The following is a 55,363-nucleotide window of genomic DNA, read 5'->3' as shown; positions in this document are numbered from 1 at the left end:
GCGGTCACCATGATGCCGAGCGGAATCCCGACCACCACCGCGCAACTGACTCCCATCGCACAGATCGCGATGGCCCGGCCACGAAACGCCGGTTCGGCCAACTGTGCCGCCAACGCGAAGGCGATCGCCGACATCAGCCCGCCGCTGGCCGCCTGCACTCCTCGCGCCACCATGCTCGACAGGTAGTCCGGCGCCAGCGCCGACCAGAGACAGGACAGGGAAAAGATCGCCAGTGCGCTCAGGAACACCTTCTTGCGCTCGAAGCGCGCGGTGACCGCCTGCAACACCGGCGCCGAGACGGCGAACACCAGGGAAAAGATGCCGAGCATCTGCCCGGCGGCGCTGATCGAGACATTCAGGTCGCGGGAAATCGGCTCGAGGATGCCGGCCGGGACGACCTCGACACACCCCATCACGAAGTTGACGAACGCCAACAGGTAGATCCGTTTGTCCATTGCTCCAGTTTGTCCGGCTGACTGCACTTGTCACGCCACCATGGCATCTCCCAAGCGGGCCCGCGCTCCGACCTTTTTACCGGATTGCATGCGGCTTGGCGATACTAAGAACAAAAGCATAATTAAGAACCAAAACCAACCCCGTTCAAATGCGCCCATGAAAAACGGCGCCAGGCTAGCCGATCGGGCTGCGTGGCGCCGTGCAGAGCGAGTTCGGCCAACCTTTGCGGTGGCCGGCCTGCGGGCTCAGTGCTTCTTGTGCTTCTTGGTGTGCTTCACCGGCTTGCCGTGGTGGGCTTTGCTGGCCGGCTTCTTGGTCTTGGCCTGGTGCTTGGCCTTTTTTGCGACCGGCTTGGCCGCCTTGGCGTGCTTGGCCGGCCGGGTCGTCGCCTTGGTACCGGCTTTGCCGTGCACCTTCTTCGCTGTCGATTTCTTGGCGAGGTGTTTCGGCACACTCACCTTGGCGGCATGGCGGCTGGCCTTGGCCGGATGACGGGTCTTGGCAGCCGACTTGCCGTGGCGTGTAGCGGCCTTGGCGTGCTTCGCCGGCCGGGTCGACGATTTCGCCGCCGCATGGCGGCTGCGGCTCGGGGTGCTGGTCTGGCTCGGCGCCTGGCTTAGCGTGTAACTCTGGACGGCGGGAGCCAGGGCAGCGGGTCGCTGCTTGACCGGACGGCTCGGCTGGAAATCGCCCGGCAGCGGGGCATCTTCCGGGTCGGCGTGCGCTGGCAGCACCAGTGCGAAGCCGAGCGTCAGCGCCGTTAATAGTTTGAAATACATAAGCAAAAAACCGGCTCGAAATATGTCAAAAAAATAATGGATATCCTATCCATTTGTTAAGTCGCGAATGCGCTGGATATATTACCTTCAGGGTCCACGCTGTCGATAGAAAAACAAGCAACCAACAGAATGTTAAGGAGAAACCGGCCATGATGACGCCATCCAGACGTACCCTGCTTGTCGGGCTGCTGCTGACTGCCGTGGCATTGGCCGGTTGCGGCAAGAAGCATGAAGCACCGGCGCCGGCCGGTGGCGGTGCTCCGGCCGGCGCCGGTGGCGTGAAGGAATATGTGGTCGGCACCGACGCCGCCTACGCACCGTTCGAACTCCAGAACGACAAGAGCGAGGTGATCGGTTTCACCGTCGACATCCTCAACGCGGTAGCGGACAAGGGCGGCTTCAAGGTCAAGTTCGTCAACACCCCGTGGGAGGGCATTTTTGCCACCCTGCAGCAAGGTGACCGGGACATCGTCGCCTCGTCGGTCACCATCACCGACGAACGCAAGCAGAGCATGGACTTCTTCGAGCCGTACTTCAAAGCACGCCAGCTGATCGCCGTCGGCAAGAGCAACACCGGCATCAAGACCTTCCAGGACCTGTAAGGACAAGAAAGTGGCGGTACAGATCGGCACGACCGGTGACGAGGTGGTACAGAAACTGCTCGGCAAGACCAACCCGAACATCAAGCGCTTCGAGAGCATGCCACTGGCACTCAAGGAACTCGAAAACGGCGTTGTCGACGCCACGGTCGGCGACAACGGTGTGGTGCAGAACTACGTGAAGAACAACACCACCTCGCTCGCCACCGCGAAAGACCAGAAGAGCTTCAACCCCGAGTTCTACGGCTTTGCCGTAAAGAAGGGCAACCATGAGGTGCTCGACAAGATCAACAAGGGCATCAAGGCAATCAAGTCTGGCGGTACCTACGACACAATCTACAAGAAACACTTCGGCAGCAAGTAAGCGTGACCGGCCCGGTTCCCGAACCGGGCCGTTTGCTTTGGGGTTAAGGCCATGGATTTCCGTTTCGGCATGATCATCGAGTATCTTCCGCTGTCCGTCTCCGGGCTGAAGATGACTCTGCTGATTACCGTGATCGCCGTGGTGCTTGGCACGCTGATCGGTCTCTTTGATGGGCATGGCGCGACTGGCGCAGGCCAAGCACGGCTGGAGCAAGCACCTGCTCAAGCTCCTGGTGCGTTGGCCGTCGACCGCTTACGTCACCTTTTTCCGCGGCCCCCTCTTTCGTTCAAATCCTGCTGGTGCACTTCGCACTGATGCCGACATTGATCCATTCGAATGACGGCCTGTTGATCAGCGATCCACTGGCGATCGAGCTGCGCCAGGACTACGGCGCCTTCCTGTCCGGCCTGGCCGAGATGACGTTTGCCGCGCGCACCGTGGCCGGCGTGTATTCGCGCTACTGGGAGCCGTACCTGACGATTTCCTTCCTGTACCTGGCGATGACGCTGCTGATGGCCTAGGGTATCGGTCATCTGGAAAAACGTTACCAAGTGGCGTCGCGCTGACCGGCGCAACGTCATGCTGCTGCACGGGGTCGGCCAACGCCGACCCCGTTTCTTTTATGCGAACGACAAGCGCCGAATGGCCCGTGCACACCACACTCATCGCCCTGCGCTCGGGGTGGCTGTCGTGGTAGAATCCACGGTATTTGCCATTGAAAGCAGCCAAGACAACTCATGACAGATCAGTTTTTCGCCAAAGAAACGATTCCGATTAGTCTGGAAGAGGAAATGCGCCGCTCCTACCTCGATTACGCAATGAGCGTGATCGTCGGACGGGCACTTCCGGATGTGCGCGATGGCCTCAAACCGGTCCACCGTCGGGTACTGTTCGCGATGCACGAACTGTCCAACGACTGGAACCGCGCCTACAAGAAATCGGCCCGTATCGTTGGCGACGTGATCGGTAAGTACCACCCGCACGGCGACACCGCGGTATACGACACCATCGTGCGCCTGGCTCAGGACTTTTCGCTGCGCTACCCGCTGGTCGACGGCCAGGGCAACTTCGGTTCGATCGACGGCGACAACGCCGCCGCGATGCGATACACCGAAATCCGCATGGCGCGTATCGCACACGAACTGCTCGCCGACATCGACAAGGAAACCGTCGACTTCGGCCCGAACTACGACGGCTCGGAGCACGAACCGCTGATCATGCCGGCCAAGATCCCGAACCTGCTGATCAACGGCAGCTCCGGCATCGCCGTCGGCATGGCGACCAATATCCCGCCGCACAACCTCAACGAAGTCATCGACGGCTGTCTGGCGCTGCTCGCCAACAGCGAAATGACCATCGACGAGCTGATCGACATCATCCCGGCGCCGGACTTCCCTACCGCCGGCATCATCTACGGCACCGCCGGGGTGAAAGAGGGCTACCGCACCGGCCGCGGCCGCGTGATTATGCGCGCCCGCACCCACACCGAGCCGATCGGCAAGGGCGACCGCGAAGCGATCATCGTCGACGAGATCCCGTATCAGGTGAACAAGTCGCGCCTCTTGGAACGCATCGGCGAGCTGGTGCGCGACAAGCAGATCGAGGGCATTTCCGACCTGCGCGACGAGTCGGACAAGTCCGGCATGCGCGTGGTAATCGAGCTCAAGCGCGGCGAGATGCCGGAAATTGTGCTCAACCACCTGTACAAGCTGACCCAGCTGCAGGACAGTTTCGGCATCAATATGGTGGCATTGGTCGACGGCCAGCCGCGCCTGTTGAACATCAAGCAGATCCTGCAGGAATTCCTGCGCCACCGCCGCGAAGTGGTGACGCGCCGCACGCTGTTCGAACTGAAGAAGGCGCGCGAACGCGGCCATGTGCTCGAAGGCCTGGCGGTGGCGCTGTCGAACGTCGACGAGATCATCGCGCTGATCAAGGCGTCGGCCAACCCGGCCGAGGCGAAGGTCGGCCTGATGGATCGCGAATGGCGTTCGGCGCTGGTTGAAGAGATGCTGTCGCGCGTCGACCCGAGCAAGGCCCGCCCGGACGGCCTGGCCGAAGCGTTCGGCCTGAAGGCCAACGGCTATCGGCTGTCCGAGACGCAGGCCCAGGCGATCCTCGACCTGCGTCTGCAACGCCTGACCGGCCTCGAGCAGGACAAGATCGTCGGCGAATACCGCGAGATCATGGACGTGATCCTCGACCTGATCGACATTCTCGACCGGCCGGAGCGCGTCAACCAGATCATTTCCGACGAACTGAACGCGATCAAGAACCAGTTCGGCGACGCCCGTCGTTCGGAGATCGAGCCGTTCGGCGGCGACATCAATATCGAAGACCTGATTACCCCGCAGGACATGGTCGTGACCATGTCGCACAGCGGTTACATCAAGGCGCAGCCGGTCGGCGACTACCAGTCGCAGCGCCGCGGCGGGCGCGGCAAGCTCGCCGCCGCCACCAAGGACGACGACTTCGTCGAGACGCTGTTCGTCGCCAACACGCACAACTATCTGCTGTGCTTCTCGTCGCGCGGCCGCTGTTACTGGATCAAGGTCTACGACCTGCCGCAGGGTGGCCGTACCAGCCGCGGCAAGCCGATCGTCAACGTGCTGCCGCTGCAGGACGGCGAGAAGATCAACGCGGTGCTGCCGGTGAAGGAATTCCGTGAAGACCAGTACATCTTCATGTGCACCGGCAACGGCACGGTGAAGAAGACCCCGCTGACCGACTTCTCGCGGCCGCGCACCGCCGGCATCATCGCGATCAACCTCGATGAGGACGACAAGCTGATCGGCGTGGCGCTGACCGAAGGCGCCGACCAGGTGATGCTGTTCTCCGACGCCGGCAAGTCGGTGCGTTTCGTCGAAACCGCCGTGCGCCCGATGGGCCGTACCGCCGCCGGCGTGCGCGGCATGATGTTGGCCGAAGGCCAGCAGGTGATCTCGCTGCTCGTCACCAACGACGAGGCGCAGCAGGTACTGACCGCCACCGAAAACGGCTACGGCAAGCGCACCCCGGCCGGCGACTATCGCCTGACCAGCCGTGGCACCCAGGGCGTGATCGCGATCGATACCGGCGAGCGTAACGGCTGCCTGGTGGCGGCGACGCTGGTCGAGGAAACCGACGACGTGATGCTGATCACCACCGGCGGCGTACTGATCCGCACCAAGGTCGCCGAAGTGCGCGAAACCGGCCGGGCCGCGCAGGGCGTGCGCCTGATCAACCTCGACGAGGGCGAAAAGCTGATCGGCCTCGAGAAGGTCGCCGAAGCCGAGAGCGACGACGAGGTCGAACTGACCGAGGGCGGCGAAGCGGAAGGCGAGGGCGGTGACGCCGTCGCGGGCGACGAAGCATGAGCCTGAGCCTGGCGCCGGCCAACCCGGCGGTGTTCGAGGCGCTACGCGAGGTGTTCGTCGGCCTGCCGCATTGCGTGACACTTGGCTTCGAGTACGTCGGCAGCGAAGGGCGCCTGCCGACGCTAAAGGTCGAATGGCGCGACGATCTGGTCGGCAACCCGAGCACCGGGGTGATCCACGGCGGGGTGATCACCTCGCTGGTGGACACCACCAGCGCTATCTCGGTGACCGCCTGCCTGCCAGAATTCGAGACGATCGCCACGCTCGACCTGCGCATCGACTACCTGAAGGCCGCCACGCCGGGCCGTGCGATCTTCTGCCGAGCCGAATGCTACCGGCTGGCGAGCCAGGTCGCGTTCACCCGCGCGGTGTGCTTCCACGACCACCCGGACGATCCGATCGCGCATGGCGTCGCCACGTTCATGCGCGAATCGAGCCCCTTGCCGATGATTCCGCAGGAGGGGCAGCCATGAGCGAATTCATGGAACGTTTTGCCAGAATCCGTGACGAAAAAAGGTACGGGGAGCTAATCGCCACGATCCCATACGCACGGCTGATGGGGGTGGAATTCGGCGAAGACGAGCAGGGTGACCTGGTGTTCTGGCTGCCGTTCTTTGAACGCAACGTCGGCAACACCGTGCTGCCGGCACTGCACGGCGGCCTGATCGGCGGCTTCCTGGAAAACGCCGCGCTGATCCACCTGATGTGGAACCGCGAGTCGCAGGAGGCGCCGAAGATCGTCGACTTCTCGCTAGACTACCTGCGCTCGGGCAAGGCGAAGACGCTGTTCGCCCGATGCGAGATCACCAAGCAGGGCAAGCGCGTCGCGCACGTACTGATTGAAGCCTGGCAGGAAGACCGCGCCAAACCGGTGGCGGTGGCGCGCGCCCACTTCCTGCTGAGCGGCCCGGCGGCCTGAGCCGCCAACAGGGTGCCAGTGCCTCGAAGAGCACCGCGCCCGACAAGGATTCTGCAAGAATCTAAAAGAGACAGAGGGATGGTCATGGCCAAGGTTTACAACTTTTCCGCAGGTCCCGCCGTATTGCCGCACGCCGTCTTGGCCGAAGCCCAGAGCGAACTGCTCGACTGGCACGGCTCCGGCATGTGCGTGATGGAGATGAGCCATCGCGGCAAGGAATTCATGCAAATCGTGCACGAAGCCGAGCAGGATCTGCGCACGCTGCTGCATATTCCGAACAACTACAAGGTGCTGTTCCTGCAGGGCGGCGCCAGCCTGCAGTTTGCAATGTTGCCGCTCAACCTGCTGGGCGACAAGAAGAGCATCGACATCGTCGACACCGGCCACTGGTCGAAGCTGGCGATCAAGGAAGCGCGCCGCTACAGCAAGGTGAACGTCGTCGCCAGCAGCGAAGACCGCCAGTACGCCTACATACCGGCCGAAGACAGCTGGCAGCGCGACCCGGACGCCGCCTACCTGCACTACACCTCGAACGAGACCATCGGCGGCCTGCAGTTCCCGTTCATCCCTGACAGCCTGCCCGGCGTGCCGCTGGTCTGTGACATGTCGAGCGACTTCCTGTCGCGCGAGATCGACGTGTCCCAGTTCGGCCTGATCTACGCCGGCGCGCAGAAGAACATCGGCCCGGCCGGGCTGACCGTGGTGATCGTGCGCGAAGACCTGCTCGGCCATGTCCAGCCGGACACGCCGACCATGCTCAACTACCAGGTGCACGCCGACGCCGACTCGATGTACAACACCCCGGGGACCTATCCGATCTATATCGCCGGCCTGGTGTTCAAGTGGCTGAGGGAGCAGGGTGGCGTCAACGCGATGGCGTCGCGCAACGAAGAGAAGGCCGGCCTGCTCTACCACGCCATCGACTCGAGCAACGGCTTCTACTCCTGCCCAGTCGACCCGGCGTTCCGCTCGAAGATGAACGTGGTGTTCCGACTGAAGGACGAGGCGCTCGACGAGACCTTCCTGTCCGAGGCGAAGAAGAACGGCCTGGTGCAGCTGAAAGGCCATCGCGCACTCGGCGGCATGCGTGCGTCGATCTACAACGCGATGCCGATCGAGGGCGTGAAGGCACTCGTGCACTTCATGCAGGAATTCGCCCGCCAGCACAGCTGAGAGGCAGCCGGTTTGACCGGACGCCGCCGTTCTCGCCCCGTGCTGTGTCACGGGGCGTTTTGCTTAGCACCATGGAGATGCCCGAATGCTGAACCCGGAACTGCTGCTACAACTCGATGCCCTGTGGGAAGAGGGCGAACGCCACGACGCCACTACCCGAGAACGTCGCGAACGCCGGCTCAACATCACCCCGGACACCGGCCGCTTCCTCTACCAGTTGGCGCGCACCCGCGGCGCCCAGAGCATCGTCGAGATCGGCACCTCGAATGGTTTTTCTACCCTGTGGCTGGCGCTGGCCGCCTGCACCAACCAGGGCCGGGTGCAGTCGCTCGACATCCTGGCCGAGAAGCAGCGGCAGGCGGCGGCCAACCTGGCGCGCTTCGGCCTGGCCGGCGAGGTCGAGCTGATCTGCCGCGACGCCTTGCCCTGGCTGACCGAAGCGCCGCTCTACGGTGCCGACCTGGTTTTCCTCGACGCCGAACGTACCCTTTACCCCACCTACTGGCCCCATCTGCAGCGTATTCTCGCGCCCGGCGCACTGCTGGTGATGGACAATGCCCTGTCGCACCCGGACGAGTGCCGGCCTTTCGTTGCCGAGGTGCTTGCGACGCCGGGCTATCTCGCCGAAACTTATGCGATCGGAAAAGGCCAGCTCGTGATCTTGAAAGACTGCTAACGTGTCAGAACAACTGCTCAAACAACACCGCGACGCGATCGACCACATCGACGCGACCATCCTCAAATTGCTCAACGAACGCGCCGAGCACGCCCGCCAGATCGGCGAGATCAAGGGCAGCGGCGTCGTCTACCGCCCGGAGCGCGAAGCGCAGGTACTCGCCCGCATCAAGTCGCTCAACCCGGGGCCGCTCGCCGGCGAATCGGTGGCTCGACTGTTCCGCGAGATCATGTCCGAGTGCCTGGCGCTGGAAAAGCCGCTGTCGATCGCCTACCTCGGGCCGGAAGGCACCTTCAGCCAGCTCGCGGCGACCAAGCACTTCGGTCACGCCGCGCACGGCGTCGCCTGCTCGTCGATCGACGAGGCGTTCCGGCTGGTCGAATCGCGCGCGCTCGATTACGTGGTCGCGCCGGTGGAGAACTCCACCGAGGGCGCGGTCGGCCGCACCCTCGACCTGATGATCGCCAGCCCCTTGAAGGTCTGCGGCGAGGTGGTGCTACGCATCCATCACCACCTGTTGCGCTCGGTCGCCAGCACCGACGGCATCCGCCGCGTCTACTCGCACGCGCAGTCGCTGTCGCAGTGCCACGAGTGGCTGAACAAGAACCTGCCGGCCGACGTCGAACGGATTTCGGTCGCCAGCAACGCTGAGGCGGCGCGTCTGGCCAGCCTAGACCCGGCGGCCGCGGCGATCGCCGGCCAGTCGGCGGCCGAGCGTTTCGGCCTAACCAAGTTGGCCGAAAACATCGAGGACGAGCCGAATAACACCACCCGTTTCCTGGTGCTCGGCCATCAGGACGTCACCCCGAGCGGCAACGACAAGACCTCGATCGTGGTCTCGGCGCCGAACCGCCCGGGCGCAGTGCATTCGCTGCTGGCGCCACTGGCCGACAACGGCGTGTCGATGACCAAGTTCGAATCGCGCCCGTCGCGCGTCGGCTTGGGCGACTACGTGTTCTTCATCGACATGGAGGGGCATCGCACCGACGCGAACATCGCGGCGGCGCTGCAGGGGCTGGCCGACAAGACTGCCTACCTGAAGATTCTCGGCTCCTACCCGGTAGCCGTGCTGTAACAGCCGTCACAACAGGCCCTTGGCGTTGTGCAGCCCCGGTCGGTGGCTGCGCGCCTAGCCAAGCCCGTTTCTCTGCTTTTGTGATCGGCTCAACAAGTTTGGAAAGAACAAGCAATGCGTGAACTGAAATCGGTCTGTGTGTTTTGCGGCTCCAACTACGGCGCGAGCGCCGAGTTCGAAGCCGGCGCACGGGCGTTCGGCCGACTGCTGGCCGAAACCGGTCGTATCCTGGTGTACGGCGGCGGCAAGGTCGGCCTGATGGGTGCGGTGGCCGACGCGACGCTGGAAGCCGGCGGCCGCGTCATCGGCGTGATCCCGACCTTCCTAAAGGACAAGGAGTTGGCGCACCCGGGGCTGACCGAGCTGGTGGTGGTCGGCAGCATGCACGAGCGCAAGGCCAAGATGGAGCGGTTGTCCGACGCGTTCGCCTGCCTGCCGGGCGGCCTCGGCACCTACGAGGAAATGTTCGAGGTGCTGTCGTGGGCTCAACTGGGCATGCATGAAAAGCCGGTCGGCGTGCTCAATACCGCCGGCTTCTACCAGCCGCTGTTGACGATGCTCGACAGTACCGCGGCGGCCGGCTTCATGCACGAGAAGAACTGCTCGCTGCTGGTGGCCGGCGACGACGCCGCCACGCTGCTGTCCGCACTGGAAGACTATCGCCCGATCCATGCCAGCAAGTGGCTGGAACGTTCCGACACCTGAGCCGACACGTTCGCAAAGCCACCGGCAGCCCAAGACCCGGCATAGACCGGGTCGCCGCGCCAACCGAGAAATAGAGGAAACCATGCCCCTGAGCCGCATCGCCCCCGACTACATCCGCGCCATCGCCCCGTACATCCCGGGCAAGCCGGTCGCCGAACTGGCCCGTGAATTCGGCCTCGCCGAAGAGAGCATCGTCAAGCTCGCCTCCAACGAGAACCCGCTCGGCCTGCCGCCGAAGGCACGCGCTGCGCTGGAAGCCGCGGTCGACGAGCTGGCCCGCTACCCGGACGGCAACGCGTTTGACCTCAAATCGGCGATCAGCGCCAAATTCGGCGTCGCGCAGAACCAACTGGTGCTCGGCAACGGCTCGAATGACGTCCTGGAACTGGCCGCTCACACCTTCCTCTCGCCGGGCACCAGCGCGGTGTTCTCGCAGTACGCCTTCGCCGTCTATCCGCTGGCGGTACAGGCGATCGGCGCCGAGCCGATCGAAGTGAAGGCACGCGACTATGGCCACGATCTCGACGCGATGCTGGCGGCGATCCGACCGGACACCCGCATCGTGTTCATCGCCAACCCGAACAACCCGACCGGCACCCTGATCAAGCCGGGCGCCTTGCTCGAGTTCCTCGAGGCGGTGCCGGAAAACGTGCTGGTGGTGCTCGACGAGGCGTATACCGAGTTCCTGCCGCGCGAGCTGGCGTCGGACAGCCTGGGCTGGCTGGCGCGCTTCCCGAACCTGCTGGTCTCGCGCACCTTCTCGAAGGCCTACGGCCTGGCAGGCTTGCGCGTCGGTTTCGCCGCGGTACACCCGAACGTGGCCGAGCTGATGAACCGCGTGCGCCAACCGTTCAACGTCAACAGCCTGGCGCAGGCGGCAGCGGTGGGCGCACTGGCCGATGACGACTTCCTCACCGAATCGGTCCGGGTCAACAGCGCAGGCATGAAGCAGATCACCGACGCGCTGGAACGCCTCGGCCTGCCGTACATCCCGTCCTACGGCAATTTTGTTACCTTCCACGTCGGCGACGCCAAGGCTCTGAACCTACACTTCCTGAAGAACGGCGTGATCGTGCGCCCGCTGGCCAGCTATAACATGCCCAACAGCCTGCGCGTCAGCATCGGTCTGCCGGAAGAGAACGCTCGCTTCATCGAAGTGCTGGAAGCGGCACTCGGCTAAGCTGTCAGTCCGCCGAATCGTTTCGGCCAAATCGGCCAGCTGCCGCCTCGCGCAGCCGGCTGTTGTCGATTTTGGCGCATGCCGTCAGCCCGCTTTCACCGAGCCGGCTGACGACACGCTCTAACAGCAGGAAGCGCAGCATGATTATTGTGATGGCACGCGGCGCCCGCGATGCCGACATCGCCGCCGTGGTCGAAAAGATCCGCACGGCTGGCCTCGCCGAACACGTCTCGCGCGGCACCGAACGCACCATCATCGGCGCGGTCGGCGACGAGCGGGTGCTGACCGCCGACATGTTCGAACTGATGCCCGGTGTGGAGCGGGCGATGCGCGTGGTGCAGGAATACCGCATCGTGTCGCGCGAGGCGCACCCGGACAATACCGTGGTGACGGTGCGCGGCGTGCCGATCGGCGGGCCCGCGATCCAGGTGATCGCCGGGCCGTGCTCAGTGGAAACGCCGGAGCAGATGGCAGCCAGCGCCCGCGCGGTGCGCGCCGCCGGCTGCCGGCTGATGCGCGGTGGCGCATTCAAGCCACGCAGCAGCCCATACAGCTTCCAGGGCCTCGGCGTCGAGGGGCTAGACTACCTGCAGCAGGCATCGCGCGCCGAGGGACTGCCGATCGTCACCGAGCTGATGGACGTGCGCCTCTTGGACACCTTCCTCGAGTACGACGTCGACGTGATCCAGATCGGCACCCGCAATATGCAGAATTTCGACCTCTTGAAAGAAGTCGGCCGGGTCAACAAGCCGGTGATCCTGAAGCGCGGCCTGTCGGCGACGGTGAACGAGTGGCTGATGGCCGCCGAGTACATCGCCGCCGGGGGCAACCACAACATCATCTTCTGCGAGCGCGGCGTGCGCGGTTTCGAGACCGCCTACCGCAATATGCTCGATGTGACCGCGATCCCTGTGTTGAAGCGCGAGACGCACCTGCCGGTGATCGTCGACCCGAGCCACGCCGGTGGCAAGGCCTGGCTGGTGCCGGCGCTGGCCAAGGCGGCGATCGCCGCCGGTGCCGACGGCCTGTTGGTGGAAATGCACCCGAATCCCGGCGAAGCCTGGTGCGACGCCGACCAGGCGCTGAACCCTGACGAGCTCGCCACGCTGATGCGCGAGCTCGCCCCGCTGGCCGAGGCAGTCGGCCGCACTCTGTAAGACAACGAGAAAAGGAGAGACGACATGAGCGTATCCGTGGTTGAGCTGACACTGACCCAGCAGGACAATTACCGCATCCGTCTCGACTTCGGCGACGAGGTGCCGGCGCTGATCGGCGACGAGCCCCCGCCGCTGGGCCAGAGCGCCGGGCCGGCACCGCAGCAGCTGCTACTGGCGGCGGTCGCCAACTGTCTGGCCGACAGCCTCCATTTCGCCCTCGGCAAGTACCATCAGAACGCCGCGCCGCTACGCGGCGAAGCCCACGCAATCCTCGGCCGCAACGAGCATGGTCGACTGCGGGTGCAGGCGATCGAGGCCACGCTGCGGCTCGGCCAACCGGCCGACAGCATCGAGCACCTCGACCGCATCCTCGACACCTTCGAGGACTTCTGCACCGTGTCGCAAAGCGTCGGCCGCGGCATCCCGACGACCGTCCGGGTGCTCGATACCAATGGCGCCGTCCTGAAGTAAGGGCACCGCTGCCGGAAAAAGAAAAGCCAGCATCAGCTGGCTTTTCTTGTAACCGGATTCGAACCCGTTTGGTAAACCTTGCCTACAGATAATCGAGCAGCATCGGCACCAGCCAGTCGCCGCTGATCACCACCACCACCGGCGCCAGCAACGCGCCGCTGCCTAACCAGCGCCAGCTGAAGCTCGCCGAGGCTTGCGGCCGCAGCCGGTACGCGAAGCAACGGTAGGAGAGATAACTCATCCCGCACAGCAGCGGCGGCAAGGTGCTGTAGGCGAGCAGGGTGCGCCAGGAAAACAGCCAGGCGAGCGCCACCAGCCCGAATTGCAGGGTCAGCTGAGCGAGGAAATACGCCGACAACAACGGTGGCGCCTCCGGGAAGCTGATGCCACGCCGGCTGAGCCGGCCGTAGCACAGCAGCCAGAGCAGCGCGGCGGCGGCCATCATCGCGTAGGGGTAGAGGAACGGCAACCAGATCGGCGTCAGCGGCAGATTGGGCAGCAGCAGCTTGACCGGGATGGCGATCAGCCAGTAGCTGGCAGCAAGACCGGCGACGGCGACACCGCTGCCGCTCGCCAGCACGCGCCACAGGCCATGTAGCAGGAACAGGGCAACAACCAATAACAGGATCACGGTGGCGATCGGCATGTCAGCCCGCCGCGCGGCAGCGCAGCAGGGCAGCGGTGATGAGTTCGCCCATCTCTGCAAGGTAGCGGGTCTTACGGTCGGCACTGAAGCGGCCCGGATCGTCGCTGGCCAACAGCAAGAGGCCCAGCGTGTCACCGTGATCCCGGCGCAGCGGCACCTGGGCGAACGATTGCAGCGTGGGCTGTGCCGGCAGCCAGCTCATCAACTCGTCGTTGATGTAATGGCCGCAGAACGGACCCGGCAGGCGATCGGCCGCACGGCGCAGCTCGGCCGAGACCGGTGCCGCGGCACCGTCCTCGCCCCACCAGCGCAGCGCGACGCGCTCCAGGCCGAACAATTCGTCAAACAGTGCCGGCAGACGCCCGAGCAAGGCGTCGAAGTCGCACGCCTCGACCAGTACCAACGCCAGCTGGTGCTGGCGTTGCTGGATCAGGTCGTTGTCTTCAGCACGGCCCAGCAGGGTGTGCAGATTCCGTTCGAGCTGCCGGTAACGATCCTTGCACTCGATCAGCTGCCGTTCGGCCAAGGAGATCACCCGGTCGTGCGCCGGGCTCAGACCGAACTGCCGCGCGTGCCGGTCGAGAAACTCCGGGTTGTCCGAAAGAAAGTCGAGAATGTCCTCTGCCTGCATCGCCTCACCCTTGTCGAGCAATTCACTCACACGTCGATCTCGCCGGTAAACACGGTAACCGCCGGCCCGGTCATCAGCACCGGTTCGCCTTCGCCGGCCCACTCGATGAATAGGTCGCCGCCGAGCGCATGCACGGTGACCGCGCCGTCGAGCAGGCCGCGGCGGATGCCCGCCACCACCGCAGCACAAGCACCGGTGCCGCAGGCCAGCGTTTCGCCGGCACCCCGTTCGTACACCCGCAGGCGGATCTCGTCGCGCGCGACGATCTGCATGAAGCCGGCGTTGACCCGCTCGGGAAAGCGCGGGTGCGATTCGATCGCCGCGCCGACTTCCTCGACCGGCGCGGTGTCGACGTTGTCGACCAACTGCACCGCGTGCGGGTTGCCCATCGATACCACGCTGATCTCGACGTTGCGGCCGGCGGCCTCCAACGGATAGCTGATGGCTTCCCTATCGGCCACGAACGGAATCTGCGCAGGGGCGAAGCGCGGCACGCCCATGTCGACGGTGACGGTACCCGACTTGTCGAGTTTGGGGATGATCACGCCCTTGGCGGTCTCGACACGGATCGACTGCTTATTGGTCAGCCGCTGCTCGGTGACGAAACGCACGAAACAGCGCGCGCCGTTGCCGCACTGTTCGACCTCGCCGCCGTCGTTGTTGAAGATGCGGTAACGGAAATCGTTTTCGGGCTGCTCCGGCGCGCTAACCAGCAGCAGCTGGTCGAAGCCGATGCCGAAGCGCCGGTCGCCCAAAGCCTTGATCTGCTTGGGCGTCAGCTCGATCGACTGGCGCACGCCGTCGACCACGACGAAGTCGTTGCCGAGGCCGTGCATTTTGCTGAACTTGAGTTTCATGGAAATGTCTGCCGGGGTTGGCCGAAAAATGCCCCATCATAGCGCAAATGCGGGCCCTGACAACGGCGATGCCGGTCGCATTGACACCTTACTGACCAGTAAGTAGAGTGGACTGGATGAACGATATGCACGCCGCGCGGCAGGACACGCGCAAGAAAATCCTCGACCTCGCCGAGGCCCTGTGGCTGGGCCGCGGCTTCAACAGTTTCAGCTACCAGCACATCAGCAGCGAGCTAGGCGTGAAAAACGCCGCGATCCACTACCACTACCCGCGCAAGACCGACCTGGGCGTGGCGCTGATCGAGCGCTACCGGCGCCGCTTCGCGCGCTTTGCCGAGGCGCAGGCCGGTCTCGATCCGCGCGAGCAACTGGAACAGTATTTCGGCCTGACCGACGCCTATCACGACCAGGACCGGCAGATCTGCCCGAGCGGTGTGCTGTCGAGCGAATACCCGACGCTGCCCGAGGAGATGCAGGACGCGGCGCGCGCCTTCGTCGCCGAGATGCGCGCTTGGGCCGTGACGATCGTGCGCGACGGTCGCGACCGCGGCGTGATGCAGTACCCCGGCTCGCCCGAGGCGATGGGCGAGCTGGTTTTTGCCGCGCTGCAGGGCGCCCTGCAGCTGGCCCGGCTCGACACGGCCGCGCTGACGACGATCAAGCAGCAGGTGCGCTGCCTGCTCGGTTATGCCGACGCCGACCCACACCACGAGGAAGACCATGACAACACAAAAAAACCGCATGAGCCGCATCGCCGACAAGGCGAATAACCTGCCGGAGGGGCTGCGCAGCTTCGTTCTATCCAAGATGTTCGGCCGCATCGTGCCGTTCCTGTCCACCGCCGGGGTGCGCTTCGAGAACGTCGCTCCGGAACGGCTGGTGGTGTCGATCCGCAATCAGCGCAAGGTGCAGAACCACATCAAGGGCCTGCACGCCGCGGCGATGGCGCTGTTGGCCGAAACCGCCACCGGCTTCGTGGTCGGCCTGAATGTGCCGGATGACAAGCTGATGCTGCTCAAGTCGATGAGGGTCGACTACCTGAAGCGCGCGCAGGGCAATATGCGCGCGGTCGCCACGCTGACGCCGGAGCAGATCGCGGCGTTCCACCAGCAGGACAAGGGCGACGTGACCGTGGCCGTCAACGTCTCCGACGACAGCGGCCAGGAGCCGATCCGCTGCGAGATGGTCTGGGCCTGGATTCCGAAGAAGCGCCAATAAACGCCACCGACAAAACCCACCCGACGTTGTTGCACTGCCTTGCCGTACTCTTTGTACTGTAGCTTCGCAGAAACTTCGTTTTCTGCGGCAGTACGCCTAGTCGGGATCGCTACGCTGGGTTTTAGCTTCGCAGAAACTCGGCATTGCCTCGTTTTGTCAGCGGCGTCGCCTGTCTACAAGGGGAGAAACGATGGAATTCACCGCACTGATCCTGAACGTCACCACCGGAGTCGCCGAGGTCACCCTGAACCGCCCGGGTAAGGCCAACGCGCTCGACGCGGCGCTATGGGATGAGCTGAAGAGCGCGCTCAACTGGTGCGACCGCAGCGCCGAGGTGCGCGTCGTGGTGCTATCCGGTGCCGGCAAGCATTTCTGCTCCGGCATCGACATTTCACTGCTGGCCGGGCTGGAAGGGCAGCTCGACAAACACTGCGAGGCGCGCAAGCGCGAGCGGCTGCGCGAACAGATCCTGGAGCTGCAATCCACCGTCAACAGCCTGGAGCACTGCCGCAAGCCGGTGATCGCCGCGATTCACGGCGCCTGTGTCGGCGGCGGGCTCGACGTCGCGCTGGCGGCCGACTTCCGCTACGCCAGCCATGACGCGCTGTTCAGCGTGCGCGAGGTGGCGATGGGCATGGTCGCCGACGTTGGCTCGCTGCAGCGGCTGCCGAGCGTGGTCGGGCAGGGCGTCGCGCGCGAGCTGGCCTACACCGCCCGCGACGTCGCGGCCGACGAGGCGCTGCGGGTGGGTCTGGTCAACCGGGTGTTCGACGACATCGACGCCTGCCGTGAAGCGGCGCTCGCCACCGCCCGGCAGATCGCCGCGCAGTCGCCGCTGGCGGTGCGTGGCAGCAAGCAGATCCTCAATTACAGCCGCGACCACAACGTGCCGGACAGCCTCGATTACGTGGCCACTTGGAACGCGGCGATGCTGCTGTCCGAGGACATCCAGGAGGCGATCGGCGCGCAGGTAATGGGCCGACCGGCGACCTTCCGCGACTGAAGAGAAGGACTGATTCTCGGCTTCATAGTACTGACACGGAGGTGGACTACACTGATCAGGCGTAATCCTATTTCCTCTCTTTCGCTGCCCCGCCCCGTGCGGGGCTCTCTTTTTGGGCGTCCGATAAAGGCAGTTGATGGCCCGACCGGAGCGTTCTCCAGCCGCGTCGTTTCAGCCTAGCCGTCAATTCGGCCATATTGCTGTGCCGCCGCTCGCCACGGCACGGCTTCTGCATCAGGGACAGACGGGCAGCATGCTGGCGTCGTGAGCGTGCCGATGGTATGGTCGGTGTCGACAATCTCCAGCCAGGCCGGGCGGCCCCAACCCTGCCGGCCCTTCATCCTTCCTGATCTGTTTTGTAATGCGCCTACTCAAAGACCTGTCCGCCTCGGCGATCATCGCCGGCTTCGTTACCGTGCTGGTCGGTTTCACCAGTTCCGCCGTCATCGTATTTCAAGCCGCCGGCGCCGTCGGCGCCACCCCGGCGCAGGTGGCGTCGTGGATGTGGGCACTGGGCTTAGGGATGGGCTTGACCTGTATCGGCCTGTCACTGCGCTACCGGATACCAGTGGTGACCGCCTGGTCAACACCGGGTGCGGCGATGCTGATCACCAGCGCCGCCGGCGTGCCGATGGCCGAGGCGATCGGCGCCTTCCTGGTGTCGGCACTGCTGATCACGCTGGCCGGCTTCACCGGCTGGTTCGAGCGCGCGATCAAGCGCATCCCGGTGTCGCTGGCGTCGGGGATGCTGGCCGGCGTGCTGCTGCACTTCGGCCTGAACGTGTTCGTGGCGATGCAGACGCAGCTCGCACTGGTGCTGGCGATGTTCCTCACCTATCTGGTGGCACGCCGCCTGTCGCCGCGCTATGCGATTGTCGCCGCGCTGTTGGCCGGCTGCGTGATCGCACTGGCGAAGGGCCAGCTGCACTTGGGCGGGCTGCGCCTCGAGTTGGCCGAACCGGTGTTCACCCTACCGGTGTTTTCGATGAGCGCGCTGATCGGCGTCGCGTTGCCGCTGTTTATCGTGACAATGGCGTCGCAAAACGTGCCGGGCGTGGCGGTGATCCGCGCTTCGGGCTACCACGCGCCGATTTCGCCGGTGATCGGCTGGACCGGCGTCACCACCTTGCTGCTGGCACCGTTCGGCGCCTATGCGCTCAATCTGGCGGCGATTACTGCAGCAATCTGCATGGGACGAGAGGCACACGAAGATGCCGATCGTCGCTACGTGGCCGCCATCGCCGCCGGAGTGTTCTATCTCTTGATAGGTCTGTTCGGCGCAACGGTGAGCGCACTGTTCGCGGCGTTCCCGAAGGAACTGATCCTGGCGATCGCTGGTCTCGCCCTATTAGGGACGGTCGGCAACGGCCTTGCCACCGCACTACGAGACGATCAGGAGCGCGAACCGGCGCTGATCACCTTTCTCGTCACCGCGTCGGGGACGAGCCTGTTCGGCGTCGGATCGGCGTTCTGGGGACTGGTCGCCGGCGTGCTGGCGCTCTTGCTACTGCAACTGAAACAACGGCCGGCGCACTGAGCGCCGCGGGCAGACTGGCGAGGTAGACGCCCCGCCGAATGCATGGATAATGGCCGCTGCCGCACCGGCTTTACAGGGGGTACACCGTGAACGCTGCGAAGAAAATCCGTAAGTTCATTCAGGAGGGCGACTGCCCCGATCAGGTTCAGGTGCTGAAAGACCTGGCCGCCGCGCTCGAGCTGAGCCGTCCGTTCGATCTCTCCACCTTGTACGACATCGACCAGCGCTACTTCGACGTTGCCATCGATCTGCTGCAGGACTGGCGCCTCGACCATCACATCGCCTCGCGCAGCAAGCTCCTGGAGCAACTGCTCGTTGAGATCGCGCCGGATGTTCAGGTGGATGTGCCGGCCGACGCACTGAAAGAGCCGGGCAGCGAAGCCCAGTCCTGACAGCGCCGTTCGGCCAACGTTGAGGGGTTAGCGACTCTTGCGCACCGTCGCCCTGCGATGCTGACGCGGCTTGGCCTTGCGGTGCTTTGCCGGCGGCGCTGCCCTCACCGGCACTGGGGCGGCAGCGCTCTCGGTGACCAGATTGCCGGTGACCAGATTAGAAGCTCCGTTCACCCGGCTACCCTGAGTCGCGGGGTAAAGCGTCGCGGCACCCGCCGGCAGCGCAAAGACGATGCCTAACGCGGCCAGCGACAGAAAAATTGCTGATTTCATTGCAGATTCCACACTGTTTTCATAAAAACCGCCAGTCGCTACATTCCATTGGCGAAACTGGCGGACGATACTGGCCGCGCAGCGGCAAGCTGTGATCTACTCCAGCCTCGCTTTGATGAAGCGGCGGATCGACGTTGACCGCCGCACGATACACAAGAGAGGTCTGTTTCACCATGAAAACCCGCATCCTGATTCCCGCCACCCTGTTACTCGCCTTGAGCGGCGCCGTTCACGCCGGCGGCGCGACGATCATCGGCGGCGCCCTCGGCGGCGCGGGCGGCGCCGCGATCGGCGAGTCGGTCGGCGGACGCAACGGTGCGATCATCGGCGGTGCACTCGGCGGCGGTGCCGGCGCCGCGATTGGCCACGACTACGGCCGACAGGACGAACGTCGTGACGAACCGAGGCATCACAGACACAGGCACCATCACCACTATTACGACTGATCCCGACCGTCGTGATCGGTGAGCGTTAGCGCGGCGAGGCTTCGGCCCAACCACAGCTCACCACAAAGGCCCGCCTGATGGCGGGCCTTTGCATTGGCAGGCGGAAGTCGCTCAATAGCGATGCGGCGGATATGGCCGATGGTGCGGGTGCCGGTAGTAATGGTGCGGCGGACGATGGTGGGGCCGGTAATGCGACGGACGGTGCGCCGGTCGATGGTGCCAGTGCTTCGGCGGCGGCTTGTGGTAGTGGTGATGGTGTGGCGGCGGGACATACTTCGGCGGGGCGGCATTGGCGGCGCCCGCAAACAGGGCACCACGGTGAGGGTCAACGCGATCAGGAGCTTCTTCATTGTCTCTCGCTCTTTGTTGTGAGATCGGATGAGCGAAGTCTAAACGCGGGCAAGCTTTACAGGTGTTAGGAAGCGTTAAGAAATGTAAGCGCTACTAACTAAAGCCCAGCGAAGCGATCCTGCTCGCCGCGCTGCCGCAGCCAGTACAGGGCGAGTACGGCAGGGCAACGCAACACCGCCGGGAGGGGTTTGTTAACGGCGCTTCTACAGTGGGGATATCAACCCGGCGGGCTGGTCGCCGACAGCAGCGCGGCGAGGCCGAACAGCAGCACGAACGCCGCCGCCTCGGAGTAGAGCAGGGCGCGAAAGCGCGAACGAGCCCCTGCGTCACCCGCCAGCAGCCGCGGCAGCACCCACAGCCGGTTGACGGCACCCAGCGTCAGCGCCACGACCACCAGCGCCGTCTTGGCGATCAGCAACTGGCCGTACGGCTCGCCCCACGGCGCCTGCGCGCCGTGCAGCATCCGCCAGGCGTTCAGCACGCCGCTGGCCAGCACCAGCACCATCGCCCAAGCCGCCACGTCGGACAACTGGTGCGCTTCGGCGTGGCTAAACGCCTCACTGTCGCGGCGGTGCTGCAGCAGGAAGGCGAACACGCTACCGGCCCAGGCACCGGTGGCAAGCAGGTGGCCGGTGTGCACCAGCGCCGCGACGCTGACGAAGCCGGCATCGGCGACGTGGCCGGTGGCAGCGTGGCTGTAGATGAAGGCCAGCAACGCCAGCGGCGACAGCCGCCGCGCCACGCCGAGCCCCGACCCAGCTAGCAGCGTCATCGCCAGCCAGCCGGCGGCGCCGATGCTCCACATCAGGCCGAAGTGGGTCTGGCCGACCACCAAGCCGACCGCCGGCAAGGCGTCCACCAACGATTGACCACTCATCGCCGCCACTCGGCCGAACAGGTAGGCCAGGTAGTCAGTCCCGAGCAGCACTAGCCAGGGCCACCGCCGCGGCTCGGCCGCGCCGTCAGCGTGAGGCCTCAGCAGCGTGAAGCCGATCAGCAACGCCACTAGCAGATCGAGCAGCCAGGTGCTGCCGGCCGTCACCGCCAGCGTCAGCCCTTCCAATTACTTGACCGTGAAACGGTAGTGGCCACTGGTGCGGTGGCCGTCTTCGGCCACGGCGACCCACTCGACCCGGTACTGCCCGGCAGCCAGCGCCAGCAGCGCCAGTGCCATCACCTTGTGGTTGGCGCTATCCACCGCCGACTTGCCGGCGACCAGCTTCCCCTTGGCGTCGTAGAGCTTGATCGAGCTGAGCGCCGGCTCCAGTCCTTCGCTGAAGCCGATGCGGATTTCCTTCGGCGCGGCGACGCTGACGTCGGACTGCGGGCTGAGCTACTTCGGGTGGGCGTGGGCGAGGGCCAACGGGGCGGCGCTGGCCAGCAGCAGCGCGCTACTCAGGATCAGTTTGCGGAAGGGCTTCATCGCGAGGTCTCCAGTTAACAGGAATTATTCTTGATATAAACGCGAATGGTAGCGCTTCGGATGACCGTCGGTCATGAGCTGCGGCGTTTTGTCGCACCTCCAGTGCAAAACCGTCGCGAGCGTTCCGCAGGCGCGGCGGACGGCGCGCAGAAACCGGAATGGACTTGATGTCCATGAGGATTTCTGATCGCTGGGCGTATCGCAGATACGCACGCCGACCGCCCAACGAAGCATCCTGAATGCGAAGCAGGTTTTTACAGCCCGTACTTCTTCACCTTGTCATGCAAGGTGGTCTTGGCGATGCGCAGCGCTTCGCCGGCGCGACTCAGGTTGCCACCCTGGCGACGCAGCTCCTCGGCGATCAGCGCACGCTCGAACGCCTCGACCGCATCGGCCAGCGGCAGCGGCCCGCTGACCGAACCGCCGTGCGCGAGCGGGGCGCGGATGCCCAGCGCGAAGCGTTCGGCGACATTGCGCAGCTCGCGCACATTGCCCGGCCAGTCGTGCGATAGCAGCGCCGACTGCTCGTGCGGCTCCAGCTGTGGCACCGGGCGGTCGAAACGCGCCGCCGCTTGCAATAGGAAGTGCTCGAACAACAAAGGAATGTCCTCGCGCCGCTCACGCAGCGGCGGCAGTTCCAGGCTGACCACGTTGAGCCGGTAGTAGAGGTCGTTGCGAAAGCCGCCCTGGGCGCTCAACGCCTTCAGGTCGGACTTGGTCGCGGCGATCACCCGGCAGTCGACCGGGATCAGCGTGTTGGAGCCGAGCCGCTCCAGCGTGCGCTCCTGCAGCACGCGCAAGAGCTTGATCTGCAGCGGCAGCGGCATGCTCTCGATCTCGTCGAGGAACAAGGTGCCGCCGTTGGCGTGCTCGATCTTGCCGATGCGGCGCTTGCTCGCGCCGGTGAACGCGTGCGCCTCGTGGCCGAAGATCTCGCTCTCGAACAGGCTCTCGGCCATGCCGCCGCAGTTGAGCGCGACGAAATGGTGGCGCTGGCGGGTGCTGATTTCGTGCAGGCAGCGCGCCACCAGCTCCTTGCCGGTGCCGGTCTCGCCGTGAATCAGCACGTTGGCCGACGTGTCGGCGAGATCGGCGATCAGCGCGCGCAGCCGTTCGATCGCCGCCGAGCGGCCGATCAGCAACGCTTCCAGGCTGCTGCGGTCTTCCAGCTGACGACGCAGGCTGATCACTTCCAGGCTCAGCCGGCGCTGCTCGAGCGCGCGGCTCGCCACCTCGAACAGTCGCTCCGGCGAAAACGGCTTCTCCAGAAAGTCGTAGGCGCCGTCCTTCATCGCCTGCACCGCTAGGCTGACGTCGCCGTGACCGGTGATCAGGATCACCGGCAGCGTCGCGTCCTGCGCCTTCAATTCCTTCATCAGCGTCATGCCGTCGACGCCGGGCAGATGGATGTCGCTCACCACCACGCCGGCGAAGCCCGGCTTCAGGTGTTCGCGTGCCGCCTCGGCGCTGGCGACGCTCAATGTCGCGATGCCCTCGAGCGCCAGCGCCTGCTCGCAGCCGAGCCGGATATTCGGGTCGTCTTCGACGATCAGCACCGTCAATTGGTCAACCATGTTGTTGTTCCTCGGGGGCGGCCGGCAGCGTCAGGGTGAACAGCGCGCCGCCGTCCGGATGATTGTCGGCCAACAGCGTGCCGCCGGCCTCGGCGACGATGCCGGCGGACAGCGTCAGGCCAAGTCCCAGGCCGACACCGGCCGGCTTGGTAGTGAAAAACGGCTCGAACAGATGGGCGCGCACACTGTCGGCCAGGCCCGGGCCGTTGTCGTGCACGGTGATCAGCACCTGGTCCTGTTCGCGGCGACAGGCGATCTCGATTCTCGGCGACGGCTGGCCATCCAGCTCGTCGAGCGCGTTGGTCAGCAGGTTGACCAGCACCTGCTCGAGCCGGGTCGGATCGCAGCGCACTGCCAGCGTCTCGGGCAGGGTTGGCCGAAGCACCTGGGCACGGGCCTTCTTCAAGCGCTGGTCGACCAGGAACAGCGCGTTGTCGATCGGCCTCTGCAATTGCGTGACGCCGACACTGCTGGTCGACTTGCGTGCGAACGAGCGCAGCGCCGCGGTGATGCTGCCCATTTTCTCGACCAGCTCGTTGATGGTGGAAAGATTGGTGCTGGCGGTGGCGAGATCGCCGCGCTGCAGGAAGCGAATCGCGTTGCCCGACAGCGTGCGCACCGCCGCCAGCGGTTGATTGAGCTCGTGCGCGACGCCGGTGGACAGCTGGCCGATCACCGCGAGCTTGCCCGCCTGCACCAGCTCGTCCTGGGTCTGGCGCAGGTGCTGTTCGGCGCGGGCACGTTCGGCCACCTCGGCCTGCAGGCGAAGGTTGGCCGAAGAGAGGTCGGCGGTGCGCTCCTCGACCTTGCGCTCCAACTCGGTATAAGCACGCTGCAGCGCCTCGCGCGCGGCAAGCTTGTCATTCAGATGGCGGCGGCGTTCTCTCCACAACAACAGCGCGACGATCGCCAGCGCGGTCAGCACGCTGGCGAGCGCGGCACGGCTGTAGGCCAGCTCGTAGACTGAGTCAAGGCTGAGCAGCTCGATCAGCTGCCAGTCTGAGCGCGGCAGCGTGCGGCTCTTGGCGAGAAAGTGGCGCGGGTAGGGGGCGTCGAGCGGCAGTCGCACCGCGCTCTTGGGCAGCTGCACCACCCGGGCGTCGTTGTCGAGGGTGCGCAGCGTCTTGAGGCCGAGCGGCGGCAAGGGCAGGCGGTTGTATTGGCGGGTGCGGTCGAACTCGGCGCGCACCGCTGCATCGAGCGGCTGCAGCGCGGCGAACTTCCAGCGCGGCTCGGACGACAGGATCACCACGCCGTTCTGGTCGGCGACCAACACCAGCGACTTGCTCTCGGCCCAGGCCTTTTCCAGCCGCGACAGACTGATCTTCACTACCGCCACGCCGAGCAGCCTCGAGCCGTCGTACAGGCCATCCGACAGGTAGTAGCCCGGTTCGCTGCGTGAGGTGCCCACGCCGAAGAAGCGCCCGACGCCGCCTGAGGCGGCATCCTGGAAATAGGGACGGAAGGCATCGTTTTCGCCCAGATAGCTGTCGGGCCGGCGCCAGTTGCTGGTGGCCACTACCTGGCCCAGCCAATCCTGGATATAGATGGCGCTGGCGCCGGTGCGTTCGGCCAACTTCTCCAGATAGTGGTTGGCTTCTTTCTGGCGCTGGACGTTGTTCGGGTCGTGGATCAGCGCGTCGACCGGCTGGGCAAGGCCGAGGATGCCCGGCAGTTGCGCGTAGCGGGCAATCTCGCTGTCCAAACTGGTGGCATAGAGGTCGAGACGCTGGCCTGCTCGCCGCTGCAAGCCGTCGAGCGAATCGGCCACGCTGCCCCGAAACGCGCCGACCCCGGCGCCGATCACCAGCAGCAGCGACAGCACTACGGTCAGGAGAATGCGCAGCCGGCGCCGGCGCGAACGGGTCATGGTCGTGAATATCGGTAAAAGGCCGGCATGCCGGCGACAATCGTTCATTAAATCATATCCGTCCCGGCAGGTTGGCCGAAACGCAAGCGCGGAGCCACGAACAAAACCCAGTCGGCCATGCGGTCGGACGCGGGCACGATGGACAAACCGGGCTTTGCTAGTGGTTCCAGACGGTAAAAAGCCCACCGTCTTTGCGGGCGGTGGGGGGAAGGTGACCGGCGCAGCAAGAACCGGTCAAAGAGGGAGCTTGCCGTGTTACTCAGTAGGTGTAGAACATCCGTTGGATGTCCTTGGTATCGTGCGTCTTGGTCAGCCCCAGCATCAACAGGATGCGCGCCTTCTGCGCGTTGAGCGTGTCGCTGACGACCAGGTCTTCCTTGTCGTCGTTGGCCTCGCCGTTGCGGGCTACGATGCCGCTGCCTACGCGCGAGCTGCGTACCATCACCACGTCTTTCTTACGGGCATCGCGGAACGCCGGCATCATCTGAGCGGCGATACTGCCGTCACCAACGCCTGCCTGCACGATGCCCTGGGCGCCGGCGGCGATATTGGCGTCCATCGCGACGCGGTCCATATTGGCGTAGCCGTAGACGATATCGACGCGCGGCAGCTTGTCGAGCCTCATCACGTCGAACTCGGTGTCGGCGGTGTTCTTACGGGTGGACATGCGGTAGAAGTGCGGCTTGTTGTCCTGCATATAGCCGAGGAAGCCCAGGTCCGGCGTGCGGAAGGTGTCGGCGGTCGAGGTGTTCGACTTGGTCACTTCGCGCGCGGCGTTGATCTGGTCGTTGAGGCTCACCAGCACGCCCTTGCCGACCGCTTCCTTGCTGCCGGCCAGCGTCACCGCGTTATACAGGTTGATCGGGCCGTCGGCGCTGATCGCGGTCGCCGGGCGCATCGAGCCGACCACCACCACCGGCTTCTTGCTCTTCACCACCAGGTTGAGGAAGTAGGCGGTTTCCTCGATGGTGTCGGTGCCGTGGGTGATCACGATACCGTCGACGTCCTTCTGCGCCAACAGCTGGTTGACGCGCTTGGCGAGCTTCAGCCACACCTCGTTGGTCATGCTCTCGCTGGCGATCTGCGCCACTTGCTCGCCACGCACCTCGGCCACCTGTTTCAGCTCCGGCACCGATTCGATCATCTTATCGACGCCGAGCTTGGCGGCGGTGTAACCGATCGTGGTGGTGCTGGTCGAGCCGGTGCCGGCGATGGTGCCGCCGGTGGCGAGGATCACCACGTGCGGCAACGCGAAGGCCGGGGCGCTGAGCAGGCCGGCGAACAGGGCGCTGGCGGCGAGCAGGGCTTTCGGTTTCATCTTCATGGACTCTCAACTCCTTTTGTAGCTGTGTTGTTATTGCACCGACTGTTGCGGCGCTGTTGTCGCCCTGACGGGCCGGATTCTTCCACCTTGCCGGCAACGGATAAGCGTTCGGCCAACCCGCTGCCGTCAGACTTATCCGCGCGCGCTGTCGAAAGCCTCGCGCACCGGGATCGGGGCGACATCGTCGCCGGCATCCGGTTCGATGCCCAGTTCCGGGCCCAACTCGCCCTCGGACTTGGCGACCACGCTGGTCGCGATCGCGTTGCCGATCACGTTGGTGGCGGTGCGGAACATGTCGAGGAAGTGGTCGATGCCGAGGATCAGCAGGATGCCGGCCTCCGGCAGGTTGAACATCGGCAGCACCGCGGCCACCACCACCAGCGACGCGCGCGGCACGCCGGCGATGCCCTTGCTGGTCACCAGCAGGATCAACAGCATGGTCAGCTGCTGGCCGAGCGTCAGCGGCACGTTGTAGACCTGCGCGATGAACAGCGCGGCGAACGAGGTGTACATGATCGAGCCGTCGAGGTTGAACGAGTAACCCAGCGGCAGCACGAAACCGGAAATCTTGTCCTTCACGCCGAAACGTTCCAGCTGCTCCAGCACCTTCGGATAGGCGGCCTCGCTGCTGGCGGTCGCGTAGCCCAGCATCAGCGGCACACGCATCAGGCGCAGCAGGCCGAACACCCGCTTACCCAGGAAGAAGTAGCCACCGGCGATCAGGAAGGCCCACAGCGTGAGGACCGCTAGCACGAAGCTGCCCATGAACTTGGCGTATACCGTCAGCACGCCCAGGCCCTCGGCGGTGATCGTCGACGCGACCGCGCCGAACACGCCGAGCGGCGCGAACATCATCACGTAGTGGGTGATCTTCAGCATCGCGTGCGACAGCTCGCCGATGCCGTCGACCAGGATGCGCAGCGGACGCTCCTTGAACGAGGACAGCGCCACGCCGAGGAACAGCGAGAACACCACGATCTGCAGCACTTCGTTATTGCTCATCGCCTCGAAGAAGCTCTTCGGGAACAGGTGCGCGATGAAGTCCTTCAGGTTCAGCGCGCCGGTCTTCAGGCCGCTCGCCGCGGTCACCGCCGGCAGCGGCAGGTTGTAGCCGACGCCGGGTTTCAGCACGTTGACGAACAGCAAGCCCAACAGCAGCGACACCATCGACGCCGCCATGAACCAGCCCATCGCCTTCAGGCCGACGCGGCCGACCGCCTTCGAGTCGCTGCTGGCGATGCCGTACACCAGCGTCGAAAACACCAGCGGGCCGATGATCATCTTGATCATGCGCAGGAAGACGTCGGTCAGGATCGAGAAGTAGCCGGCCAGGTCCTTGGCGGCCTTCGGGTCCGGCACCGATACGTGACAGGCATAGCCGACGGCGATGCCCAGCACCAGGGCCAGGACGACCCACAGGGTGATGCGGTTGGTTTTCATGAGTTCCTCTCTCTCGTTGCTGCTGTGTGTTGTGTGTGTTGCTTGTCAGGCCAGGCAGGGCGCCGGCCTTAGGATTTGGCGGATTGAAACAGGCGCGGCTGCGTCAGCACTTCGGGGCGCAGCACCTCGGCCAGCTCTTCGGCCGACATCAGGCCGCGCTCCAGCACGATCTCGGCCACGCCGCGGCCACTGGCATGCGCCTCGGCGGCCACTTCGCTGGCGCCGGCGTAGCCGATATAGGGGTTGAGCGCGGTGACGATACCGATCGAGTTCTCGACATTGGTGCGCAGGTGTTCGCGATTGGCGGTGATGCCAATCACGCAGTGCTCGGTCAGCGTCAGGCAGCCCTGACGCAGGTGATTGATGCTCTTGAACAGGCTGTGCGCGATGATCGGCTCGAAGGCGTTCAGCTGCAGCTGGCCCGCCTCGGCGGCGAAGGTGACCGTCATGTCGTTGCCGATCACCTCGAACGCGATCTGATTGACCACCTCGGGGATCACCGGATTGACCTTGCCTGGCATGATCGACGAGCCGGCCTGGCGCGGCGGCAGGTTGATCTCGCCGAAACCGGCGCGCGGGCCGCTGGAAAGCAGGCGCAGATCGTTGCAGATCTTCGACAGCTTCACCGCCACGCGCTTGAGTACGCCGGACAGCTGCACGAAGGCGCCGCAGTCCTGCGTCGCCTCGATCAGGTTCGGCGCGGTGATCACCGGGATGCCGCTCACCTCGAACAGCAGGCGGCAGACCCGCGCCGCGTAGTCCGGGTGGGCGTTGATGCCGGTGCCGATCGCGGTGGCGCCGAGGTTGATCTCGCGGATCAGCAGCGCCGCTTCCTTCAGCCGCTCGACGTCCTCGGACACCATCACCGCGTAGGTCGAGAACTCCTGGCCCAAGGTCATCGGCACCGCGTCCTGCAGCTGGGTGCGGCCCATCTTCAGCACGTCGCTAAATTCGTTGGCCTTTTCCTCGAACGCGCGGCGCAGCACGGTCATCGCGTCGGCGAGGCGGAAGATGCTCGTATAGGTGGCCAGCTTCAACGCCGTCGGGTAGACGTCGTTGGTCGACTGGCTCATGTTGACGTGTTCGTTCGGGTGCAGCTGCTGGTAGTCGCCCTTCGCGTGGCCGAGCAGCTCGAGCGCGCGGTTGGCGATCACCTCGTTGGCGTTCATATTGGTCGAGGTGCCGGCGCCGCCCTGGATCACGTCGACGACGAAGGCGTCGTGCAGCCGGCCGGCGCGGATTTCCTCGCAGGCCCTGACGATGACCTCGGCGCGCGGCTTGTCGAGCAGGCCCAGCTGGCTGTTGGCCAGCGTCGCGGCTTGCTTGATCGCGGCGAGCGAGTTGATCAGATCGGGGTAGATGGCGATTGGCGTGCCGGTGATCGGGAAATTTTCCACCGCGCGCAAGGTGTGCACGCCGTAGTAGGCGTCGGCCGGTACCGGCTTGTCGCCGAGCAGGTCGTGCTCGGTGCGAAACGTCTGCTGACTCATCAGTCTCTCCTGTGCAAAGCCTGTAGTTTTGTCGCTCCTCGTCGGCGGCTTTTACCGCGGGGCCGCTCCCCTATACGCAAGGAGCGTGCCAGCGGTTCGCACAGAAAAACAAAGCCCAATTCGTTGAATATCAACGGCTTTATTTCCTTCAGAAACAGCGCCATTCGGATTTCCGTACACCCGCCATAAATGGCGTTCGGAATTCCGAACGACTGTCTCGACCGACAGCAAACTGTCGCACCCGCCGTCCGGACGCAAAAAAGCCCCTGACGGGCAGGGGCTTGCTATTCACAACGTTGGCCAAACGGTCAGGCGGCTCTTTAAAGAGTCGCTAACAAAACTAAGCGAAGCGGCCTTGGCTAGGCGTACTGCCGCAGACAGTCCTAAGGAGTACGGCAAGGCAGTACAACAACGCCAAGGGAGTTTTGTTCGCGACTCTTACTGCGGCCACTTCATCTCGCCCTTTACCACCTTGGCGCTCAGCTCCAGGCTGTCGACGCCCGGCAGGTTCGGGTAGCGCTGCTTCATCGCCTGGACCAGGGCCGCCGAATCCTTGGCCTTGACCGCCTCGCCCTCGAACGCGTTCAGATAGTTGCGGGTGAAGCGCACCGAGTCGACGGTCAGCGGCGCGCCCTTGCTGTAGTGCCCCGGGATCACCACGGCCGGCTTGAGTGCCTCGATGCGGTCGAGCGTCATGAGCCAGTCGCGACGCGAGGCCGGCGTCTGGGTATCGGCGACCCAGACATGCTCGCTACCGACCACCACCACGCCGCCGACCACCGCCTTCAGCGACGGGATCCACACCACGCTGCGCTCCGGGCTAGCTCCGTCCAGACCGACCAGCTTCAGCGGCTTGCCCTCCAGCGTCAGCGTGCCGCCCTTGAGCGGCTCGGGCAGCACCAGCGCCTTGGGCGCGTTGTCCTTCAGGATCGGCCCCCAGTACTTGAGCTTGCCGTCCATGCTGGCCTTGATCGCCGCCACCGTCTGCGGCGTGGCGACGATCTTCGCGTTCGGGAACGCGGCGCGGATCACGTCGAGACCGAAGTAGTAGTCCGGGTCGCTGTGGCTGATATAGACGGTGGTCAGCGTCTTGCCGCTGCCCTTCACCATCTTCACCAGTTGCTCCGCATCGCGGCGGGCGAACTGTGCGTCGATCAGCACCGCGTCCTTCCGGCCGGTGACGAGCTCGGACGACACGGCAAAGATGCCCTTGTCGCCGGGGTTGTAGACGTCGAGCTTGAGCGGGGCAGCGGCGATCGCGGCGGACATCAGGCCGACGGACAGCGCGGCGCCAAGCAGGGTGCGGGACAGCAGGGAACGGATCATGGTGGGGCCTCTCGGGTTGGGCGTCATCGATGAGGCCATCTTAGTTGCATCTATCGATGCAAAAAACCGCATAAAACGCGTTTCATCGTTGCATATATCGCGCAAATTAACGAGAGGAGCCATCATTTGACCAAACAACATGACATAGAACTTATAAGCGACGCTAAGGTATTGTTTTTTATTTGTAAATCTATTTGTCATTACCTAAGGTGAAGGACGCCCGGCATAAACCCAAGGGGTTAAAGCTGCTCAGCGGGGCGCCGGTTTTCGTAGCTTGCTCACTGTTAGTTCATTCGGAGAACTTAAATGACTGCTATTACTCTTGCCGTAAACGTCAACTCAGATGGCTCTATCGCGAACAGTCCTGCAGGTGGGATTGAGTCGATTAACAAGGTGGACACGGGTGAGTACGTGATTCAGTTCAAGACGGCCTTCGCAGAACCACCCGTTGTCGTAGCGTCCCAGAACTACCCGAGCTGGAATGCTCAGATCAACACGCACGGCTCGTCCCTCGATAATGCCGTCGTTGTTTTCAGCAAGGCAGGCTCCGTCGGCATTCTGACTGGCGATGGTAACGGCAAAGCATCTGATCGAAACTTTACGGTCATCGTTGTAGGAAGACAGGCTTAACTTGCCGCGTTGGAGGGGGCAGAACAGAGCGTCCGTTAGACTAAACCTGAACCGCACTCCATCCAATTTGCAATACGCCCCAGCCACTCTGGGGCGTTCTTACGTCTATCAGGTGTTTGCTGCTCTGCATCCCGATGGCTGGAGTTAGCCGAGGACAAGGGCTCTGACCGGTGTGCAACGCCTAAGGTGAAACAGCCGCACATGATGTGTCAGCGGGATCCGGAGAGATACAGCGTCATGATGTGCAGGGAGAGGGGCGGGCAGTCCGAAAAACTTGTGGCAGATTTGGGGCAACATGGGACGCATAAACCTGCACCAACCCATCGCAACGCACAAATGGAACCGCCCTAGACCGCTGAAACATCAAGCTTAACGCTGATTAATACGGTTTAGGGCGGTTAATATTTGGCGGAAGCTGTGAGATTCGAACTCACGGACGGGATAAACCGTCGCTGGTTTTCAAGACCAGTGCCTTAAACCACTCGGCCAAGCTTCCTGTGCTATCCAGTCAAACTGGATGAGCGGCGAATATACCGGCAAATAACGGGCCTGGCTAGTCCTGACCTGCCGCTCAGGCGTTGGCTGACAGCATTTCCGCCGCATGCTGGCGGGTGGTGTCGGTAATTTCCAGGCCGCCGAGCATCCGCGCGATCTCCAGCACCCGTTCTTCGGCCGACAGCGGGGTGATGTGGCTGGTGACGCGACCCTTGTGTTCGCTCTTGCTGACCTGCCAGTGCGCGTCGCCGCACGACGCCACCTGCGGCAGGTGGGTGATCGACAGCACCTGATAGCGGGCACCGAGATCCTTCAGCAACTTGCCGACCACCTCGGCGACGCGGCCGCCGATGCCGACGTCGACTTCGTCGAAGATCAGCGTCGGCACGCTTGCCACCTGGCTGATCACTACCTGCATCGCCAGGCTGATCCGCGACAGTTCGCCACCCGACGCCACCTTGGCGAGCGGGCGCAAGCTGGTGCCGGCGTTGGCAGCAACCAGGTATTCGACCGACTCCAAACCGTACGCGGTCGGCTCGCTCAGCGCCGCGAGTTCGATCGCGAAGCGGGCGCCGCCCATCGCCAGATGCTGCATCTCGCCGCTGATCCGTTTGGACAGCTCGGCCGCCGCTTGGCGGCGCTTGCCGGACAGCGACTCGGCCAGCGAGCGGTAGCGGGCCAGGCTGGCGGTCTCGGCGACCGCCAGCGCGTCCAGGTCGCTCGACGCCTCGAGCTGCGCCAGCTGCTGCTGCCAGTCGGCCAGCTTCTCTATCAGCTCGGGCGGCTGCACCCGGTACTTGCGAGCGGTGCTTATCAGCGTATCGATACGCGCCTCGACGTTGACGAGCGTCTGCGGGTCGTCGTCGATGTCGCCGGCGTAGTCGCGCAGGCTGTACACCACCTCGCGCAGCTCGGCGTCGACCGAGTCGAGCAGCGACAGCGTTTCGGCCAGCCTCGAGTCGAGACCGGACAGCTTGGCGAGGCGCGACTGCACCTGGGTCAGCAGCGACAGACAGTTGCCGTCCATCTCGGACAACACGTCAACGGTCTGCTCGGCGGACTGAACCAGCTCGACCGCGTTGGCGAGGCGTGAGTGGGTCTGGTTGAGGGCATTCCACTCGTCCTGCTCGAGGTTGAGCTCGGCGAGTTCATTGATCTGCCAGGTCAGCCGCTCGCGTTCGGTTTCCGATTCGCGCGCCATCTTCTCCGCGTCACTGCGGATACGACGGGCGTTCTGCCAGGCCTGGTAGGCATCGCGCACGTCGTGCGCCAACGCCTGACTGCCGGCGTAGGCGTCGAGCAGGTTGCGCTGCGAGTCGGCGCGCATCAGCGACTGGTGGGCGTGCTGGCCGTGGATGTCGACCAGGTATTCGCCGACCGCCTTGAGCTGGGCGAGGGTGGCCGGCTGGCCGTTGACGAAATTGCGCGAGCGGCCGCTACGGTCGATCAAGCGGCGGATCAGCAGCTCGCCGTCGTCGCCGGCCAGCTCGTTGTCAGCGAGCCAGGCGGAGAGATCGGGCAGGCGGCCGATGTCGAAGTGGGCGGCCAGCTCGGCGCGCTCGGCACCCTCACGCACCAGCGCGCCGTCGGCGCGGTCACCCAAGAGTAGCGACAACGCATCGAGGATGATCGACTTGCCGGCGCCGGTCTCGCCGGTGAGTACGGTGAAGCCCGAGCCGAATTCGAGCGCGAGCGCGTCGACGATGACGAAGTCGTTAACAGTCAGCGAAAGCAGCATATAGAGGTATCGTTGGCCGAATTAGAATAGGCGCTCGCCCCAGTGGAGCTTCTGGCGCAGCATGTCGTAATGGTTGTAACCGATCGGGTGCAACAGGCGCAGCGGGTTACGGTGGCGACGGATGATCACCCGGTCCATCTCCATCAGGTCGCAGTGCGACTGACCGTCGAAATGCACCCGGGTATCGAGACCGCGGGTCAGCATGAATTCGACCACGCAGGAATCGGTAACCGCGATCGGGCGATTGCTCATCGATTGCGGGCAGATCGGCACCAGTGTGATCGCCGGCAGCGTCGGGTGCAGGATCGGGCCGCCGGACGCCAGCGCGTAGGCGGTGGAGCCGGTCGGGGTGGACACGATCAGGCCGTCGGAGCGCTGGGTGTAGACGAACTGGTTGTCGATGAAAATTTCGAACTCGATCATCGAGCCGATGCCGCCGCGGCTGAAGACCACATCGTTGAGCGCCAGCGCGCTCGCCACCTCGGCCTCTTCGCGCATCACCGAGGCGGACAGCAGGATGCGCTCTTCCGGAACGAACTCGCCGACGAGGATCGCGTCGATCGCGGTGAGCATCTCGTGCAGGGGGATGTCGGTCATGAAACCGAGCCGGCCCTGGTTGACGCCGACCAGCGGCACCCGATACGGGGCGAGCAGGCGGGCGATCGACAGCATGGTGCCGTCGCCACCGAGCACGATGACGAGATCGGCAACCTTACCGAGGTCGGCACGATCGATCAGCGTGTGTTGCCCGGCTTCTTCCTGCGTGGCGCTTTCGCGGTCGATCAGCGCGGTGGCGCCGCGGCTTTCCAGATGGTCGGCAAGCTCGCGCAGCGAGTCGACGATGGCGGGTTTGCTGTGGCGGGCAACCAGCCCGATTTTCTTGAATAGGCAATCCATGGCGCTCATTGTAGTCGTGCCGGCCTCTTGTCTCAAAAAATCACTCGACCCGCTGCCGCGCACCGGTTTCCATCGCGCGCAGGTAGAAGCGGATCAGATCGGCCAGCGAGTCGACGCCGAGCTTGAGGAACAGGTTGGAGCGGTGCACCTCGACGGTGCGCGCCGACAGGTCGAGCGCGCGGGCAATCTCCTTGCTGGTCATGCCGTCGACCACCAGGTCGAGCACCTCGCGCTCGCGGTTGCTGATCCGCGCCAGGCGGTGTACCACCTCCTGCGTTTCGGCCTCCTTGGCGTGCTGCTGGATCGACAACTTGACGCCGCGGCGCAGGCAGTCGATCAGCCGCACCGGGTCGATCGGCTTGGTCAGGAAGTCGATCGCGCCGTTGCGGAACGCCCGGCTGCACTGCTCGACGTCGCCGTGGCCGGTGATGAACACGGTCGGAATCGGGATCGGCTGCTCGTTGAGCAGCTCCTGCAGACCGAGGCCCGACAGCTGCGGCATGCGGATGTCGAGCACCAGGCAGCCGATTTCGCCCGGCCGGAACTCGTCGAGGAAGGCGTGGGCGTTCGGGTAGGTGACGGTGCGCAGGCCCTGTGCGCTCAACAGCAGCGCCAGCGAATCACGGACCGCCGGGTCATCGTCGACGATGAAGATGGTTGGCGTGGTGGTACTCATCGGGTATCTCGCGGTTATTTGCCGACAATCTGACCGGTAGTATTGAAGATCGGCAGCGCCATCCGGAACGCCGCGCCGCCGTTGGGCGGCGAGCTGGCGCTCAGCTTGCCGCCCAACGATTCGACGATGGTCTGGCAGATGGTCAGGCCCAGCCCCATGCCTTGGGTCTTGGTGCTGAAGAACGGGTCGAACAGCCGCGGCAGCGAGTCGGCGCTGATGCCGCAACCGTTGTCGACCACGTCGATATGCACGTGGCTGGCGTCGAAGCCGGTGACCAGTTCCAGCCGCCCCCACGGGTGAACACCGTCGAGCGCGTCGAGTGCGTTCTTCACCAGATTGAGCAGCACCTGCTCGACCTGGATCGGGTCGGCATAGATCAGCGGCAGCGGCTTGGTCAGCCGGGTAGCGACATGCACCTGCTGCGCCCCCAGTTCGAACTCGGCCAACGACAATACGTTCTGCACCGCCTGGTTGAGGTCGACCGGAGTCGGCTCCAGCCGTTTCTCGCTCATGAATTCGCGCAGCCGGTGCAGGATGCTGCCGGCCCGCTCGGCCTGCGTCATCGCGCCGGCCAGCGCCCGCTGCAGCAGGGTCTGATCGACGTCTTCCTCGTTGACCAGCATCTGACAGGCGTGGCAGTAGCTGACGATCGCCGACAGCGGCTGGGTCAGCTCGTGGGCGATGCCCGACGCCATCTCGCCCATGGTGTTGATGCGCGCTACCCGCGCCAGTTCGGCCTCGCGCTGCTTCAGGCGCTGTTCCTTCTGCGCCAGCGCCTCGGTGATGCGGCGGCGCAACGGCGCGGTATCACGGAACGCCATCACCGCGCCGACCTGTTTGCCATTCGGGTCGAACAGCGGCGACACCACGCCTTCGATCATCAGCTGTTGGCCGTCCGGCTGGACCAGAAAGCAGTTCTCGGCCAGCGGGTAGGGCGTCTGGCGGGTCAGACAGGCGTGGAACGGGTTGATCGGCACCTGCCGGGCAAAATCGTAGTGCAACTCCAGGCACTCCAGCACCGGCCGCCCGAGGGCACGCGAGTGACGCACGCCGATCAGCCGTTCGGCCATCGGGTTGAGGTAGCGAATCCGCCACTGGGTGTCGACGGTGATCACCCCGTCGTTGATCGACTCGAGGATAGACGCCGCTTGATCGCGTTCGCGGCGCAGGTGCGCGGCGGCGATCTGGCGCTGCTGCTGGTGGCGCGAGCGCAGCGCGTACAACACCCAGCTCAGGTAACAGACTCCGCCGCCGAGCAGCGCGCTGAGCGCCACGATGATGCCGGGAAAGCTGGTCCAGCCGAGCCGTTGGCGGTACACCAGGTCGTAGGGGTAGTTCGACATCGAGATCGACACCCGGGTCGACGCCTCGGTAGAGAACAGATGGAGGACATGTTGGTACCACGGCGCGACCTGAGTCGGGTCGGGCTGGCCTGCCAACAGCAACTGGACGGTAGGGGCACCGGACGACGGCGACTCGGCCGGCAGCAGCGTACGCACATCGATCAGCGCCAACGCCACCTGGCAGACCTCACGATACGGCCCATTGCCTACCGCCTGGACGAAGGCCAGTACCGGCTGGCCACTGTTCAGCGTGAACGGTGCGGTCGGTTCGGCGCGGCGGCTGCGCAGGCTGCGCTTGATCGCCGACGCCAGCAGCGGATCGTTGGACAGGTCGAGCGAGGGCAGCGGCGCCAGCAGCGCCCGCATCGAGCCGACGGCAGGGCGGCCGCCGGTGTCGTCAAGCGGCAAGGCACTGCGGTGCTGCACACCCAGCCAGGTGATGAACGGGTAGACGCCGGCCATGCTGACGGCAAAACGCGGCCAGCGGCTGGCGCCATCGGGCAGCGCGGCCACTTCGGCCAGCGCACTGGTCAGCGTGTCGGCCACTTTCAACCGGGTTTCCACCTGGTCGCGCGCGGTTTCGGCCGCCCGATAGAAGCTGGTCCGCTGGCGTTCGAGCGAGATATAGGTCAGCGAAGCGCAGACCGCGATGCCGACCAGCAGACCGAGCAATAGGCTGATCAGGCGGCCGCTGCGCGGCGCACACTGCAGCAGCGACCATTGGCGAAGGGTAGCCAGCCGTAGGGTTTGACCGAAAAGCATGTCGTGAGGAGGAGCTGGCACAGCCTGTAGTAAGGGGTTGAGACTAACAGAGGGGGTTACCGCAGGCCAATTATGTCATGCAGATTGCCGTGTGTCAGGTTCGCACTCATCCTCCGGGCAAATGACGGTTCAACGCGTCAGGTCGGCGAAGTGCGCCATCAGTTTGCGTACCTTCGGCGCGATCACGATCTGGCAGTAGGTCTGACCGGGATGGGCGTCGTAATAGCCCTGGTGCTCGACCTCGGCCGGATAGAATGTTGTCGCCGTCGCCAGCTCGGTGACGATGCGGATGCCGTGCTGCGTCTCCAGTTCGTTGATGATCGCCCGCGCTTCGGCCAACTGCGCCTCGTCGTGGTAGAAAATCGCCGAGCGGTACTGGGTACCGACGTCGTTACCCTGACGGTTGGGCGTGGTCGGGTCGTGGATGGCGAAGAACACCTCGAGCAGCTGACGGTAGCTGATCACCGCCGGATCGAAACGGATCTCGACCGCTTCGGCGTGGCCGGTGCGGCCGCTGCACACCTCGTGGTAGTTCGGGCCGGCCAGCGTGCCGCCGGTGTAGCCGGATACGACGCTGTCCACCCCGCGCAGCCGGGCAAACACCGTCTCGATACACCAGAAACAACCGCCGGCGAATGTGGCAATGGCAGTCATGACGAACCTCCTTTCAGGGCAAATCGCTTGCAAGCAAGTTGGCCGAAGCACGGTGCCAGGCTTCGCGTACCGTGCCGGCGTGAATCGTAACCGTGTCGGCGATCGGCCGGGCGTAACCGCCGGCCATGGTGACGACCAGCGCCGCGTGAGCGCGGGCGCAGGCGTCGAACACCCGCGCATCGCGCGCCCATAGTCCCTCCATGCTCAGCGCCAGCCGGCCGAGTCGGTCGCCGTGGTAGGCGTCGGCACCGGCAAGATAGAACACCAGGTCGGGGCGTTGCGCCGCGAACAGCACCGGCAGCTCGGCGTCGAGCGCAGCAAGATACTGCGCGTCGTCGCAGTCGTCCGGCAATTCCACGTCGCGGCTGCTCGCCACCTTGCGGAACGGAAAATTCTTTTCACCGTGCATCGAGAAGGTGAACACCCGCTCGTCGCCGGCAAAGATCGCCGCGGTGCCGTTGCCCTGGTGCACGTCGAGGTCGATCACCAGCACCCGTCGTACCCGGCCTTCGGCCAACATCAGCCGCGCCGCCACCGCCACGTCGTTGAACACGCAAAAACCGCTGCCCTTGTCAGCGTAGGCGTGATGCGTGCCGCCGGCTAGGTGAACCGACAGCCCATCGTGCAACGCACTACGGGCGGTGGCGATGGTGCCGCCGACCGAACGGCGCGAACGCTCGGCAAGCTCTACCGACCAGGGCAGGCCGATCTCGCGCTGCTCGGCGGCGGACAGCGTGCCGTCGAGCACCCGCGCGACGTAGTCGGGCGTATGCGCCAACATCAGCTCGGCCGGGGTGGCCGCATCCGGCTCGACCAGCGCGTCGGCGGCGAATTCGCCGACCCGTTCGGCCAACAGTGCGTACTTTTCCGCCGGAAAGCGGTGGCCGTCCGGCAGCGGCAGCACGAAGCGGTCGGTGCGGTAGATCTGCACGCCGGGTCAGAACGCCTTGACCAGCGCGAAGCGCGGGGTCGGCTCGCCTTCGATGGTGACGCTCTCGTTGAACATGTCCAGCGGCCGGGTCCACAGGCCGAATTCGCCGTAGAGCGCGCGGTATACCACCAGCGGCTCCTCGGTTTCGCTATGGTGCGCGACGCCCAGCACTTCGTAGAGCGGGCCCTTGTAATGGCGGTAGATGCCGGCAGGCAGGCCTGTAGTCATGGATGAGCTCCGTGGGCGGCGCCAGCGCACCGCCCGATAGTGATTGATCAGGGCAGGGTGGCGAGCGACGCGGTGAGCAAGGCGAAGAAGCCTTCGGCGTCGATCTCGGTGATCCAGTTGACGTTGGCCGCAGCGCCGGTGGTGCCCCACCAGTCGACCACAGTGGCGCCGAGCGTCAGCGGGCTCATCGTCTCCACCTGCACGTGGACTTGGCGACCGGCGAACAACTCGGGCTTGAGCAGGTAGGCGATCACGCAAGGGTCGTGCAGCGGGCCGCCTTCCAGGCCGAATTTCTTGGTGTCGAAGCGCGCGTAGCTGGTCAGGATGTCGGCGACCCGCGAGCCTGCGCGGTTGGGCAGGGTGCGCAGCGCGTCGATGCGCTTGCCGGTAATGCAGGCCTTGTGGGTGACGTCGAGCGGCAGCATCGTGATCGGCACGCCCGAGCCCAGCACGATCGCGGCGGCGTGCGGGTCGACGTAGATATTGAACTCGGCCGCCGGCGTGATGTTGCCGGCCTCGAAGTAAGTGCCGCCCATCAGCACGATTTCTTTGATCCGCGTGGCGATGTCCGGCGCCTTGACCAGCGCCAGTGCGATATTGGTCAGCGGGCCGACCGGGCACAGCGAAACGGTACCCGGCGCCGCGGCGCGCAACGTGTCGATGATGAAGTCGACCGCGTGACCGTCTTGCAGCGGTGTCACCGGATCGTGGATCTCGATGCCGTCGAGGCCGGTCTTGCCGTGCACCTCTTCGGCGGTCACAAGCGGGCGCACCAGCGGCCGCTCGCAGCCGGCGTACACCGGTACGTCCTGGCGTTCGGCCCAGTCGCAGATCACCCGGGCGTTGCGCGTGGTCAGCTCTACCGGCACGTTGCCGGCCACCGTGGTCAGCGCCAGCAGATTGAGCCGCTCGCGCGCACCGAGCGCGAACAGGATCGCGACCGCGTCGTCCTGGCCCGGGTCGGTATCGAGGATGAAACTCTGACGGTAAGTCATTACAGCCCCCTTGGATTAATTATTGTCGGCCGCCCCTTGCATCGCCGCGGCAAGCGCGGCCACGCCGGCTTCGGTACAATGCGGCCCTTTGTGCCGTACAGCGAACAGTTTATATGAAGGTAGTGCTCGCCCCGATGGAGGGGCTGGTCGACGACGTGATGCGCGACATCCTCACTCGCCTGGGCGGGGTCGATCTGTGCGTATCCGAATTCATCCGCGTCACCAGCACCCTGCTGCCGGTCAAGATGTTCCGGCGCATGGTGCCCGAACTCGAGCGAGAAGCGCAAACCCGCGCGGGCACGCCGGTGCGGGTACAACTGCTGGGTTCCGACCCGGCCTGCATGGCCGACAATGCGGCGCGCGCGGCCGAACTGGGCGCCCCGGCGATCGACCTGAACTTCGGCTGCCCGGCGCCGACCGTCAACCGCCACCGTGGCGGTGCGGTGCTGCTCGACGAACCGGAGCTGATCCACGCCATCGTCGCGGCGGTACGCGCCGCGGTGCCGAGGGACATCCCGGTCACCGCCAAGATGCGGCTCGGCTACAGCGACAAATCGCCGGCACTCGACTGCGCTCGTGCGATCGAAACGGCCGGCGCTACCGAGTTGACCGTGCACGCCCGCACCAAGGTCGAGGGCTACCGCCCGCCGGCGCACTGGGACTGGCTGGCACGGATCCGAGAGGCGGTCTCTCTACCGCTGACCGCCAACGGCGAGGTCTGGACGCTGGCCGACTACCACGGCATCCGCCAGGTGAGCGGCTGTGACACGGTGATGATCGGCCGCGGCCTGGTCGCGACGCCCGACCTCGGCCGGCAGATCCGTGCCGCCAATCTCGGCGAGCCGGTCGAGCCGATGAGCTGGCAGGAACTGCTGCCGTGGATCGTCGACTTCTACCAGCAGTGCTACGCCAAGGCGCCGGACAACAAGTACCCGGTGGCACGGCTGAAGCAGTGGCTCGGCCTGATGAAGCGCGCCTACCCGGAGGCGGAGCAGACCTTCGCGCTGATCAAGGCGGAAACCGACGCGGTGCGCCTCGGCGAGCGGCTGAGACTGCTGGCAGCCTGAACCGGTTTTCTTAGAACCAATCCTCAAAGTTACTGCGCGGGCGTGATCTCGGGTTGGGCGGTGCTCGGAATCCTCATGTACTCCATGTACATTCCGGTTCCTGCGCTCCGGCCGCCCCGAGCTGACACCCGCTCGCGACACTTTGAGGACTGGTTCTTACCGGGCGATGACCGTCGCTACCGCTGAAACGATTCGGCCAACCTTGAGGTTGGCCGAATCCATTTCTGCGGCTCTCAATCGAGAGGAATGAACACCTCACCGCGCATCAATGGCCGCGCGGTGCGCGTCATCACCACCTCGTCGATGTGCCATCCACGCCCCTGCCGGGACACCACCGCCTCCAGCGTCTGCCGACCGCTGGCGTGGCTGAACGTCAGTGGCTTGCCTCGCCAGGCTTGGCCGATCGTATCGGCGACCAGGGTTCCCTTGATCGCCACCGCGGCCACCAGCGCGATCGCGCCGGTGCCGGTATAGGCGTGATGCAGCTTGCCCATCGACAGGATGCGGCCGTTGAGCGCGCAGCCCTCGTCGCGTGCCGCGCCGACGAAGCTGATCTTTGGCGTCGCAGGGCGGTCGCGCGTGGCTGCTTCGGCCGAGTCGGCCAAGCCCATCGCCACCGCACCGGCGGCACGCAGCGCCTCGAGCGTGGCAAGCAGTTCGCTGGATAGCTGTTCTGCGGTCTCGAAGCCGGTCAGACCCAGGTCGGCGGCGCGCACGAACACCGTCGGATTGCCGGCGTCGATCAACGTCGCCCCGACACGGCGGCCGTCCGGCAGCGCCAGCTCGTCGCACACCTTGCCGGTCGGAAACAGCTTGCCCGACGCGCCACCGGCCGGGTCGATGAAGCGCAGCGTCACCGGCGCGCCGGGGAAGGCCACCCCGTCGATCCGACAGTCGCCGGCCCAGACCGGCTCGCCGTCGCGCACCTCGAGCGTCGCGACGATCTTCTTGCCGATATTGGCCTGCCAGATGCGCACCTCGGCCTGGCCGTTCTTCACCGGCAGCAGCCGCTCCATCAGCGCGAACAGCGGCACCGCCGCGGTGAGGTTGCCGCAGCTACCCGACCAGTCGACCTTGGCCTCGCCGATCGCGACGTGGCCGAACAGGTAGTCGATGTCGCAGTCGGGGCGCGCCGACGGGCCGATGATCGCGACCTTGCTGGTGCTGGAGAGGCCGGTACCGAGGCCGTCGATCTGCTTGCCGAACGGGTCGGGGCTGCCGAGCGCGCGGATGAACAGCCGTTCGAGCAAGGCCGGGTCGTCGGGCAGCTGGTGGCTAGTGAAGAACAGCCCCTTGCTGGCGCCGCCGCGCATCAGCGTCGATTTCAGTTGGTAGAGGGAAGTCATTCAGTGGGCATCGCAGCTAAGGTCGAGGCCGGCCTTGCAGGCGGCGATCGCAGCGACCCGGGCGGCGTCGACCGCCGCCGGGATTTTCTGCTTGTCGCTTTGCGCCAGCGCGATCGCGCCGGCATCGACCGCACGGGCGGCGGCCAGCATCGCGGCCAGCCAATCGGCCTGCGGGTACGCGGCATTCTCGCGATGCAGGCGGCCACGAATGTCGGCGATGCAGGCCTGCAACAGTTGGCCGAAACGCTCCGGGCGGCGCAGCGCGTCGGTTTCCTTGAACAGCTTCAGCACCGTCGCCGGGCGCAGCTGGGCGGTCTGGTGGATCAGGATGTGGTACAGGGTGACGAGGCGCGCGAGATCCCGGCAGTCGGTCGGCACGCGCAGCCGCTCGCACAGCGCCAGCACCGGCTGCTCGCCGCGGTGGTCGTGGCCGATGTGGCGCGGCAGCACGTCGGCCGGCGTCAACGCCTTGCCGAAGTCGTGGCACAGCGCGGCAAAGCGCACCGGCAGCGGCGCGTCGAGCCTCGCGGCGGTGTCGAGCACCAGCATCACGTGCTCGAAGGTGTCGATCTCGGGGTGGTAATCGGCGCGCTGCGGCACGCCGGCCAAGGCGTCGAGCTCCGGGATCAGCCGCGCCAGTGCGCCGCAGTCGCGCAACACCCGGAACATCCGCGACGGCGTCGCCTCCATCAGCCCCTTGGCCAGCTCCTGCCAGACCCGTTCTGACACCAGCGCGTCGACCTCGCCGGCCTCGACCATGCCGCGCATCAGCTCCAGCGTCTCCGGCGCTGTCTCGAAGCCGAAGCGCGCGGCAAAGCGCGCCAGCCGCAGGATCCGCACCGGGTCTTCGGCAAACGCCGGGCTGACGTGGCGCAGCAGCCGCGCCTTCAGGTCGTCCTGGCCGTGGTAGGGGTCGATCACATTGCCGTGCTCGTCTTCGGCCATCGCGTTGATCGTCAGGTCGCGGCGGGCCAGGTCGTCCTCCAGCGTCACGTCCGGCGCGGCGTGGAAGCTGAAGCCATGATAGCCGGGCGCGGTCTTGCGCTCGGTGCGCGCCAGCGCGTACTCCTCCTGCGTCTTCGGATGCAGGAAAACGGGGAAGTCCTTGCCGACCGGCTGGAAGCCGGCGGCGAGCATCTCGCTCGGCGTGGCGCCGACGACCACCCAGTCGTGGTCGCGCACCGGCAGGCCGAGCAGGCGGTCGCGTACCGCGCCGCCGACGACGTAGGCCTTCATCGCCCCCCCGCCTTGTGGCGATAGCGCGCCAGCGTCGCGTTGAACTCGTCGGCGGCCAGATAGCCGGGTACCACCGCCTCGAGCGCGGTCGGCGCAAAACCGAGCAGCTCGCTCGGAAACGGCGTGCCGCTGACGTTGTCGACCTTGAGCGAGCGCACATTGTCGCGGCTCATCAGCGTCTTGCCGGGCGCCAGCTCCATCAGCGCCGCCTGCAGATAGGCGAGGGCGTATGGCAGGCCGACGATGCGGCGCGGGTGGCCGGTGAGGCGGGCGACGTAATCGACCAGTTCGGCCAAGGTGTACACCTTCGGCCCGGCCAGATCGAGCCGCTGGCCGATGGTGGCGTCGTGTTCGAGACACGCGACCACCGCGCGCGCCACGTCGTCGGCCCACACCGGCTGGAAGCGGGTCTGGGCGCCGGCCAGCGGCAGCACCGGCAGCTGCTTCGCGAGCCGTGCGAACATCGTCAGGAAGCTGTCACCGCGGCCGAACACCACCGACGGGCGCAGGATGGTCCAGTCGAGCCCGCTCGCCATCACCGCCTGCTCGCCGCGCCCCTTTGTTTGCTGGTAGTGCGATGCGCCTTGCGGGTCGGCCCCCAGCGCGCTGATGTGTACCAGCCGGCGGATGCCATTGGCCTTGGTCGCGGCGATGATCCGTTCGACCAGCTCGACGTGAGCGCGTTCGAAGTCACGGCGGCTGCCGTGCAGGATGCCGACCATGCTGACCACCGCGTCGTGCCCGGCCATGAGCGCGGTCAGCGCCGCCTGGTCGGTCGTGTCGACCGGGGTGAGCTCGACCTTAGGCAGCAGCGCGAGCCGCGCCTTGCCCGGCTCGCGCCAGCGGGTGGCGAGGGTGAGCTCGACATCCTCGCGGACCAGGTGCTCGGCGACGTAAGTGCCGATGAAGCCGCTACCGCCGATGACGCCGATGCGTTGCTGTCTCATGGTGATCCTCTAATGATTTGCCGACTACTTGGCCGGCACGACGCCCATCCGCTCCTTCAACGACAGCTTCGTGTGGCCGAAGCCGCTGGCGTAATAGGCGGCGTTGGTCATCACCTTCTGTACATAGTCGCGCGTCTCGTTAAATGGAATGGTCTCGGCGTACACCACTCCCTCCATCGACACATCGGCCTGCCAGGCCCTGGCGCGGTTCGGACCGGCGTTGTAGGCGGCGGTGGCCAGCACCTCCTGGCCGAGCTTGTCGTGCACGTAGTTGAGGTACCAGGTCCCCATCTGGATATTGGTCTCGATGTCGTTCACCGCATAGCTGCCGATGCCCATCTTGCCGGCGACCCACTTGGCGGTGGCCGGCATCAGCTGCATCAGCCCCGAGGCGCCGACGCCGGAGCGCGCCACCGACACGAAGCGGCTCTCCTGGCGGATCAGGCCATATACCCAAGCCTCGTCGACGCCGACCTGGGTGGCGTAGCGGTGGGTGATGTCACGGTACGGCGTCAGGTAGCGCAGAGAGTAGTCGTGCACCTTCTCGGTACGGTCGGCGCTGTAGATCGCCATGTCGAGGAAGCTCTGCTGCTTGGCGAGCTCAGCGGCGGCCAGCAGCTGCTGGTCGTTCTTGCCGCGCATCGCCCAGCGCCACTCGCGGCGGGCATCCTCGCGGAATTCCGGCTTGCGGTAGTTTTCCGAGATATTGAACAGTGCGAACGAGCGCTGTACCGCCGGCTCGGCGGCGACGGCGGCGAGCTCCTTCGAGCTCGCGTGATCTTCGCGGTTGCTGGCCAGCATCGTGCTGCCCAGCTCGTCGAGCGACAGCAGCGCGTAGAAGTTGCGGCCGGAGTTGCTGACCTTGGTGAAGGTCGGCCGGGCCTCGCTGTCGCGACCCTGCGCCTTCTGCGCGCGGGCACGCCAGTATTGCCAGGCGTTATTGCTGGCGACCCGCTCCGGCATCTGGCGGATCACGCTCTCGAGCAGAGCCCATTGCTGGGTGCGCAGCGCGGCGCGCGCCCACCATTCCCACTGCTCGTCCGTCAGCTGGCCGGGGTCGGCCTTGGCAAACCATTGCAGCGCCTGCGCCATCTGCAGCTTCTTCGCCGACCAGTACGCCAACTGCCCCCAGGCGAACGCGGCGCGGTCCTTGCTGAGGCGGTCTTCGACCGTGAACAGCCTGCCGGCGGCGGCGTCGACATTGCCGTTGCTGTTGCGCGCGCGGCCGATGATGTCGTACAGCGCGGCTTCCTGGCCGCCGCCGGTCGACAGGTCGGCGCTGGGCGGGCGCGACAGCTGAGTTAGGTCAACCGGCAGGAAGGTCCGCGTCGCCAGCTGGCGGGCCGCCGTGATGTTGTTGGCGGCCAGCAAGAGCCGTACGCGGCGCAATACCCAGTCCTCGCTCAGCACGCCCTTGTTGGCGGCGGCGGCGATCAGGCTGGTGCAACCGTCCGGAACGGTTCGGCTGCTGGCGAGAAACACGTCGTAGTTGGCGGTGGACTTGCCCTGGCGCAGAACATTGAGGTCGTTGTAGCAGCGGGTCTCCTCGTCGCTGCCATCGGGTGCGAGCTTGGCCCATTCGCGGCTGAAGGTCACCCAGTCCTCGCGCTTGCCGAGTTTCTTCAGCCACTCGTTGCGCACCCGCTCGGTCATCGCACTGTCCGGCTGGCTGTTCAAGAACGCCTGCGGCTGCACATCATCGTCGTTGTCGACCGCCTTCAGCGCGGCCCAGTAGGCGGGGTAAGCGGACAGCGCCTCGCCCTGCGGGATGGTGGCGGCGATGCTGTTGAGCGTCACCAGGTCGTTGCGACGCAGCGCGTCGCGGGCGGCGATCACTTGGTCATCGACCGCGGCAAAGGCCGGCGCGGCCAGGGTCATCACCGCCAGCGCGGTAAAGAGGTGCTCTCGGAAGGGCATCGGCATCAAAGTCATCCGTATCGGTAGGTCATCACATGCTTGCACGCACGTAAGACAGAATCTGGCCGGTCAGCGTTCGCTGGCCGGGCGGGCTTGTCGCCGGAGGCGACGGGCGGGAATGCTCCCAGCCTGATGGCATGAATTGCCCCGCCATGCGGGCGCAAAGGGTCAAAATTGCCGTTGCTGCCCCGAAGTATACAAAATCACGGCCCACCGCTGCAGACCAACGGCCAGAAAAAGCCGGCGATAGGTCCGAAGGCGGTCGATGGCAGGCAATGCCTCCAACAATAACCACCCCCTAGGCGATAGTTGAACCCAATCAAGTTTGTTTGAACAATCAATTGGAGCTGTTTGTCGTTTGCTATCAGAATTGCTTCATCGATTGACGAACACCGTCATCTACGACTCATCAACGAGAGGAGCAAACCATGTTGCAGAATCGTGAAGGCCAACGCGTACCGAACGTCACTTTCCACACCCGCGTCGGCAACGACTGGAAAGACGTCACCACCGACGAACTGTTCAAGGGCAAGACCGTGGTGCTGTTCTCGCTGCCGGGCGCGTTCACCCCGACCTGCTCGTCCACCCACCTGCCGCGCTACAACGAGCTGGCGCCGGCGTTTGCCGCCAACGGCGTCGACAGCGTCCTGTGTGTCTCGGTCAACGACACCTTCGTGATGAACGAATGGGCCAAGGATCAGGAAGCGGCCAACGTCGTCATGATTCCGGACGGCAACGGCGACTTCACCGAAGGCATGGGCATGCTGGTCGACAAGCTCGACCTTGGCTTCGGCCGCCGCAGCTGGCGCTACTCGATGCTAGTGAAAGACGGCGTGGTCGAGAAGATGTTCATCGAGCCGCAGGAGCCGGGCGACCCGTTCAAGGTGTCCGACGCCGACACCATGCTCGACTACATCAATCCTAGTGCTAAGAAGCCGGACCAGGTGGTGGTGTTCAGCAAGGTCGGCTGCCCGCACTGCGCCCGTGCCAAGGCACTGCTGGAAGAGAAGGGCCTCGAATACGTCGACGTGCCGCTCGACAACAAGGTGCGCGGCAAGGTGCTCGGTGCCATGTCCGGCAAGATGACCGCTCCGCAGGTGTTCATCAACGGCGAACTGATCGGTTCGGCCGACGAGCTGGAAGCCTACTTCAAGTAAGTCTTTACCCGTGTGCCGGCGGCTTCTGCCCTGACGTTGCCGGTCGGATGGCCGAGCCGGGCCATCCGTTTGCCGGGCCGGGCAACCGGCCCGATTTTTCTCCCGCACCGAGACGAGACGCCATCCCACTTGAACCGTGGCGTGCCGTCTCCGTGTGAATCGCACCGAAAGGAATCACCATGAAGCAGCTCAACGTCGACGTCGCCGTGATCGGTGCCGGCACCGCCGGCCTCGCCGCCTACCGTGCCGCCAAGGCGGCCGGCAAGACCGCCATCGTGATCGAGGGCGGCGCCTACGGCACCACCTGCGCCCGGGTCGGCTGCATGCCGTCCAAGCTGTTGATCGCCGCGGCCGAGGCCGCGCACGAACTCAAGCACACCGCGCCGTTCGGCGTGCACGTCGACGGCGAAATCCGCATCGACGGCCGCGAGGTGATGGACCGGGTGCGCCGCGAGCGCGACCGCTTCGTCGGCTTCGTGGTGCGCGGCGTCGACGGCATCCCGGATGATGACAAGCTGGAAGGCTATGCCCGCTTCGTCGACAACACTCTGCTGGAAGTAGGCGGGACGCGCGTGCACGCCGGCCGGGTGGTGATCGCCACCGGCTCGAGCCCGGTGATCCCCGGCCCGTTCAAGGCCTTGGGCGACCGCCTGATCGTCAACGACGACGTGTTCAGCTGGGAAACGCTGCCGGAGAGCGTGGCGGTGTTCGGCCCGGGCGTGATCGGCCTGGAGCTCGGCCAGGCACTGGCGCGGCTCGGCGTGCGGGTGAAGGTGTTCGGCGCGCGCGGCGGCGTCGGCCCGCTGTCCGACCCGGCGATCCGCGATTACGCCCGCACCGCGTTCCAGCAGGAGTTCTACCTGTCGCCGGACGCCGAGGTGAGGGAAATGCGCCACGACGGTGACAAGGCGGTGCTGCGCTTCGTCAACCTCGACGGCGAGGAAGTGTCTGAGTCGTTCGACTATGTGCTCGCCGCCACCGGCCGCGCGCCAAACGTGCAGAGCCTCGGCCTGGAAAACACCTCGCTAGCGCGCGACCAACGCGGCGTGCCGCTGTTCGACCCGGAGACCCTGCAGTGCGGCGACAGTCCGATCTTCATCGCCGGCGACGCCAACAACGTGCTGCCGCTGCTGCATGAGGCCGCCGACGAGGGCAAGGCGGCCGGCGAGAACGCCGCCAACTACCCGAACGTGCAGCCGCTCAACCGCCGCGCGCCGATCGCCGTGGTGTTCTCCGACCCGCAGATCATGATGGTCGGGCAGCGCTACGCCGACCTGGCGCAGGGCAGCTTCGTCACCGGCGAGGTCAGCTTCGAGGACCAGGGGCGCAGCCGGGTGATGCTGAAGAATCGTGGTCTATTGCATGTCTATGCCGACAAGGCGAGCGGCCGCTTCCTCGGCGCCGAGATGATCGGCCCGCGCGCCGAGCACATCGCCCACCTGTTGGCGTGGAGCTACCAGATGGGGCTGACCGTGGCCCAGATGCTGGCGATGCCGTTCTACCACCCGGTGGTGGAAGAGGGGCTGCGCACCGCCTTGCGCGACGCGGCGGCCAAGCTCGCGGGCTGATGACCCGACGCTAAAAAGCATTCGGCCAACCTTGATGTCAGGTTGGCCGAATGCTTTGTGTTTTACCGCCGCGCCGTCGGAACTAGGCCCGCTGCAGCCAGGCAAAGCGCCGCTGCCAGATCGCCGGGCCGGCCTTCAACAGGTGCAGCGTCGCCAGTACGTTCAGCACCGCCACGCCGAGGAACAGCACCGCGATGCTGTCGTACAGCATCAGTGCCACCGCGCTCGCGATCGCCGCGGCGACCATGTAGAAACCGTTGATGATGTTGTTGGCCGCCACCGCCTGCGAGCGGAACGCTTCCGGACTGGCGGTCTGCAGCCAGGTGTAGAGCGGCACGGTGAAGAAGCCGCCGAAGAAGCCGAGCAGGGTGATCGACACGATCACGCGCCAGTGGCCAGGCTGCAGCATGTATTCGGCCAGGGTATAGAGCTTGCCGTGGTAGTGCGGCAGCGAGGACAGCGCCAGGTCCAGCCCGAACACCGTCATGCCGGCGCTGCCGACCAGCACCAGGCCCAGTTGCAGCTCGCCGCGCGACAGCTTGGCGCACACCACCGACCCCAGGCCGATGCCGATCGAGAACAGCGCCAGCATCAGCGTGTAGACGCTGGCGTCGCCGCCCAGATGCAGGCGGGTAAAGGTCGGCAGCTGGGTGGTGTAGACCGCGCCCATCAGCCAGAACCACGAGATGCCGAGGATCGCCGCGCGCACATCGCGCATCGCCCATGCCTCGCGCACCAGCGTCACCGAATCCTTCGCCACGTTGGCCGAAAGCTTGATATGCGGCGCCGGCGCCGGCGCCTTGGGCATGAAGCGGCTCGCCAGATAGCCGAGCAGCGCCACCGCCAGCGTCGCGCCGGCCATCGTCCACGGTCCGCCGCCGACGATCAGGCTGCCGATGATCTGGCCGATCAGGATCGCGAGGAAGGTGCCCATCTCGATCAGTCCGTTGCCGCCGACCAGCTCGTGCCGGTTCAGGTATTGCGGCAGCACCGAGTACTTCAGCGGCCCGAAAAAGGTCGAATGCACGCCCATCATGAACAGCGCGGTCAGCAACAGCGGAGCGGACTTGAGGAAGAAACCGGTGCCGGCGATCAGCATGATGCCGATCTCGACCAGCTTGATCACCCGCGCCACCCGCGCCTTATCGAACTTTTCCGACACCTTGCCGGCGGTCGCCGAAAACAGGAAATAGGGCAGGATGAACAGGCCGGCCGCCAGGTTGACCAGCTGCTCCGGCCGCATACCGGACGCCGACAGACCGTGGAAGCTGATCAGCACCACGATCGCGGTCTTCAGCAGGTTGTCGTTGAGCGCCCCGAGAAACTGGGTGCCGAACAGCGGTAAGAAGCGACGGGTCGTAAAGAAAGAGAAATCGGCGTTCACCGGCGGGCGATCCAATAAAGAGGCGGGAAAGGCATGCTAGCCGATTCCCGCCTTTTTTGTCAGCCATCTACCGATGACGGCGGCGATTGGGTGCCGCTTAGAAAATCGACTTCCACAGGCTGGCCACGGTCGCGGTCATGAACCCCGCCAGTACCGCGCCCAGCAGCGCGCGCAGGCCGATTTCGGCCAACATCTTCTGTTTCGCCGGTGCCAGCGCACCGATGCCGGCCACGCAGATGCCCACCGAGCCGAAGTTCGAGAAGCTCGCCAGCGCGAAGGTCGCGACCATGACCGCCTGGGGCGACAGGGCACCGGCCGCCTTCAGCTTGGCCAGATCCAGGTAGGCGATGAACTCGTTCAGCACGATCTTCTGACCGAGCAGGCTGCCGACCTGCAGCGTCTCGCCCCAGCTCACGCCCATGATGAAGGCGAACGGGCGGAACAGTTGGCCGAAGATGTACTGCAGGGTCAGGCCGTTGAACACGCCCGAGGTCGAGACCCGGATCCAGTCGTTGATGCCGAGTGCGGCACCGATACCGTCCTTCACCAGGAAGTTGGCCAGCGCGATCAGCGAGACGATGGCGAGCAGGATGGTCGCCACGGCGGCGGCCATCTTCATGCCGTCGAGCGCTCCCGTCACCAGTGCGTTGATCATCGTGCCGTTCTCGTGGCTATGGTCGTAGCCCAGATCCTGGCTCGACTCGTGTTCGATATCCCCCTGGGGGAACAGCACCTTGGCGAACGCGGCGGCGGCCGGTGCGTTCATGAAGGCCGCCGTCAGCAGATAGGCGGCGAACTTGGCCTGCTCGTGCGGGTCGGAGCCGCCGAGAAAGGACACGTACGCGGCCAGCACCCCACCGGCGAGCGAAGCCATGCCCGCCACCATCACGCAGCCCAGCTCCGAGCGGGTCATGTTCTTGATGTACGGGCGGATCAGCAGCGGCGTCTCGGTCTGGCCGAGAAAGATATTGCCGGCCACGGTCAGGCTTTCCGGGCCGGACAGGCCCATGGTGCGCTTCATCACCCAGGCCATGCCGGCGACCACGCGCTGCAGGATGCCGAAGTGGTAGAACAGCGCGGTCAGCGCCGAGAAGAAGATCATCACCGGCAGCACGATGAAGGCGAACACGAAGCCGAGCTTGCCGCCGGCGTTGGCCAGGTCGCCGAACAGGAAGCGGGAGCCCTCGGCCGAGAAGTTCAGCACTTTGACGAAGCCGTTGCCGAACGCCTCGAAGCCGGACTTGACGGCCGGCACGTAGTTGATCACCAGGAACAGCACGCTCTGCAGCGCCAGCCCCATCATTACAGGGCGCCAGTTAACCGCCTTGCGGTTGCTCGAGAAGGTGTAGGCAACACCTAACAAGAAGAGAATGCCGAAAACGGCCTGGAAGGTATTCACTGAGATCCTCGGTGTGGAAAGATTTTATGTAGTTATCAACTACTTACCGCAAAAAGGCGCGCATTCTACCGGAAGTTGGCGCCGGAGAAACACGCTTTGGGCAAGAACGTCGAATTACCTAGATAAAATCACCACCGGGCCGCCCTTTCAGGGCATTGTCATCCCTTGGACTGGTCGTCCGGCGACGTTTCGTTGCCGGCGCGGTCGTCGTCCATCAGGATGCGGTGCGCCGGCCCTTCCATGTCGTCGAACTGACCGCTGCGGGTCGACCACCAGAACAGCGCGCCGAAGAAGAACACCAGCGCGATGCTCATCGGGATCAACAGGTACAGGCTTTCCATCAGAGGGGCTTTCGAATCAGGCGTAGTGCATTGGTGACGACGATCAGCGAGCTGGCCGCCATGCCGAGGCTGGCGATCCACGGCGTGACGTGTCCGCTGATCGCCAAGGGCAGCGCGACCAGATTGTAGCCGGCCGCCCACCAGAGGTTCTGGCGGATCACCTTGAGCGTCTTGCGCGACAGCGCCACCGCGTCGGGCAGGCGCAGCAGCTGGTCGTTCACCAGCACCATGTCGCCGTTGGCACGCGCCACGTCGGTGCCGCCACCCATCGCGACCGACACGTCGGCGCGGGCCAGCACCGGCGCGTCGTTGATGCCATCGCCGACCATCAACACCTGGCGGCCTTCATTCTGCAGCGCGGCGACGTAGGCCAGCTTCGCCTCCGGGGTCGCGCGGGCGCGCCAGCTGCCGACGCCGAGCTGGTCGGCGAGGAAGCGCACCGCGCCGTCGCTGTCGCCACTCAATAGGTGGACCTGAATCCCCTGCGCGGTGAGCGTGTCGACCAGCGCCTGCGCGTCGGCACGCGCACTGTCCGACAGCGAAAACGCCGCGCGCCAGCCTTGCTCGCTGCCGAGACCCACCAACGTGGTCTCCTGCTGCCAGCCCTTGAGCCGCTCAGGCAGCGCGCCGGCCAGCTCGGCGACGAAGCTGAAGCGCCCCAACCGCCAGCGCACGCCATCGAGGACGCCCTCGACGCCCTGGCCGGGGACGTTCTTCACCTTGCCGAACGCCAGCGCGGCCACGCCGTCCGGACGGGCAAAGGCGCGGGCGATCGCGTGTTCGGAGTTGGCCTCCAGAGCGCAAGCGAGCTCCAGCGCCGGCAGCGGCTCGTGCTGGGCCAGGTCGCGGGTGGCGGCAAGCGTCAACCGGCCGTTGGTCAGTGTGCCGGTCTTGTCGAATACCGCATCGCTGACGCGGGCCAGCGTCTCCAGCGCGTGGCCGCGGGTGGTCAAGACGCCGATGCCGGCCAGGTGCCCGGTCGCCGCGGTCAGCGCCGCCGGCGTCGCCAGCGACAGCGCGCACGGGCAGGACACCACCAGCACCGCCACGGTGATCCACAGCGCGCGGCCCGGGTCGACGAAGTGCCAACCGAGATACGTCGCCGCCGCAACGATCAGCAGCACCAGCACGAACCAGCCTGCGAAGCGGTCGGCCAGCACCGCGAGGCGCGGCTTTTCGGCCAGGGCCTTGTCGAGCAGGCGCACGATGCCGGCGAGACGGGTGTGCTGGCCGGTGTGGGTGATCCTTATATAGAGGGGGCTGGCGGTATTGACGCTGCCGGCGATCACGCTGTCGCCGACGCTCTTCGGCAAGGGCCGGCTCTCGCCGGTCAGCAGCGCCTCGTCGATGGCGCTGTCGCCCTCCAGCACCACGCCGTCGGCCGGCAGCGTCTCGCCCGGTTTCACCAGCAGCACGTCGCCGATGCCGAGCCGGCTGACCGGCGCCTCGTTGGCTGCGCGGCTGTTCGGCCAACCTTGAACCCGGTGCGCGAACGCCGGCACCAGCTTGATCAGGCTCTCGGTCGCCTCGCCGGTCTTGCGCCGCGCAATACTTTCCAGATAGCGCCCGCCGAGCAACAGGAACACGAACATCGACACCGAATCGAAATAGATGCCGTGCTCGACCTTGTGGATCAGCGCCCACAGGCTGGCGATGAAGGCGGTGATGATGGCGATGGTCACCGGCGTGTCCATGCCGACCCGGCGGGCCTTCAGGTCGCGCCAGGTGGCACGGTAGAACGGCACCGCCGAATACAGCATCACCGGCAAGGTCAACAGCAGGTTGGCCCAGTGCAGCAACCACAGGCTGTTGTGATCAATGTCGCCGGCCTTGGCCATATAGGTCGGCACCGCGTACATCATCACCTGCATCATCGACAGGCCGGCCACCCACAGCCGGCTGAGCGCGCGCTTGCGCTCCTTATTGGCCAGCGCTTCCTGGCGGGCGGCGTCGTAGGGGTGGGCGCGGTAGCCGATCGCTCCGACCGCCTCGAGAACCTGCGACAGCTTCAACCGGTGGTTGTCCCAGCGCACCCGGGCACGGTGGGTGCTGTAGTTGATGTCGACCGACAGCACGCCGGGCAGGCGCTGCAGGTGGCGCTCGTTCAGCCAGACGCAGGCGGCGCAGGTGATACCCTCGAGCATCAGCGCCGCCTCGCGCACATCGTTCTCGTCGACGTGGACGAAGCTCTTCTGCAGCTCGTCCGAATCGAACAGGCGAATCTGTTCCAACAGCTCGTCCGGCAGCAGCTCGACCTTCTGCGAGCCGCTGGTGCGGTGCGCGTAGTAATCGGACAGGCCGGCGTCGACGATGGTCTGCGCCACCGCCTGGCAGCCGGCGCAGCAGGCGGGCTCGGTCCTGGCCTTGTAACGGATCGGAAAGTCGCTGCCGGCCGGCACCGGCAGGCCGCAGTGGAAACAGTTTTCGCTCATGGTTAGGCTATTGTAATCGAATCCCCCGCCAATCCGGATCAAGGAAAGGATCGTTATGCAAGCGGTATTACAAACCCATCCGGGCGATGCCGACACGCTCTATCTCGGCAGCGTAGAACGTCCGCAGCCTGGCCCGAGCCAGCTGCTGGTCAAGGTAAACGCCGCCGGGGTGAACCGTGCCGACATCGTCCAGCGCGAAGGCCGTTACCCGCCGCCACCCGGCGCCTCGCCGATTCTGGGACTGGAGGTCGTCGGCGTCGTCGCCGAGGCCGGCGCCGCCTGCCGCTTCCGACCCGGGGACGCGGTGTTCGGCCTGGTCGGCGGCGGCGCTTACGCCGAATACGCGCTGCTCGACGACGCACTGGCGATCGCCAAGCCCGACTGGCTGGGCTGGGCCGAGGCGGCGAGCCTGCCCGAGGCGTGGTTGACGGCTCTCTTGAACCTGACCGACGTCGGCCAGCTGAAAGCCGGCGAGGGCTTCCTGGTGCACGCCGGCGCCAGCGGTGTCG

General features: G+C 65.3%; 57 protein-coding genes, 1 tRNA gene, 1 other RNA gene and 1 pseudogene (2 of these 60 only partly in view). 26 read left to right on the top strand and 34 right to left on the bottom strand.

Annotated features, from left to right (window positions below; genetic code table 11):
- Together ACZ2IA_RS13250 and ACZ2IA_RS13245 are read right to left on the bottom strand one after the other, a co-directional pair.
- Positions 1-455: the beginning of an MFS transporter gene (locus tag ACZ2IA_RS13250; RefSeq protein ID WP_470293057.1), read on the bottom strand. It extends 706 nt beyond the left edge of the window; the window shows 455 of its 1,161 coding nt (coding positions 1-455); its start codon is at positions 453-455; its stop codon lies off the left edge, out of view.
- A gap of 246 nt (positions 456-701) precedes the next feature.
- A complete protein-coding gene (locus ACZ2IA_RS13245; protein WP_470293056.1) occupies positions 702-1,235 on the bottom strand; it encodes a hypothetical protein in 534 nt (177 codons plus the stop codon).
- Positions 1,236-1,384: 149 nt separating this feature from the next.
- Here ACZ2IA_RS13245 and ACZ2IA_RS13240 point away from each other — a divergent pair, with 149 nt between their 5' ends.
- The 12 genes from ACZ2IA_RS13240 to hisC all read left to right on the top strand — a co-directional run bounded on the left by ACZ2IA_RS13240 (position 1,385) and on the right by hisC (position 11,282).
- On the top strand, positions 1,385-1,837 hold the full coding sequence (locus tag ACZ2IA_RS13240; RefSeq protein ID WP_470293055.1) for a transporter substrate-binding domain-containing protein: 453 nt from the start codon (positions 1,385-1,387) through the stop codon (positions 1,835-1,837).
- 10 nt (positions 1,838-1,847) lie between these two features.
- Positions 1,848-2,198, top strand: coding sequence for a transporter substrate-binding domain-containing protein (locus tag ACZ2IA_RS13235; protein WP_470293054.1), 351 nt, complete (start codon positions 1,848-1,850; stop codon positions 2,196-2,198).
- A gap of 51 nt (positions 2,199-2,249) precedes the next feature.
- Positions 2,250-2,513, top strand: coding sequence for a hypothetical protein (locus tag ACZ2IA_RS13230; protein ID WP_470293053.1), 264 nt, complete (start codon positions 2,250-2,252; stop codon positions 2,511-2,513).
- Positions 2,513-2,719, top strand: coding sequence for a hypothetical protein (locus ACZ2IA_RS13225; RefSeq protein WP_470293052.1), 207 nt, complete (start codon positions 2,513-2,515; stop codon positions 2,717-2,719). The genes ACZ2IA_RS13230 and ACZ2IA_RS13225 overlap by 1 nt, the downstream gene beginning before the upstream one ends.
- 216 nt (positions 2,720-2,935) lie before the next feature.
- Positions 2,936-5,554 (top strand): DNA gyrase subunit A, encoded by a 2,619-nt coding sequence (gene gyrA / locus ACZ2IA_RS13220; RefSeq protein WP_470293051.1) that lies wholly within the window; start codon positions 2,936-2,938, stop codon positions 5,552-5,554.
- Positions 5,551-6,027 carry a PaaI family thioesterase gene (locus ACZ2IA_RS13215; RefSeq protein WP_470293050.1) on the top strand — a complete coding sequence of 159 codons (477 nt, stop codon included), beginning with the start codon at positions 5,551-5,553 and terminating at the stop codon, positions 6,025-6,027. Before gyrA ends, ACZ2IA_RS13215 begins: the two co-directional genes overlap by 4 nt.
- Positions 6,024-6,473 carry a PaaI family thioesterase gene (locus ACZ2IA_RS13210; protein ID WP_470293049.1) on the top strand — a complete coding sequence of 150 codons (450 nt, stop codon included), beginning with the start codon at positions 6,024-6,026 and terminating at the stop codon, positions 6,471-6,473. Before ACZ2IA_RS13215 ends, ACZ2IA_RS13210 begins: the two co-directional genes overlap by 4 nt.
- An 84-nt stretch (positions 6,474-6,557) precedes the next feature.
- Entirely contained in the window at positions 6,558-7,646 is a 1,089-nt protein-coding gene (gene serC, locus ACZ2IA_RS13205; RefSeq protein ID WP_470293048.1) for a 3-phosphoserine/phosphohydroxythreonine transaminase, read from the top strand.
- Positions 7,647-7,731: 85 nt separating this feature from the next.
- Positions 7,732-8,322, top strand: a complete 591-nt coding sequence (locus ACZ2IA_RS13200; RefSeq protein ID WP_470293047.1) for an O-methyltransferase — start codon at positions 7,732-7,734, stop codon at positions 8,320-8,322.
- Position 8,323: 1 nt separating this feature from the next.
- Positions 8,324-9,397 carry a prephenate dehydratase gene (gene pheA / locus ACZ2IA_RS13195; protein ID WP_470293046.1) on the top strand — a complete coding sequence of 358 codons (1,074 nt, stop codon included), beginning with the start codon at positions 8,324-8,326 and terminating at the stop codon, positions 9,395-9,397.
- A 114-nt stretch (positions 9,398-9,511) separates the two neighbouring features.
- Positions 9,512-10,102, top strand: coding sequence for an LOG family protein (locus ACZ2IA_RS13190; RefSeq protein WP_470293045.1), 591 nt, complete (start codon positions 9,512-9,514; stop codon positions 10,100-10,102).
- Positions 10,103-10,184: 82 nt separating this feature from the next.
- The gene (hisC, locus tag ACZ2IA_RS13185) at positions 10,185-11,282 is read left to right on the top strand and encodes a histidinol-phosphate transaminase (RefSeq protein WP_470293044.1); all 1,098 of its coding nucleotides are present in this window, start codon (positions 10,185-10,187) and stop codon (positions 11,280-11,282) included.
- A 4-nt stretch (positions 11,283-11,286) separates the two neighbouring features.
- Here hisC and ACZ2IA_RS13180 read toward each other — a convergent pair whose 3' ends face one another.
- Positions 11,287-11,424, bottom strand: coding sequence for a hypothetical protein (locus ACZ2IA_RS13180; RefSeq protein WP_470293043.1), 138 nt, complete (start codon positions 11,422-11,424; stop codon positions 11,287-11,289).
- On the opposite strand from ACZ2IA_RS13180, the gene aroF reads away from it, so the two are divergent.
- Together aroF and ACZ2IA_RS13170 are read left to right on the top strand one after the other, a co-directional pair.
- Positions 11,423-12,439, top strand: a complete 1,017-nt coding sequence (gene aroF, locus ACZ2IA_RS13175) for a 3-deoxy-7-phosphoheptulonate synthase (protein WP_470293042.1) — start codon at positions 11,423-11,425, stop codon at positions 12,437-12,439. The two genes, ACZ2IA_RS13180 and aroF, sit on opposite strands and share 2 nt — an antisense overlap.
- A gap of 24 nt (positions 12,440-12,463) precedes the next feature.
- Complete coding sequence (locus ACZ2IA_RS13170) at positions 12,464-12,910, top strand: OsmC family protein (RefSeq protein ID WP_470293041.1); 447 nt, start codon at positions 12,464-12,466, stop codon at positions 12,908-12,910.
- Positions 12,911-12,992: 82 nt separating this feature from the next.
- Here ACZ2IA_RS13170 and ACZ2IA_RS13165 read toward each other — a convergent pair whose 3' ends face one another.
- From ACZ2IA_RS13165 to dapF, 3 genes are read right to left on the bottom strand one after another with little or no spacing between them, the layout of a single operon-like run.
- Positions 12,993-13,556, bottom strand: coding sequence for a hypothetical protein (locus ACZ2IA_RS13165; RefSeq protein WP_470293040.1), 564 nt, complete (start codon positions 13,554-13,556; stop codon positions 12,993-12,995).
- 1 nt (position 13,557) lies between these two features.
- Positions 13,558-14,217, bottom strand: a complete 660-nt coding sequence (locus ACZ2IA_RS13160) for a DUF484 family protein (protein WP_470293039.1) — start codon at positions 14,215-14,217, stop codon at positions 13,558-13,560.
- Positions 14,214-15,044 (bottom strand): diaminopimelate epimerase, encoded by an 831-nt coding sequence (gene dapF, locus ACZ2IA_RS13155; protein WP_470293038.1) that lies wholly within the window; start codon positions 15,042-15,044, stop codon positions 14,214-14,216. Before dapF ends, ACZ2IA_RS13160 begins: the two co-directional genes overlap by 4 nt.
- Positions 15,045-15,160: 116 nt before the next feature.
- Between dapF and ACZ2IA_RS13150 the strand changes: the two genes are divergently transcribed.
- The 5 genes from ACZ2IA_RS13150 (at position 15,161) to ACZ2IA_RS13130 (ending at position 19,194) form a co-directional block, all read left to right on the top strand.
- Positions 15,161-15,814: a TetR/AcrR family transcriptional regulator gene (locus ACZ2IA_RS13150; RefSeq protein WP_470293037.1), complete on the top strand. Its 654-nt coding sequence runs from the start codon at positions 15,161-15,163 to the stop codon at positions 15,812-15,814.
- Entirely contained in the window at positions 15,765-16,262 is a 498-nt protein-coding gene (locus ACZ2IA_RS13145; protein ID WP_470293036.1) for a DUF4442 domain-containing protein, read from the top strand. The genes ACZ2IA_RS13150 and ACZ2IA_RS13145 overlap by 50 nt, the downstream gene beginning before the upstream one ends.
- A gap of 190 nt (positions 16,263-16,452) precedes the next feature.
- The gene (locus ACZ2IA_RS13140) at positions 16,453-17,265 is read left to right on the top strand and encodes a crotonase/enoyl-CoA hydratase family protein (protein ID WP_470293035.1); all 813 of its coding nucleotides are present in this window, start codon (positions 16,453-16,455) and stop codon (positions 17,263-17,265) included.
- A 361-nt stretch (positions 17,266-17,626) separates the two neighbouring features.
- On the top strand, positions 17,627-18,802 hold the full coding sequence (locus tag ACZ2IA_RS13135) for a benzoate/H(+) symporter BenE family transporter (protein ID WP_470293034.1): 1,176 nt from the start codon (positions 17,627-17,629) through the stop codon (positions 18,800-18,802).
- 86 nt (positions 18,803-18,888) lie between these two features.
- Complete coding sequence (locus tag ACZ2IA_RS13130) at positions 18,889-19,194, top strand: hypothetical protein (protein WP_470293033.1); 306 nt, start codon at positions 18,889-18,891, stop codon at positions 19,192-19,194.
- 27 nt (positions 19,195-19,221) lie between these two features.
- Here ACZ2IA_RS13130 and ACZ2IA_RS13125 read toward each other — a convergent pair whose 3' ends face one another.
- Together ACZ2IA_RS13125 and ACZ2IA_RS13120 are read right to left on the bottom strand one after the other, a co-directional pair.
- Positions 19,222-19,467 carry a hypothetical protein gene (locus ACZ2IA_RS13125; protein WP_470293032.1) on the bottom strand — a complete coding sequence of 82 codons (246 nt, stop codon included), beginning with the start codon at positions 19,465-19,467 and terminating at the stop codon, positions 19,222-19,224.
- 19 nt (positions 19,468-19,486) lie between these two features.
- Positions 19,487-19,642 carry a hypothetical protein gene (locus ACZ2IA_RS13120; RefSeq protein ID WP_470293031.1) on the bottom strand — a complete coding sequence of 52 codons (156 nt, stop codon included), beginning with the start codon at positions 19,640-19,642 and terminating at the stop codon, positions 19,487-19,489.
- Here ACZ2IA_RS13120 and ACZ2IA_RS13115 point away from each other — a divergent pair.
- The gene (locus ACZ2IA_RS13115; RefSeq protein ID WP_470293030.1) at positions 19,641-19,913 is read left to right on the top strand and encodes a YMGG-like glycine zipper-containing protein; all 273 of its coding nucleotides are present in this window, start codon (positions 19,641-19,643) and stop codon (positions 19,911-19,913) included. The genes ACZ2IA_RS13120 and ACZ2IA_RS13115 overlap by 2 nt on opposite strands.
- Here the strand turns inward: ACZ2IA_RS13115 and ACZ2IA_RS13110 are convergent.
- From ACZ2IA_RS13110 to ACZ2IA_RS13070, 9 genes and pseudogenes are all read right to left on the bottom strand, one after another.
- Positions 19,904-20,263: a hypothetical protein gene (locus tag ACZ2IA_RS13110; RefSeq protein WP_470293029.1), complete on the bottom strand. Its 360-nt coding sequence runs from the start codon at positions 20,261-20,263 to the stop codon at positions 19,904-19,906. The genes ACZ2IA_RS13115 and ACZ2IA_RS13110 overlap by 10 nt on opposite strands.
- 218 nt (positions 20,264-20,481) lie before the next feature.
- On the bottom strand, positions 20,482-21,327 hold the full coding sequence (locus tag ACZ2IA_RS13105; RefSeq protein WP_470293028.1) for a CopD family protein: 846 nt from the start codon (positions 21,325-21,327) through the stop codon (positions 20,482-20,484).
- Positions 21,328-21,582, bottom strand: a pseudogene (locus tag ACZ2IA_RS13100) (copper resistance protein CopC); the annotation flags it as partial.
- Positions 21,583-21,941: 359 nt separating this feature from the next.
- A complete protein-coding gene (aauR, locus tag ACZ2IA_RS13095; RefSeq protein WP_470293027.1) occupies positions 21,942-23,261 on the bottom strand; it encodes a two-component response regulator AauR in 1,320 nt (439 codons plus the stop codon).
- Positions 23,254-25,131 (bottom strand): sensor histidine kinase, encoded by a 1,878-nt coding sequence (locus ACZ2IA_RS13090; RefSeq protein ID WP_470293026.1) that lies wholly within the window; start codon positions 25,129-25,131, stop codon positions 23,254-23,256. Before ACZ2IA_RS13090 ends, aauR begins: the two co-directional genes overlap by 8 nt.
- A gap of 259 nt (positions 25,132-25,390) precedes the next feature.
- Positions 25,391-26,455 carry a type II asparaginase gene (locus ACZ2IA_RS13085; protein ID WP_470293025.1) on the bottom strand — a complete coding sequence of 355 codons (1,065 nt, stop codon included), beginning with the start codon at positions 26,453-26,455 and terminating at the stop codon, positions 25,391-25,393.
- A 132-nt stretch (positions 26,456-26,587) separates the two neighbouring features.
- A complete protein-coding gene (locus ACZ2IA_RS13080) occupies positions 26,588-27,895 on the bottom strand; it encodes a dicarboxylate/amino acid:cation symporter (RefSeq protein WP_470293024.1) in 1,308 nt (435 codons plus the stop codon).
- Between the two features lie 68 nt (positions 27,896-27,963).
- On the bottom strand, positions 27,964-29,385 hold the full coding sequence (aspA, locus tag ACZ2IA_RS13075; protein WP_470293023.1) for an aspartate ammonia-lyase: 1,422 nt from the start codon (positions 29,383-29,385) through the stop codon (positions 27,964-27,966).
- Positions 29,386-29,823: 438 nt separating this feature from the next.
- Positions 29,824-30,711: an MBL fold metallo-hydrolase gene (locus tag ACZ2IA_RS13070; RefSeq protein ID WP_470293022.1), complete on the bottom strand. Its 888-nt coding sequence runs from the start codon at positions 30,709-30,711 to the stop codon at positions 29,824-29,826.
- A gap of 306 nt (positions 30,712-31,017) precedes the next feature.
- Between ACZ2IA_RS13070 and ACZ2IA_RS13065 the strand changes: the two genes are divergently transcribed.
- The gene (locus tag ACZ2IA_RS13065; RefSeq protein ID WP_470293021.1) at positions 31,018-31,341 is read left to right on the top strand and encodes a hypothetical protein; all 324 of its coding nucleotides are present in this window, start codon (positions 31,018-31,020) and stop codon (positions 31,339-31,341) included.
- A 406-nt stretch (positions 31,342-31,747) separates the two neighbouring features.
- Here ACZ2IA_RS13065 and ACZ2IA_RS13060 read toward each other — a convergent pair.
- From ACZ2IA_RS13060 to ACZ2IA_RS13020, 9 genes are all read right to left on the bottom strand, one after another.
- A tRNA-Ser gene (locus ACZ2IA_RS13060) sits at positions 31,748-31,837 on the bottom strand.
- Positions 31,838-31,912: 75 nt separating this feature from the next.
- The gene (gene recN, locus ACZ2IA_RS13055) at positions 31,913-33,574 is read right to left on the bottom strand and encodes a DNA repair protein RecN (RefSeq protein WP_470293020.1); all 1,662 of its coding nucleotides are present in this window, start codon (positions 33,572-33,574) and stop codon (positions 31,913-31,915) included.
- 21 nt (positions 33,575-33,595) lie between these two features.
- Positions 33,596-34,471, bottom strand: a complete 876-nt coding sequence (locus ACZ2IA_RS13050) for an NAD kinase (protein ID WP_470293019.1) — start codon at positions 34,469-34,471, stop codon at positions 33,596-33,598.
- 40 nt (positions 34,472-34,511) lie between these two features.
- Positions 34,512-35,147, bottom strand: coding sequence for a response regulator transcription factor (locus tag ACZ2IA_RS13045; protein WP_470293018.1), 636 nt, complete (start codon positions 35,145-35,147; stop codon positions 34,512-34,514).
- Between the two features lie 14 nt (positions 35,148-35,161).
- Entirely contained in the window at positions 35,162-37,252 is a 2,091-nt protein-coding gene (locus ACZ2IA_RS13040) for a two-component system sensor histidine kinase NtrB (protein WP_470293017.1), read from the bottom strand.
- Between the two features lie 129 nt (positions 37,253-37,381).
- Positions 37,382-37,906: a peptide-methionine (S)-S-oxide reductase MsrA gene (gene msrA, locus ACZ2IA_RS13035; protein ID WP_470293016.1), complete on the bottom strand. Its 525-nt coding sequence runs from the start codon at positions 37,904-37,906 to the stop codon at positions 37,382-37,384.
- A gap of 13 nt (positions 37,907-37,919) precedes the next feature.
- Entirely contained in the window at positions 37,920-38,837 is a 918-nt protein-coding gene (locus ACZ2IA_RS13030) for a histone deacetylase family protein (RefSeq protein ID WP_470293015.1), read from the bottom strand.
- Positions 38,838-38,843: 6 nt separating this feature from the next.
- Positions 38,844-39,065: a DUF1653 domain-containing protein gene (locus tag ACZ2IA_RS13025; RefSeq protein ID WP_470293014.1), complete on the bottom strand. Its 222-nt coding sequence runs from the start codon at positions 39,063-39,065 to the stop codon at positions 38,844-38,846.
- 47 nt (positions 39,066-39,112) lie between these two features.
- On the bottom strand, positions 39,113-40,060 hold the full coding sequence (locus ACZ2IA_RS13020) for a nucleoside hydrolase (RefSeq protein WP_470293013.1): 948 nt from the start codon (positions 40,058-40,060) through the stop codon (positions 39,113-39,115).
- Between the two features lie 113 nt (positions 40,061-40,173).
- Between ACZ2IA_RS13020 and ACZ2IA_RS13015 the strand changes: the two genes are divergently transcribed.
- Positions 40,174-41,127 (top strand): tRNA dihydrouridine synthase, encoded by a 954-nt coding sequence (locus ACZ2IA_RS13015; protein WP_470293012.1) that lies wholly within the window; start codon positions 40,174-40,176, stop codon positions 41,125-41,127.
- Between the two features lie 75 nt (positions 41,128-41,202).
- A non-coding RNA gene (locus ACZ2IA_RS13010) (sX9 sRNA) lies at positions 41,203-41,278 on the top strand.
- Between the two features lie 82 nt (positions 41,279-41,360).
- On the opposite strand, the gene ACZ2IA_RS13005 is transcribed toward ACZ2IA_RS13010, so the two are convergent.
- From ACZ2IA_RS13005 to ACZ2IA_RS12990, 4 genes are read right to left on the bottom strand one after another with little or no spacing between them, the layout of a single operon-like run.
- Positions 41,361-42,473: a 2-methylaconitate cis-trans isomerase PrpF family protein gene (locus ACZ2IA_RS13005; RefSeq protein ID WP_470293011.1), complete on the bottom strand. Its 1,113-nt coding sequence runs from the start codon at positions 42,471-42,473 to the stop codon at positions 41,361-41,363.
- Positions 42,474-43,709 carry a multifunctional CCA addition/repair protein gene (locus tag ACZ2IA_RS13000; protein WP_470293010.1) on the bottom strand — a complete coding sequence of 412 codons (1,236 nt, stop codon included), beginning with the start codon at positions 43,707-43,709 and terminating at the stop codon, positions 42,474-42,476.
- Positions 43,706-44,656 carry a complex I NDUFA9 subunit family protein gene (locus ACZ2IA_RS12995; RefSeq protein WP_470293009.1) on the bottom strand — a complete coding sequence of 317 codons (951 nt, stop codon included), beginning with the start codon at positions 44,654-44,656 and terminating at the stop codon, positions 43,706-43,708. Before ACZ2IA_RS12995 ends, ACZ2IA_RS13000 begins: the two co-directional genes overlap by 4 nt.
- A 24-nt stretch (positions 44,657-44,680) precedes the next feature.
- A complete protein-coding gene (locus ACZ2IA_RS12990) occupies positions 44,681-46,579 on the bottom strand; it encodes a lytic transglycosylase domain-containing protein (protein WP_470293008.1) in 1,899 nt (632 codons plus the stop codon).
- Between the two features lie 422 nt (positions 46,580-47,001).
- Between ACZ2IA_RS12990 and ACZ2IA_RS12985 the strand changes: the two genes are divergently transcribed.
- On the top strand, positions 47,002-47,730 hold the full coding sequence (locus tag ACZ2IA_RS12985) for a glutathione peroxidase (protein WP_470293007.1): 729 nt from the start codon (positions 47,002-47,004) through the stop codon (positions 47,728-47,730).
- 179 nt (positions 47,731-47,909) lie between these two features.
- A complete protein-coding gene (locus ACZ2IA_RS12980; protein ID WP_470293006.1) occupies positions 47,910-49,298 on the top strand; it encodes a dihydrolipoyl dehydrogenase in 1,389 nt (462 codons plus the stop codon).
- An 82-nt stretch (positions 49,299-49,380) separates the two neighbouring features.
- Here the strand turns inward: ACZ2IA_RS12980 and ACZ2IA_RS12975 are convergent, their stop codons facing one another.
- The 4 genes from ACZ2IA_RS12975 to ACZ2IA_RS12960 all read right to left on the bottom strand — a co-directional run bounded on the left by ACZ2IA_RS12975 (position 49,381) and on the right by ACZ2IA_RS12960 (position 54,854).
- A complete protein-coding gene (locus tag ACZ2IA_RS12975) occupies positions 49,381-50,682 on the bottom strand; it encodes an MFS transporter (RefSeq protein WP_470293005.1) in 1,302 nt (433 codons plus the stop codon).
- Positions 50,683-50,779: 97 nt separating this feature from the next.
- Positions 50,780-52,081: a NupC/NupG family nucleoside CNT transporter gene (locus tag ACZ2IA_RS12970; RefSeq protein WP_470293004.1), complete on the bottom strand. Its 1,302-nt coding sequence runs from the start codon at positions 52,079-52,081 to the stop codon at positions 50,780-50,782.
- A gap of 158 nt (positions 52,082-52,239) precedes the next feature.
- Positions 52,240-52,422, bottom strand: coding sequence for a cbb3-type cytochrome oxidase assembly protein CcoS (gene ccoS, locus ACZ2IA_RS12965; protein WP_470293003.1), 183 nt, complete (start codon positions 52,420-52,422; stop codon positions 52,240-52,242).
- The gene (locus tag ACZ2IA_RS12960) at positions 52,422-54,854 is read right to left on the bottom strand and encodes a heavy metal translocating P-type ATPase (protein ID WP_470293002.1); all 2,433 of its coding nucleotides are present in this window, start codon (positions 54,852-54,854) and stop codon (positions 52,422-52,424) included. Before ACZ2IA_RS12960 ends, ccoS begins: the two co-directional genes overlap by 1 nt.
- A gap of 55 nt (positions 54,855-54,909) precedes the next feature.
- Here ACZ2IA_RS12960 and ACZ2IA_RS12955 point away from each other — a divergent pair, with 55 nt between their 5' ends.
- Positions 54,910-55,363, top strand: partial view of an NAD(P)H-quinone oxidoreductase gene (locus ACZ2IA_RS12955; RefSeq protein ID WP_470293001.1) — the beginning only. Its footprint extends 518 nt past the window's final position; only the first 454 of its 972 coding nucleotides appear in the window; its start codon is at positions 54,910-54,912; its stop codon lies beyond the right edge, outside the window.

Source organism: Crenobacter sp. CS_VA4 (genome assembly GCF_055597485.1).
Note: the sequence above shows the minus strand (reverse complement) of the source record. Positions and strands in the feature narration are given on the sequence as shown.

Bases quoted from the DNA above. Each gene is read 5' to 3' on its own strand.
- serC (WP_470293048.1), top strand. From the start codon at position 6,558: ATGGCCAAGGTTTACAACTTTTCCGCAGGTCCCGCCGTATTGCCGCAC.
- ACZ2IA_RS12960 (WP_470293002.1), bottom strand. From the start codon at position 54,854: ATGAGCGAAAACTGTTTCCACTGCGGCCTGCCGGTGCCGGCCGGCAGC.
- ACZ2IA_RS13210 (WP_470293049.1), top strand. From the start codon at position 6,024: ATGAGCGAATTCATGGAACGTTTTGCCAGAATCCGTGACGAAAAAAGG.
- ACZ2IA_RS13170 (WP_470293041.1), top strand. From the start codon at position 12,464: ATGAGCGTATCCGTGGTTGAGCTGACACTGACCCAGCAGGACAATTAC.
- ACZ2IA_RS13230 (WP_470293053.1), top strand. From the start codon at position 2,250: ATGGATTTCCGTTTCGGCATGATCATCGAGTATCTTCCGCTGTCCGTC.
- ACZ2IA_RS13190 (WP_470293045.1), top strand. From the start codon at position 9,512: ATGCGTGAACTGAAATCGGTCTGTGTGTTTTGCGGCTCCAACTACGGC.
- ACZ2IA_RS13000 (WP_470293010.1), bottom strand. From the start codon at position 43,709: ATGAAGGCCTACGTCGTCGGCGGCGCGGTACGCGACCGCCTGCTCGGC.
- aroF (WP_470293042.1), top strand. From the start codon at position 11,423: ATGATTATTGTGATGGCACGCGGCGCCCGCGATGCCGACATCGCCGCC.
- ACZ2IA_RS13245 (WP_470293056.1), bottom strand. From the start codon at position 1,235: ATGTATTTCAAACTATTAACGGCGCTGACGCTCGGCTTCGCACTGGTG.
- ACZ2IA_RS13240 (WP_470293055.1), top strand. From the start codon at position 1,385: ATGATGACGCCATCCAGACGTACCCTGCTTGTCGGGCTGCTGCTGACT.
- ACZ2IA_RS12980 (WP_470293006.1), top strand. From the start codon at position 47,910: ATGAAGCAGCTCAACGTCGACGTCGCCGTGATCGGTGCCGGCACCGCC.
- aauR (WP_470293027.1), bottom strand. From the start codon at position 23,261: ATGGTTGACCAATTGACGGTGCTGATCGTCGAAGACGACCCGAATATC.
- ACZ2IA_RS13080 (WP_470293024.1), bottom strand. From the start codon at position 27,895: ATGAAAACCAACCGCATCACCCTGTGGGTCGTCCTGGCCCTGGTGCTG.
- ACZ2IA_RS13020 (WP_470293013.1), bottom strand. From the start codon at position 40,060: ATGACTTACCGTCAGAGTTTCATCCTCGATACCGACCCGGGCCAGGAC.
- ACZ2IA_RS13085 (WP_470293025.1), bottom strand. From the start codon at position 26,455: ATGAAGATGAAACCGAAAGCCCTGCTCGCCGCCAGCGCCCTGTTCGCC.
- ACZ2IA_RS13045 (WP_470293018.1), bottom strand. From the start codon at position 35,147: ATGAGTACCACCACGCCAACCATCTTCATCGTCGACGATGACCCGGCG.
- ACZ2IA_RS13165 (WP_470293040.1), bottom strand. From the start codon at position 13,556: ATGCCGATCGCCACCGTGATCCTGTTATTGGTTGTTGCCCTGTTCCTG.
- ACZ2IA_RS13200 (WP_470293047.1), top strand. From the start codon at position 7,732: ATGCTGAACCCGGAACTGCTGCTACAACTCGATGCCCTGTGGGAAGAG.
- ACZ2IA_RS13110 (WP_470293029.1), bottom strand. From the start codon at position 20,263: ATGAAGAAGCTCCTGATCGCGTTGACCCTCACCGTGGTGCCCTGTTTG.
- ACZ2IA_RS12995 (WP_470293009.1), bottom strand. From the start codon at position 44,656: ATGAGACAGCAACGCATCGGCGTCATCGGCGGTAGCGGCTTCATCGGC.
- ACZ2IA_RS13135 (WP_470293034.1), top strand. From the start codon at position 17,627: ATGCGCCTACTCAAAGACCTGTCCGCCTCGGCGATCATCGCCGGCTTC.
- aspA (WP_470293023.1), bottom strand. From the start codon at position 29,385: ATGAGTCAGCAGACGTTTCGCACCGAGCACGACCTGCTCGGCGACAAG.
- hisC (WP_470293044.1), top strand. From the start codon at position 10,185: ATGCCCCTGAGCCGCATCGCCCCCGACTACATCCGCGCCATCGCCCCG.
- ACZ2IA_RS13015 (WP_470293012.1), top strand. From the start codon at position 40,174: ATGAAGGTAGTGCTCGCCCCGATGGAGGGGCTGGTCGACGACGTGATG.
- ACZ2IA_RS13065 (WP_470293021.1), top strand. From the start codon at position 31,018: ATGACTGCTATTACTCTTGCCGTAAACGTCAACTCAGATGGCTCTATC.
- ACZ2IA_RS13090 (WP_470293026.1), bottom strand. From the start codon at position 25,131: ATGACCCGTTCGCGCCGGCGCCGGCTGCGCATTCTCCTGACCGTAGTG.
- ACZ2IA_RS13145 (WP_470293036.1), top strand. From the start codon at position 15,765: ATGACAACACAAAAAAACCGCATGAGCCGCATCGCCGACAAGGCGAAT.
- ACZ2IA_RS12990 (WP_470293008.1), bottom strand. From the start codon at position 46,579: ATGCCGATGCCCTTCCGAGAGCACCTCTTTACCGCGCTGGCGGTGATG.
- ACZ2IA_RS13140 (WP_470293035.1), top strand. From the start codon at position 16,453: ATGGAATTCACCGCACTGATCCTGAACGTCACCACCGGAGTCGCCGAG.
- gyrA (WP_470293051.1), top strand. From the start codon at position 2,936: ATGACAGATCAGTTTTTCGCCAAAGAAACGATTCCGATTAGTCTGGAA.
- ACZ2IA_RS13005 (WP_470293011.1), bottom strand. From the start codon at position 42,473: ATGACTTCCCTCTACCAACTGAAATCGACGCTGATGCGCGGCGGCGCC.
- recN (WP_470293020.1), bottom strand. From the start codon at position 33,574: ATGCTGCTTTCGCTGACTGTTAACGACTTCGTCATCGTCGACGCGCTC.
- ACZ2IA_RS13120 (WP_470293031.1), bottom strand. From the start codon at position 19,642: ATGGTGAAACAGACCTCTCTTGTGTATCGTGCGGCGGTCAACGTCGAT.
- ACZ2IA_RS13215 (WP_470293050.1), top strand. From the start codon at position 5,551: ATGAGCCTGAGCCTGGCGCCGGCCAACCCGGCGGTGTTCGAGGCGCTA.
- ACZ2IA_RS13115 (WP_470293030.1), top strand. From the start codon at position 19,641: ATGAAAACCCGCATCCTGATTCCCGCCACCCTGTTACTCGCCTTGAGC.
- ccoS (WP_470293003.1), bottom strand. From the start codon at position 52,422: ATGGAAAGCCTGTACCTGTTGATCCCGATGAGCATCGCGCTGGTGTTC.
- ACZ2IA_RS13150 (WP_470293037.1), top strand. From the start codon at position 15,161: ATGAACGATATGCACGCCGCGCGGCAGGACACGCGCAAGAAAATCCTC.
- ACZ2IA_RS13180 (WP_470293043.1), bottom strand. From the start codon at position 11,424: ATGCTGCGCTTCCTGCTGTTAGAGCGTGTCGTCAGCCGGCTCGGTGAA.
- msrA (WP_470293016.1), bottom strand. From the start codon at position 37,906: ATGACTGCCATTGCCACATTCGCCGGCGGTTGTTTCTGGTGTATCGAG.
- dapF (WP_470293038.1), bottom strand. From the start codon at position 15,044: ATGAAACTCAAGTTCAGCAAAATGCACGGCCTCGGCAACGACTTCGTC.
- ACZ2IA_RS13025 (WP_470293014.1), bottom strand. From the start codon at position 39,065: ATGACTACAGGCCTGCCTGCCGGCATCTACCGCCATTACAAGGGCCCG.
- ACZ2IA_RS12985 (WP_470293007.1), top strand. From the start codon at position 47,002: ATGTTGCAGAATCGTGAAGGCCAACGCGTACCGAACGTCACTTTCCAC.
- ACZ2IA_RS13070 (WP_470293022.1), bottom strand. From the start codon at position 30,711: ATGATCCGTTCCCTGCTGTCCCGCACCCTGCTTGGCGCCGCGCTGTCC.
- ACZ2IA_RS13050 (WP_470293019.1), bottom strand. From the start codon at position 34,471: ATGGATTGCCTATTCAAGAAAATCGGGCTGGTTGCCCGCCACAGCAAA.
- ACZ2IA_RS13225 (WP_470293052.1), top strand. From the start codon at position 2,513: ATGCCGACATTGATCCATTCGAATGACGGCCTGTTGATCAGCGATCCA.
- ACZ2IA_RS13125 (WP_470293032.1), bottom strand. From the start codon at position 19,467: ATGAAATCAGCAATTTTTCTGTCGCTGGCCGCGTTAGGCATCGTCTTT.
- ACZ2IA_RS13040 (WP_470293017.1), bottom strand. From the start codon at position 37,252: ATGCTTTTCGGTCAAACCCTACGGCTGGCTACCCTTCGCCAATGGTCG.